The 52,380-nt window shown below is 52.3% G+C and carries 44 protein-coding genes and 9 tRNA genes (1 of these 53 only partly in view); 26 read left to right on the top strand and 27 right to left on the bottom strand.

Annotated elements, in window-relative coordinates:
* The first annotated feature begins 1,574 nt into the window (after window positions 1–1,574).
* The 3 genes from L1D43_RS12495 to rimI all read left to right on the top strand — a co-directional run bounded on the left by L1D43_RS12495 (window position 1,575) and on the right by rimI (window position 2,590).
* Window positions 1,575–1,651 (top strand) — tRNA-Trp (locus tag L1D43_RS12495).
* Window positions 1,652–1,812: 161 nt separating this feature from the next.
* Window positions 1,813–2,163, top strand: a complete 351-nt coding sequence (locus tag L1D43_RS12490; protein WP_239851964.1) for a hypothetical protein — start codon at window positions 1,813–1,815, stop codon at window positions 2,161–2,163.
* A complete protein-coding gene (gene rimI / locus L1D43_RS12485; RefSeq protein WP_041509019.1) occupies window positions 2,141–2,590 on the top strand; it encodes a ribosomal protein S18-alanine N-acetyltransferase in 450 nt (149 codons plus the stop codon). Before L1D43_RS12490 ends, rimI begins: the two co-directional genes overlap by 23 nt.
* Before the next feature lie 81 nt (window positions 2,591–2,671).
* Here the strand turns inward: rimI and lipA are convergent, their stop codons facing one another.
* The 14 genes from lipA to leuS form a co-directional block, all read right to left on the bottom strand.
* Window positions 2,672–3,637 carry a lipoyl synthase gene (gene lipA, locus L1D43_RS12480; protein WP_239851962.1) on the bottom strand — a complete coding sequence of 322 codons (966 nt, stop codon included), beginning with the start codon at window positions 3,635–3,637 and terminating at the stop codon, window positions 2,672–2,674.
* A 1-nt stretch (window position 3,638) separates the two neighbouring features.
* A complete protein-coding gene (gene lipB / locus L1D43_RS12475) occupies window positions 3,639–4,289 on the bottom strand; it encodes a lipoyl(octanoyl) transferase LipB (protein WP_041509021.1) in 651 nt (216 codons plus the stop codon).
* A gap of 95 nt (window positions 4,290–4,384) precedes the next feature.
* Window positions 4,385–4,651: a DUF493 family protein YbeD gene (gene ybeD, locus L1D43_RS12470; protein WP_011866737.1), complete on the bottom strand. Its 267-nt coding sequence runs from the start codon at window positions 4,649–4,651 to the stop codon at window positions 4,385–4,387.
* Window positions 4,652–4,785: 134 nt separating this feature from the next.
* Entirely contained in the window at window positions 4,786–5,958 is a 1,173-nt protein-coding gene (locus L1D43_RS12465) for a serine hydrolase (protein ID WP_239851960.1), read from the bottom strand.
* Window positions 5,959–6,093: 135 nt separating this feature from the next.
* On the bottom strand, window positions 6,094–6,891 hold the full coding sequence (locus tag L1D43_RS12460) for a septal ring lytic transglycosylase RlpA family protein (RefSeq protein WP_239851958.1): 798 nt from the start codon (window positions 6,889–6,891) through the stop codon (window positions 6,094–6,096).
* The gene (gene mltB, locus L1D43_RS12455) at window positions 6,872–7,828 is read right to left on the bottom strand and encodes a lytic murein transglycosylase B (RefSeq protein WP_239852007.1); all 957 of its coding nucleotides are present in this window, start codon (window positions 7,826–7,828) and stop codon (window positions 6,872–6,874) included. Before mltB ends, L1D43_RS12460 begins: the two co-directional genes overlap by 20 nt.
* A 62-nt stretch (window positions 7,829–7,890) precedes the next feature.
* Complete coding sequence (gene rodA, locus L1D43_RS12450; protein WP_239851956.1) at window positions 7,891–8,997, bottom strand: rod shape-determining protein RodA; 1,107 nt, start codon at window positions 8,995–8,997, stop codon at window positions 7,891–7,893.
* Window positions 8,984–10,867 carry a penicillin-binding protein 2 gene (gene mrdA / locus L1D43_RS12445; protein ID WP_239851954.1) on the bottom strand — a complete coding sequence of 628 codons (1,884 nt, stop codon included), beginning with the start codon at window positions 10,865–10,867 and terminating at the stop codon, window positions 8,984–8,986. The genes rodA and mrdA overlap by 14 nt, the downstream gene beginning before the upstream one ends.
* Before the next feature lie 77 nt (window positions 10,868–10,944).
* Window positions 10,945–11,415 (bottom strand): 23S rRNA (pseudouridine(1915)-N(3))-methyltransferase RlmH, encoded by a 471-nt coding sequence (gene rlmH / locus L1D43_RS12440; protein ID WP_041509028.1) that lies wholly within the window; start codon window positions 11,413–11,415, stop codon window positions 10,945–10,947.
* The gene (rsfS, locus tag L1D43_RS12435) at window positions 11,415–11,744 is read right to left on the bottom strand and encodes a ribosome silencing factor (RefSeq protein ID WP_041509155.1); all 330 of its coding nucleotides are present in this window, start codon (window positions 11,742–11,744) and stop codon (window positions 11,415–11,417) included. The genes rlmH and rsfS overlap by 1 nt, the downstream gene beginning before the upstream one ends.
* A gap of 145 nt (window positions 11,745–11,889) precedes the next feature.
* Window positions 11,890–12,531 carry a nicotinate-nucleotide adenylyltransferase gene (nadD, locus tag L1D43_RS12430; RefSeq protein ID WP_239851953.1) on the bottom strand — a complete coding sequence of 214 codons (642 nt, stop codon included), beginning with the start codon at window positions 12,529–12,531 and terminating at the stop codon, window positions 11,890–11,892.
* Between the two features lie 10 nt (window positions 12,532–12,541).
* Window positions 12,542–13,573: a DNA polymerase III subunit delta gene (holA, locus tag L1D43_RS12425; RefSeq protein ID WP_239851948.1), complete on the bottom strand. Its 1,032-nt coding sequence runs from the start codon at window positions 13,571–13,573 to the stop codon at window positions 12,542–12,544.
* Entirely contained in the window at window positions 13,573–14,067 is a 495-nt protein-coding gene (gene lptE / locus L1D43_RS12420) for an LPS assembly lipoprotein LptE (protein ID WP_239851947.1), read from the bottom strand. The genes holA and lptE overlap by 1 nt, the downstream gene beginning before the upstream one ends.
* Before the next feature lie 68 nt (window positions 14,068–14,135).
* Window positions 14,136–16,727 carry a leucine--tRNA ligase gene (gene leuS / locus L1D43_RS12415; protein WP_239851940.1) on the bottom strand — a complete coding sequence of 864 codons (2,592 nt, stop codon included), beginning with the start codon at window positions 16,725–16,727 and terminating at the stop codon, window positions 14,136–14,138.
* Window positions 16,728–16,848: 121 nt separating this feature from the next.
* On the opposite strand from leuS, the gene L1D43_RS12410 reads away from it, so the two are divergent.
* Window positions 16,849–17,349, top strand: coding sequence for a zinc ribbon-containing protein (locus L1D43_RS12410; RefSeq protein WP_041509033.1), 501 nt, complete (start codon window positions 16,849–16,851; stop codon window positions 17,347–17,349).
* 174 nt (window positions 17,350–17,523) lie between these two features.
* On the opposite strand, the gene lnt is transcribed toward L1D43_RS12410, so the two are convergent.
* The 6 genes from lnt to L1D43_RS12380 all read right to left on the bottom strand — a co-directional run bounded on the left by lnt (window position 17,524) and on the right by L1D43_RS12380 (window position 23,572).
* Window positions 17,524–19,092 (bottom strand): apolipoprotein N-acyltransferase, encoded by a 1,569-nt coding sequence (gene lnt / locus L1D43_RS12405; RefSeq protein WP_239851938.1) that lies wholly within the window; start codon window positions 19,090–19,092, stop codon window positions 17,524–17,526.
* Between the two features lie 26 nt (window positions 19,093–19,118).
* A complete protein-coding gene (corC, locus tag L1D43_RS12400; protein ID WP_239851936.1) occupies window positions 19,119–19,994 on the bottom strand; it encodes a CNNM family magnesium/cobalt transport protein CorC in 876 nt (291 codons plus the stop codon).
* Window positions 19,995–20,021: 27 nt separating this feature from the next.
* A complete protein-coding gene (gene ybeY / locus L1D43_RS12395) occupies window positions 20,022–20,495 on the bottom strand; it encodes an rRNA maturation RNase YbeY (RefSeq protein WP_239851933.1) in 474 nt (157 codons plus the stop codon).
* The gene (locus L1D43_RS12390; RefSeq protein WP_041509037.1) at window positions 20,485–21,528 is read right to left on the bottom strand and encodes a PhoH family protein; all 1,044 of its coding nucleotides are present in this window, start codon (window positions 21,526–21,528) and stop codon (window positions 20,485–20,487) included. The genes ybeY and L1D43_RS12390 overlap by 11 nt, the downstream gene beginning before the upstream one ends.
* A 218-nt stretch (window positions 21,529–21,746) precedes the next feature.
* Window positions 21,747–23,171, bottom strand: a complete 1,425-nt coding sequence (miaB, locus tag L1D43_RS12385) for a tRNA (N6-isopentenyl adenosine(37)-C2)-methylthiotransferase MiaB (protein ID WP_239851931.1) — start codon at window positions 23,169–23,171, stop codon at window positions 21,747–21,749.
* 98 nt (window positions 23,172–23,269) lie between these two features.
* A complete protein-coding gene (locus L1D43_RS12380) occupies window positions 23,270–23,572 on the bottom strand; it encodes a hypothetical protein (RefSeq protein ID WP_239851929.1) in 303 nt (100 codons plus the stop codon).
* A 199-nt stretch (window positions 23,573–23,771) separates the two neighbouring features.
* On the opposite strand from L1D43_RS12380, the gene L1D43_RS12375 reads away from it, so the two are divergent.
* The 13 genes from L1D43_RS12375 (at window position 23,772) to L1D43_RS12315 (ending at window position 32,895) form a co-directional block, all read left to right on the top strand.
* Window positions 23,772–24,965, top strand: coding sequence for an FAD-dependent oxidoreductase (locus tag L1D43_RS12375; RefSeq protein ID WP_345773705.1), 1,194 nt, complete (start codon window positions 23,772–23,774; stop codon window positions 24,963–24,965).
* A 104-nt stretch (window positions 24,966–25,069) separates the two neighbouring features.
* A complete protein-coding gene (pth, locus tag L1D43_RS12370; protein WP_239851926.1) occupies window positions 25,070–25,657 on the top strand; it encodes an aminoacyl-tRNA hydrolase in 588 nt (195 codons plus the stop codon).
* 70 nt (window positions 25,658–25,727) lie between these two features.
* Window positions 25,728–26,819 carry a redox-regulated ATPase YchF gene (gene ychF, locus L1D43_RS12365; protein WP_239851925.1) on the top strand — a complete coding sequence of 364 codons (1,092 nt, stop codon included), beginning with the start codon at window positions 25,728–25,730 and terminating at the stop codon, window positions 26,817–26,819.
* Window positions 26,820–27,087: 268 nt separating this feature from the next.
* Window positions 27,088–27,164: transfer RNA gene (locus tag L1D43_RS12360), tRNA-Met, on the top strand.
* A 91-nt stretch (window positions 27,165–27,255) separates the two neighbouring features.
* A tRNA-Leu gene (locus L1D43_RS12355) sits at window positions 27,256–27,340 on the top strand.
* 48 nt (window positions 27,341–27,388) lie between these two features.
* Window positions 27,389–27,463: transfer RNA gene (locus L1D43_RS12350), tRNA-Gln, on the top strand.
* Window positions 27,464–27,487: 24 nt separating this feature from the next.
* Window positions 27,488–27,562, top strand: a tRNA-Gln gene (locus L1D43_RS12345).
* Window positions 27,563–27,582: 20 nt separating this feature from the next.
* Window positions 27,583–27,659: transfer RNA gene (locus L1D43_RS12340), tRNA-Met, on the top strand.
* A 153-nt stretch (window positions 27,660–27,812) separates the two neighbouring features.
* Window positions 27,813–27,897: transfer RNA gene (locus tag L1D43_RS12335), tRNA-Leu, on the top strand.
* Between the two features lie 43 nt (window positions 27,898–27,940).
* Window positions 27,941–28,015 (top strand) — tRNA-Gln (locus tag L1D43_RS12330).
* A 54-nt stretch (window positions 28,016–28,069) separates the two neighbouring features.
* Window positions 28,070–28,154: transfer RNA gene (locus L1D43_RS12325), tRNA-Leu, on the top strand.
* Window positions 28,155–28,983: 829 nt separating this feature from the next.
* On the top strand, window positions 28,984–31,359 hold the full coding sequence (locus L1D43_RS12320; protein ID WP_160798079.1) for a cytochrome c3 family protein: 2,376 nt from the start codon (window positions 28,984–28,986) through the stop codon (window positions 31,357–31,359).
* A 180-nt stretch (window positions 31,360–31,539) separates the two neighbouring features.
* The gene (locus L1D43_RS12315; RefSeq protein ID WP_239851923.1) at window positions 31,540–32,895 is read left to right on the top strand and encodes a winged helix-turn-helix domain-containing protein; all 1,356 of its coding nucleotides are present in this window, start codon (window positions 31,540–31,542) and stop codon (window positions 32,893–32,895) included.
* 80 nt (window positions 32,896–32,975) lie between these two features.
* Here the strand turns inward: L1D43_RS12315 and L1D43_RS12310 are convergent, their stop codons facing one another.
* The 3 genes from L1D43_RS12310 to lolB form a co-directional block, all read right to left on the bottom strand.
* Complete coding sequence (locus L1D43_RS12310) at window positions 32,976–33,923, bottom strand: ribose-phosphate pyrophosphokinase (RefSeq protein ID WP_041509157.1); 948 nt, start codon at window positions 33,921–33,923, stop codon at window positions 32,976–32,978.
* A gap of 66 nt (window positions 33,924–33,989) precedes the next feature.
* On the bottom strand, window positions 33,990–34,844 hold the full coding sequence (gene ispE / locus L1D43_RS12305) for a 4-(cytidine 5'-diphospho)-2-C-methyl-D-erythritol kinase (protein WP_239851921.1): 855 nt from the start codon (window positions 34,842–34,844) through the stop codon (window positions 33,990–33,992).
* 4 nt (window positions 34,845–34,848) lie between these two features.
* Window positions 34,849–35,487 (bottom strand): lipoprotein insertase outer membrane protein LolB, encoded by a 639-nt coding sequence (gene lolB / locus L1D43_RS12300; protein ID WP_239851919.1) that lies wholly within the window; start codon window positions 35,485–35,487, stop codon window positions 34,849–34,851.
* Between the two features lie 320 nt (window positions 35,488–35,807).
* Between lolB and hemA the strand changes: the two genes are divergently transcribed.
* The 4 genes from hemA to L1D43_RS12280 all read left to right on the top strand — a co-directional run bounded on the left by hemA (window position 35,808) and on the right by L1D43_RS12280 (window position 42,562).
* On the top strand, window positions 35,808–37,058 hold the full coding sequence (hemA, locus tag L1D43_RS12295; RefSeq protein ID WP_239851918.1) for a glutamyl-tRNA reductase: 1,251 nt from the start codon (window positions 35,808–35,810) through the stop codon (window positions 37,056–37,058).
* A 13-nt stretch (window positions 37,059–37,071) separates the two neighbouring features.
* Entirely contained in the window at window positions 37,072–38,157 is a 1,086-nt protein-coding gene (gene prfA / locus L1D43_RS12290) for a peptide chain release factor 1 (RefSeq protein WP_239851917.1), read from the top strand.
* A 38-nt stretch (window positions 38,158–38,195) separates the two neighbouring features.
* On the top strand, window positions 38,196–39,038 hold the full coding sequence (gene prmC, locus L1D43_RS12285; protein ID WP_239851916.1) for a peptide chain release factor N(5)-glutamine methyltransferase: 843 nt from the start codon (window positions 38,196–38,198) through the stop codon (window positions 39,036–39,038).
* 692 nt (window positions 39,039–39,730) lie between these two features.
* Window positions 39,731–42,562, top strand: a complete 2,832-nt coding sequence (locus tag L1D43_RS12280; RefSeq protein WP_041509158.1) for a TonB-dependent receptor — start codon at window positions 39,731–39,733, stop codon at window positions 42,560–42,562.
* Between the two features lie 133 nt (window positions 42,563–42,695).
* On the opposite strand, the gene L1D43_RS12275 is transcribed toward L1D43_RS12280, so the two are convergent.
* The gene (locus L1D43_RS12275) at window positions 42,696–43,127 is read right to left on the bottom strand and encodes a GNAT family N-acetyltransferase (protein ID WP_239851915.1); all 432 of its coding nucleotides are present in this window, start codon (window positions 43,125–43,127) and stop codon (window positions 42,696–42,698) included.
* Between the two features lie 122 nt (window positions 43,128–43,249).
* Between L1D43_RS12275 and L1D43_RS12270 the strand changes: the two genes are divergently transcribed.
* From L1D43_RS12270 to L1D43_RS12250, 5 genes are all read left to right on the top strand, one after another.
* Entirely contained in the window at window positions 43,250–43,636 is a 387-nt protein-coding gene (locus L1D43_RS12270; protein WP_239851914.1) for a SirB2 family protein, read from the top strand.
* Complete coding sequence (locus L1D43_RS12265) at window positions 43,636–44,424, top strand: tetratricopeptide repeat protein (RefSeq protein ID WP_239851913.1); 789 nt, start codon at window positions 43,636–43,638, stop codon at window positions 44,422–44,424. Before L1D43_RS12270 ends, L1D43_RS12265 begins: the two co-directional genes overlap by 1 nt.
* 126 nt (window positions 44,425–44,550) lie before the next feature.
* Entirely contained in the window at window positions 44,551–45,828 is a 1,278-nt protein-coding gene (locus tag L1D43_RS12260) for a DUF819 family protein (protein ID WP_239851912.1), read from the top strand.
* Between the two features lie 71 nt (window positions 45,829–45,899).
* Window positions 45,900–46,748: a 3-deoxy-8-phosphooctulonate synthase gene (gene kdsA / locus L1D43_RS12255; protein ID WP_011866701.1), complete on the top strand. Its 849-nt coding sequence runs from the start codon at window positions 45,900–45,902 to the stop codon at window positions 46,746–46,748.
* Between the two features lie 220 nt (window positions 46,749–46,968).
* Entirely contained in the window at window positions 46,969–47,853 is an 885-nt protein-coding gene (locus tag L1D43_RS12250) for a DMT family transporter (protein ID WP_239851911.1), read from the top strand.
* Window positions 47,854–47,859: 6 nt separating this feature from the next.
* Here L1D43_RS12250 and L1D43_RS12245 read toward each other — a convergent pair whose 3' ends face one another.
* The 3 genes from L1D43_RS12245 to L1D43_RS12235 form a co-directional block, all read right to left on the bottom strand.
* A complete protein-coding gene (locus L1D43_RS12245) occupies window positions 47,860–49,299 on the bottom strand; it encodes a methyl-accepting chemotaxis protein (protein WP_239851909.1) in 1,440 nt (479 codons plus the stop codon).
* Between the two features lie 132 nt (window positions 49,300–49,431).
* Window positions 49,432–50,094 carry a phosphatase PAP2 family protein gene (locus L1D43_RS12240; protein ID WP_239851907.1) on the bottom strand — a complete coding sequence of 221 codons (663 nt, stop codon included), beginning with the start codon at window positions 50,092–50,094 and terminating at the stop codon, window positions 49,432–49,434.
* A gap of 323 nt (window positions 50,095–50,417) precedes the next feature.
* Window positions 50,418–52,380 carry the 3' portion of a flavohemoglobin expression-modulating QEGLA motif protein gene (locus L1D43_RS12235; protein WP_239851906.1) on the bottom strand. Its footprint extends 29 nt past the window's final position, so only the last 1,963 of its 1,992 coding nucleotides appear in the window; its start codon lies beyond the right edge, outside the window; the stop codon is at window positions 50,418–50,420.

Raw genomic sequence — 52,380 nt, 5'->3', positions numbered from 1 at the left:
CTAATTAAGTGAAGAAGCCACCTGAATAAGGTGGCTTTTTTGCGTTTGGGGTTTATGAAATTATCGGGTACCCTCTCGAAACCACCTTAATTAAAGTCAGGTGGCTTATTCACTTATGTAGGCATGAATGCCTACTCCCGACGTCGCCCCACCGCTGAGCGGGTTCTCCGGCTACGAAGCATAGCTTCTCCGCGTTCAAGTGAGGCTAAATACTGCGTATTTAAAGCGCCTCACTTTCACCCCCATGTGTTCGCTGCGCGAACCGAGTAGGCCATTTCCAGGCGTCTAATAAACGAAGAATCCCCAGCCACTGTGCTGGGGATTTTTTCGTTTATACGCTCGCCTAAATTGCTCCTGGCAATTTATGGCACTTCCTACATCCATGTAGGTCGCGCGAAAGTGCTACTTCACACGCAGCCCACAGCCACTTCGTGGGTGGCAGTTAAGTGCTCCATTCATTAACTGCATTTCCGCCATCCATGGCGGTCAGGCCCCTCAGCTCGCAGCCTAGCTGCTTCGCGCTCCAGTCATCCATCTAGCTGCGCTTGATAAGCGGATGCCTTACGCCCCCATGTGAGATTGATGGAGTTAGTCTCTGGCTCGAAGCTCATGACAGCCGCCTTTTCTCTTTATTCATTAGACCCTCGGTTCGCAGCCTAGCTGCTTCGTGCTCAGTCACCCATCAAGCTGCGCTTGGTAAAAGGATGCCTTACGTCTCCATGTGAGATTTGGGGAGTTAATATCTGGTATCTGCCTAGGAGCTGGCAATGCAAATGCCTTTTTTTATGTGTAGCGACTCCTCAGTCCGTGCTTCGCGCTACAAAGGCCTTGGATGTTGCGCATCCATAGCAGGACTTCTCCGCCCCCATGTGAGAAACCTTCTGTGTATACCTATTCTTTCGAGCCACTATGAATAGTCTTTACTTTCTAGCCAGTAGTCTTGGGTTACAGCTGTTAGGGTGTGAATTATCCGGCATCTCTTTACTCCTGTTTTTAAGCCTGTTTCCTACATCGATACCTATATGGCTAAAGACTAATATCATCAGCGAGAGTAGTTTTACTCACAGAACTATCTATGTGTACCGTGCTATTTGGTCAGCTTTGCGAAACTGTTCATCGCTTATATTGGTGGGGGCTGAGTCGCCAAAAGCTGCTGTATTGATCTATTGGAATCGCTAGTAAGGTTTTCGTTTGTGGTGTCTAGGATAGAAAGAGGAAGGTGCGGGGAGCAGGTCTCTATGTATTTGTCCCCAGGTGCAAGTCTCGAAGAGGCTAAATGCAAAAATATGTAGGCTTCATTTTGGATGCTATAGGCTGGGCTGGTATTAGCCACTGATGACTATAATCAATAGGACTTGCTTTGGGGATTTTAGGCTCCTTATCCCATTAATCAGTGACGTTTAACATTATTGGAAGCGGGTTGAATGATGGTGTGGATGGCCGTTTTTTGAGTGAGAATGTGAGGATATGACTTAATATTCGCTATCTTGCATGAAAAAGCCGCAATTGAGCGAGTTAGCCATAAAAAGTCCTTTACCTTTGGGAGGGGTTTTAGCATAATGCCCCACGTCAACAGGGGTGTAGTTCCAATTGGTAGAACAGCGGTCTCCAAAACCGATGGTTGCGGGTTCGAGTCCTGCCACCCCTGCCACATTCTAGAGAAGCCGTTCAGAAATGAACGGCTTTTTGCTTTTCTGAATTTCATTATTTCTCTCACCTTTATATCTCTGAGCATGGTGTAGTCTCTGGCCATCGTGACACTCGCGCGGGCAGAGGTTATCCTTAATGGGTTAGCATTTGTCTGGAGGCGATTTGGAACCGAGTGCATATTTAGATGCTATGGGCATTACCCGCTGGGTCGAGAAGGGAGCCGAGCTTCCTTTGTATCATATTCTGGTGGATAAGGGGGCGAGCGTATCGGCCGAACATCCGCTTATTCGTCAAGTGTTGGCGCTGTTTCCACAGCAGGACAAGCAGGTCGTCGTCAGCGATTCGTTAAGCAGCAGTACACAAGTGTTCTGGGATATGCGCCGCGTCAGACTGCCTAAGATGAATTGTATCATTAGCTCTGCTCCTATCGCGGTGCTTGAGCAGGAATCTACGGCCAAGCGCGAGCTGTGGCAGCATATTTGGGAGAGCGATGCTTATGACATTGGCGCTTAAGAAGCTCACTAAAGAGGATGCGCCTGGCTTGCATGAGCTTGAATCAGCCTGTCATCGTTTCCCCATGTCATTGAGTAATCTCGAGACCTGTTTCGGACGTTTTTACCATGTTATCGGGCTCTTTGATGATGAGGAGCTGTTAGGTTTTGGTATTTTGCATCAACTCTTCGAAGATGCCACCCTGATGGATATTTGTGTCAGGCCCGCTATGCAAGGCCAGGGGCTGGGTAAGCGTCTTACCGAGGCGTTAATCGAGCTGGCAGCGACGCAGGGCGCCGAACGTATGATGTTAGAGGTGAGGGCCTCTAATGAAAGGGCTATCGCCTTATATCGCCAAATGGGCTTTGAACAGACGGGGATGCGGGCCAATTACTATCAGCTAGAGCAGGGGAAAGAGGACGCTATCCTGATGGAGCGTTTGTTTTAGCGGATGGAGAAACAAAAATAGCGCCTAAGGGGCGCTATTTTTGTTTCTGAGCGTTTAAAGTTAACGCTTAATGTCCTAAGCCTATTTGACCTCTTTACCTTGTGCCTGCAGGTCAGCATGGTAGCTAGAACGCACCATAGGACCACATGCGGCATGGGTAAAGCCTATCTCTTCGGCATAGTCTTTCAGCTCGTCAAACTCAGCTGGCGGCACGTAACGTTCTACCGGCAGGTGGAACTTAGAGGGCTGTAGATATTGCCCAAGTGTCAGCATCTCTACGTTGTGCGCGCGCAGGTCGCGAAGCACCTCGGCGATCTCTTCGTTGGTTTCACCTAGGCCCATCATCAAACCCGACTTAGTCGGAATGTTTGGGTGTTGCTCTTTGAATTTCTTCAACAGATCCAGTGACCACTGGTAGTTTGCCCCAGGGCGAGCCTTACGGTAGTGCTTAGGTGCCGTCTCCAGGTTGTGGTTGAAGACATCGGGTGGCTCGGTGGCCAGGATCTCCAAGGCGGCGTCGATACGGCCTCTGAAATCGGGCACTAAGATCTCAATCTTGATCTCTGGGTTGAGCTTACGGATCTCGTGGATACAGTCGGCAAAGTGCTGAGCACCACCATCACGCAGATCGTCACGATCCACAGAGGTGATCACCACATATTTAAGCTTCATGTCTCTGATCGTCTGGGCCAGTTTTACCGGCTCTTCGGCATCTGGTTTGAGTGGACGACCATGGGCCACATCGCAGAAGGGGCAGCGACGGGTACAGATGGCGCCCAAGATCATGAAGGTGGCGGTACCATGGTTAAAACACTCGGCAAGGTTAGGGCAGGAGGCCTCTTCACATACAGAGTGCAGACCGTTCTTACGCAGCGCCTGCTTGATGTCGACGATACGCTGGTTCGATGCCGGGAGCTTGACTCTCAACCAATCGGGTTTGCGTAGCATGGTTTCGCGCTCGGAAGGCACGACCTTGACCGGAATACGGGAGACCTTGTCGGCATCGCGTAACTTGACTCCGGGTTGTAATCTTTCAGGCCTACTCATATTAGTCTGTTAACCCTTGATGATGTTCTAGATGTTGATAGCCCAATTCTTGGCTAAAAGTTTGTATCAGTTTCTCGCCGGCTTCTTCGACGCTTTGCGGTCCCTTGAGTGGCTTACATTGCGCCATCTCTAATCCGGCATAACCGCAGGGGTTGATGCGTTGAAAGGGGGACATATCCATATCGACGTTTAGGGCCAGGCCGTGGAAGGAGCAGCCCTTGCGGATCCGCAGACCCAGAGAGGCTATCTTTCGTTCGTCGACATAGACTCCTGGGGCATCGGCCTTGGGGTAAGCCTCGATATCGTAGAGGGCGAGCATCTTGACGATACTCTGCTCGATATCGGTGACCAGTTGGCGAACGCCTATTTTGAGGCGTTTGATGTCCAGCAGCGGATAGGCGACTAGCTGGCCTGGGCCGTGATAGGTGACTTGGCCACCGCGGTCGACTTGAATGACGGGGATATCGCCGGGGTTGAGAATATGTTCACTCTTGCCCGCCTGGCCCTGAGTGAAAACTGGAGGGTGCTCGACGATCCATAGCTCATCTTGGCTATTTTCATCGCGATTATCGGTATATTCCTGCATGGCGTGCCATACCGACTCGTAATCCTGGCGTCCAAGATGGCGAACATGTAAAACCGTATCTTTCAAGGGCAACCTCTCCCCTCTGCGTTTAAGTGCGCCTATTATACGCGCGAAATCAGGAAATGTAAGGTAGATCACATTTCCTACCAGGAGGGCGCATCTTAGAGGACGCGCTTAACCCCTTCGATGGCTGCTAACTCTATGTAAAGCAACTCAATTTGTTCTTTACTGTGAACCGTTACCTTGACAGTGATCGAGTGGTAGCTGCCTTTGCTTGAGGCTCTGGAGGTTGGCATATAGTCGCCTGGCACGTGACGCTGTACAACGGCAACGACATCATCGGCGAGTGTGTCTCTGGCATCACCCACGACTTTAAAAGGGAAGGCCGCGGGGAAGTCTAGGAGTTCATGAAACTTGGTGTCTAACATAGCTGTCTATCTCTTGCCTAACTTAATGGCTTTAAAATGGGGGTTATTATACCTAATTCAAGCCTGAGAGGCTAAAAACAAAAAAGTCACCCTTAGGTGACTTTTTACTATGCGATGCATAAAGGCCGGTCGAATTAGCTAAACCAGCTGGCAAACATCTGCTTAAAGTAGTCCATTAGCTTGCTGAACCAGCTGCCTTCGTTCACTTCTTGCAGGGTGACCAATGGGAACTGGGCAATGTCTTTACCGTTTAGCTGGAAGTAGATGCGTCCCACGGTTTCGCCTTTTGCGATAGGGGCGGTCAGTTCCTTGTTCAGCTCGTAGTTGGCTTCAAGGTTCTTGGCCTGGCCACGGCTGATAGTGATTGGGGTATCTGTCATTACGCCCAGATCGACAGATTCTCTGTCACCGTACCAGATCTTCTGGGTAACGAAGCTATCGCCTGCCTTATAGGGCGTGATGGATTCGAAGAAGCGGAAACCATAGTTGAGTAGTTTCTTACTCTCGGCCTTACGAGCCGATTCGCTGGCGGTGCCCATGACAACGGATACCAGGCGCATGCCATCTTTCGTCGCAGAAGTCACCAGGTTGTAACCGGCGCCCGAGGTGTGGCCTGTCTTGATGCCGTCGACGTTTAGGCTCTTGTCCCACAAGAGGCCGTTGCGGTTGTATTGCTTGATGCCGTTATAGGTGAAAGATTTTTCTGAGTAGACGCGGTACTCCTCCGGCACATCGCGGATCAGCGCGGCGCCCAGCAGTGCCATGTCGTAGGCAGTGGTCTTGTGGTTTTCAGAATCCAGGCCGTGAGAGTTTTCGAAGTAGCTGTCGCGCATGCCCAGCTGTTTAGCCCAGGAGTTCATCAGATCCACGAAGCCATCTTCGGTGCCAGCAATGTGCTCGGCCATGGCGACACAGGCATCGTTACCCGACTGAATGATGATGCCGCGGTTAAGATCTTCGACCGACACCTGCTTACCCACTTCGATAAACATCTTCGAAGAGTCGGGGAAATTCTTCGACCAGGCATTCTTACTGATGGTGACCTTGTCTTGTGGCGCGATGTTGCCCACCTTGATCTCATGGCCTATCACATAGCTGGTCATCATCTTGGTAAGACTGGCTGGGTTCAGGCTCTCATAGGCGTTCTCTTCGGCGATGATCTGACCCGAGTTGTAATCCATCAGAATAAAGGCTTTGGCTGCAACCTTAGGTGCATCAGGCGTAACAACGGGTGCCGCGTTGGCTGCCGTGAAGGAGAGAGAGGAAGCAAGGAGAAGTGTTTTAAAGCTGTGATTCAGTAATTTCATATTATCAAGGCACGTCTTTTGGTTGAATGCAAAAATTTGGGCGCTATGTCGGGCGAGTATAACATTAGTCGACCATCGAAATCAGTGAAGGTTCCTTAATCTTAAGGAAAAGCACACCGATTTCTGGCGCTTAAGTTATTCGGTCACCAGATAGCTCTGTGGGTAGCCGTTTTGCTGCAGGGTCTGATTGAGTTGGGCGGCGATCTGCTGGCGACCTATGGGACCGAGCTGCAGACGATAGAGGTTGCCGCTCTGCTGGATACGGGTCTTCACCTGATACTGGCTGGCCAGGGTCTGGGCCAGATGATCGATGCGTCCCTTATCGGAGGAGGCGACCACCTGCACATAATGAAGCTTGGTTTCCTGTAGCGCTGCCAGGGCCGCCGACTCTGGGTTCTCTATGTAGATAACCTCGAGTTTCACCTTGGCCGTGCCGGTCTTGAGCATATCCAAGCGGTGCGCCGCGGCGTAAGAGAGATCTATGATGCGGTTATCGTGAAAGGGGCCGCGATCATTGACTCTCACCACGACCGTCTTGTTGTTGGTCAGGTTAGTGACCTTCACATAGCTGGGCAGTGGCAGTGTCTTGTGAGCCGCCGACATGGAATACATGTCATAGGTTTCCCCATTGGAGGTGAGGTGACCATGAAACTTGGCGCCATACCAAGAGGCTATGCCCGTCTTCTGATAGCCCTTGCCTGTGTCGAGCACCCGATAGTTCTTGCCCAGCACGGTATATTCCTTGCTATTACCGCCGCGGCTGTAGGGTTCAAACTTGGGATGAGCGTCTTCTACCTTAGAGACATCGGGCGCGTCTGTGGGCGCCAGATCGTCGGCAATCTTATAGCGACCGCTCTGAGACGAGCAGCCCGCTATAGCCAATAGCAGGATGAAAGTGAGCAGTGACAGGGCGTTACTGTTTCGCATAAGCATCTTTAAGTTGTTGGCTAAATTGATAAACCGCCATGGCGTACAGCGGACTACGGTTATAGCGGGTGATCACGTAAAAGTTATTCAGTCCCAGCCAGTAATCTTTACTGTCTGGCTGCTCAAGCTCGACCAATAGCGCCGGTTGCTGCACATCCAGGTCGACATTTCGCGCCAGGGAGATGGTTGGCGAGAGGATGTCGGCGACCTTGTAGGAGAGCTTCTCACCGGACCAGGTCTTGAGATGCGCGGGCAGATGATGTGTGGTCAAAGGTAGTGTGACCAGGGCGCCTTTCTGCCAGCCGTGCTGATGGAAATAGTTAGCGACGCTGCCGATGGCATCGACAGGATTGCCTACCAGATCCCGGCGGCCGTCGCCGCTAAAATCTACCGCGAAATGACGATAGCTTGAGGGGATGAATTGACCATAACCCATGGCGCCGGCATAGGAGCCCTTGAGTGAACCTAGATCCAATCCTTCCTCTTTGGCCAGGGTATGTAACTGTGCCAGTTCCTTGCGAAAGAAGTCGGCCCGCGGCGTGTAGTGAAAGCCTAAGGTGTAGAGGGCATCGATCACCGGATAGGTGCCCATGTAGCCACCGTAGAAGGTCTCGATACCGATAATGGCGACGATGATCTCTGGGTCGACCTGGTAGGTTTTTGCCGCCTTGGCGATGGTCTCATCGTGCTTCTTCCAGAAAGCCAGCCCCTTTTCCAGACGCTTATCGGTGAGGAAGATGGGATGATACTGATACCAGGGCTTGGCCTCCCAAGGCGTGGTGATGGCGTCGATCACCTTCTGGTTGTAATGGGCGCTACTGAGAAAGCTGTCTATCTCTGCCTGGGTGAAGCCGGCGCCGAGTTGTTGCTCGGTGAAGGCTGTCTTCAACTCACTGATGTCACCCTCTTGGGGGATCACCTTGTCATCGGCCTGGGCCAGCATGCTGGCGCCGCCCAGCATCAGGGCGAAAAATAGCTGTGAAACTGGTTTCAAATCGTCTTCCTTTAACGGTCAATGAATCGTCTATGGGTATGAATGCTCATCAGGATCCCGAAGCCTGTCATCAGGGTCAGCATAGAGGTGCCGCCGTAACTGATGAGAGGCAGAGGTACACCAACCACGGGGAGTAGTCCCGATACCATGCCAATATTCACAAAGACATATACAAAGAAGGTTAAAGTAATACTGCCAGCGAGTAAACGGGCAAAGCTGGTTTGCGCCCGCGAGGCGATCACCAGGCCGCGGCCGATCACATAGAGGTAGAGGCAGAGCAAGATAAGGCTGCCGATCAGGCCAAATTCCTCGCCGATAACGGCGAAGATGAAGTCGGTGTGACGCTCGGGCAGGAATTCCAGCTGAGACTGGGTACCATCGAGCCAGCCCTTGCCCCAGATGCCGCCGGAGCCGATGGCTATCTTGGATTGAATAATATGGTAACCGGCGCCCAGGGGATCCTTTTCAGGGTCCAGCAGGGTCAATACCCGGGTGCGTTGATAATCGTGCATCAGGAAGAACCAGAGCACGGGCAGCATGGCCAGCACACCACCGATGAAACTGCCGACGATGGCCCAGCTCATGCCGGAGAGAAACAGCACGAAGATCCCCGAGGCGGCCACCAGGATAGAGGTGCCTAGATCCGGCTGTTTGGCGATGAGCAGTGTGGGGACCAGCAGAATTACCCCGGCGCCCGCCAGGTAACGCTTCTTCGGCGGCAGGGGAAACTTACTGATATACCAGGCCATGGTGATAGGGAAGGCCAGCTTAATCAGCTCTGAAGGCTGAAACTCCATGAAGCCCAGGTTAAGCCAGCGTTGAGCGCCCTTGTTGATCTCACCAAAGAAATGCACCCCGAGTAGCAATATCACCCCGGCGATATAGATGGGGAAGGCCCAGCGTCTGAGCACCTCGGGATTGATCTGGGCGACAAACAGCATGATCCCCAGCGATAACCCCATACGGACCAGCTGGCGCTCCATCAGCGCCATATCTTCGCCGCCGGCAGAATAGATGACGAACAGGCCATAGCACATGAGTGCCAGCAGCCCAAGAAGCAGTGGCAGATCGATATGCATACGCTGCCAGATGTTGGGTCTATGGCTATGGGCGTTCATTGTGAGGGCTCCCGGCGGTTTCTAAGGGCAGGTTGTCGCGTAGCATATACTCATCGAGCAGGGCGCGGGCCACAGGGCCTGCGTTGGCGCCACCCCAGCCGGCGTTTTCCAGAACCACGGCCAGCACGATGCGCGGCGCCTCATAGGGGGCGTAGGCGACGATTAAGGCGTTATCCCTCAGGTGTTCGTCGATATTCTCGGCGTCATACTTCTCATCCTCGGCCACACTGAAGACCTGGGCCGTACCCGTCTTCATCGCCGCGGTATAGCCGGCGTCGACAAAGCGCGACTTGTGGGCGGTATCTCGCATCGCCTCGTTGATGATCTGCCAGTTGTGGGGATTCTTCAGCACTACTGGCGCCATCTTGTCCACCGGCGTGTCTACCTTGACAGTGTCATTCTTGATCGATTTCAGCAAATGAGGCACGAAACGCTCGCCCTTGTTGGCCATGATGGCGGTGGCATTGGCAAGCTGCAGCGGTGTGGTGGTCCAGTAACCCTGGCCGATCCCGACCGAGATGGTATCGCCCACATACCAGGGCTGATTGTATTTGAGGCGCTTCCAGTCCTTGGATGGCATGTTACCGGCTGATTCCTCGAAGATATCGACGCCGGTACGCTCGCCAAAACCGAACTGTTGCATGAAGTTGCTGATCTTATCTATGCCTGTCTTGTAGGCCATGTCGTAGAAGTAGGTGTCGCAGGAATGCACCAGGGCGCCGTTGACATCGACCCAGCCGTGGCCCCAACGTTTCCAGTCGCGGTATTTACGCTCGACGCCGGGGATCTGCCAAAAACCAGGGTCCCATACCCGGGTCTTTGGCGTGACGGTTTTCTCTTCCAGACCCAGCAGCGCCATATGGGGCTTAACCGTCGATGCTGGGGCGTACTGGCCTTGGGTCGCGCGGTTAATCAAGGGGCGAGAGCGGGCGTTGAGCAGCTCGCTGTAGGCTTTAGAGCTGATGCCGTGAACGAACTGGTTGGGGTCGTAGCTGGGGCTGGAGACCATGGCCAGAATGCCGCCGTCGCGAGGGTCGATGGCGACGATGGAGCCGCGGCGTCCGGCGAGGAGTTCCATCGCCTTCTTCTGCAGCTGAAGATCCAGTGTCAGGTAGATATCCTGGCCCGGCTCTGGCGCGACAGATTTAAGGGTGCGAATGGTGCGGCCGCGGTTGTTGACCTCTTCCTCAAGGTGTCCCGGCATGCCATGTAACAAGGATTCATAAAATTTTTCGATCCCCTGCTTACCTATGTCCTTGGTGGCGGCGTAGTTCTGCCACTGATCGTTACGTTGCAGCGCCGCCTGATCGCGGTTGTTGATACGGCCCACATAGCCCAGCACATGGGTCAGCAGCCCATCGTAGGGGTAGTGGCGTTTCAGGCCCGCGTCGATGGAGAAGCCGGGAAACCTGTGCTGGTTGACGCTAAAGATGGCCACTTCCTCTTCCGACAGGCGGTTTTTGACCGTTATCGGCTTGAAGCGGCGATGGTATTTTAGAGAGGCGACCAGGCTTTCTCTGTCATCTTTGCTGAGCTCGACGACTTTGGCGAGTTCATCCAGGGTCGCGGGAATGTCTTTCACCTTTTCTGGGATCAACTCCAGCGAGTAGAAGGGCTGGTTTTCTGCCAACAGCTGGCCGTGTCGGTCGTAGATCAGGCCGCGGCTCGGCGCTACTGGCACCACGCGAATGCGGTTATCGTTGGAGCGGGTCTCGTAGTCTTTGTAAGACAAGACTTGCAGATGATAGAGGTTGCCCAGCAGTATGCTCAGCAAGACCACCACGCAAGCGAAAGTAAAGATGGCGCGGCGTTTGAACAGCGAGGCTTCGGCGGCATGATCATGCATGGCCATCCGTTTACGTGGCGCCAATTATACTCTCTCCGGCAGTATGTTGGTTGTCACTATCATCGTCTATCCCTCGATTGACTCGAGTGTCGCACGGCGCACTACTCTCTATGATACGGGTGGTTGTTGTTGATGCTCCAGGCACGGTATAGGCTCTCGGCCACCAAGACGCGTACCAAGGGGTGGGGCAGGGTCAAGGCCGATAGGCACCAGCTCTGATTCGCCGCCTGTTTACAGGCGGGGGCCAGCCCCTCAGGGCCGCCGATAAGCAGGCTAACATCGCGGCCGTCGAGTTGCCAGCGGTTGAGCTGAGTGGCAAGCTCGGGCGTGGTCCAGTTCTTGCCGGGCAGATCCAGGCTGACGATATGGTTTCCCTTGGGGATAGCCGCCAGCATCTGTTCGCCCTCTTTGTGCAAGATGCGGGCGATGTCGGCATTCTTACCGCGCTTTCCGGCAGGGATCTCGATCAATTCGAAGGCCATGTCCCGGGGGAAACGGCGCTGATATTCTTCGAAACCTGTGGTGACCCAGGCGGGCATACGAGTGCCCACGGCAACGAGTTGTAACTTCATTAAGCTGGCTTTTCAGACCACAGCTTTTCAAGCTGATAGAAGTCGCGTGTCTTGTCTTGCATCACGTGAACAATCACGTCGCCCAGGTCGACCAGCACCCATTCGCTGCTGTCACGGCCTTCGACGCCATGGATATGTAGGTTGGCACGTTTGGCCTCGAGTACCACGTTCTCGGCGATAGCTTTGACGTGGGTCTTAGAAGTACCCGAACAGACCACCATATAGTCGGTGACATTTGACTTGTCGGTGACTTCGAGTACGACAACATCTTTTGCTTTTAAATCTTCGACCTTGTCGATGACAAACTGTTTAAGCTCGGCGCTTTGCACGCTAAATTCCTCATTCATTTTTAACAGCGAGGCAGTATAACAGGTTATGCCCCTAAAGTAATTGCTAATAGCGGTGAGCAGCATGCCTGTCTGCGCCCGAAATGGCGCGAGTTTGGCTAAAGGTTGAAGCCTTGTTATCTCGCTGTTAGCGGTAGAGGTGATGGGCGGCGATATAGTCGGCGATAGCTTGCGGCATGGCATCGGGCGCCAGCTGATTTTGGGCGAGCTGCCGACGAACTTCGGTAGAGGAGTAGTGCTGCGGCGTGATGGTGACCGGGAAGATGAGGCCTGCGGTACGGCCCATGTCGATGGCCTTATCCAGCTCAGCCTTGCCTGCGCGGCGCGCATCCAGTAGCGCCGCCATCTCGCTGTCGCCACAAAGCGTCCAGCCCGGGCGTTGGCAGACGGCGATATGGCACAGGTCAAACAGCTCTTGCCAGCGATACCAGGTCGGCAGACCGACGAAGGAGTCCATCCCCATGATAAATACCAGCTGATCCTGGCCATGGGTCTGACGCAGTTGCTTGAGGGTCTCTACCGAATAGGAGGGCTGATCGCGCTTGGCCTCGATATCACACAGCTTGAGCTGCGGGTATTGCTGACACACAAGCTCGGCCATCGCCAGGCGGTGCTGGGTCGAGGTGTTGGTGCCGTCCTTGTGGGGCGGAATATGGTTGGGCATCAGCCAGACTTCATCGAGTCCCAGGGCGGCCTGCACCTCGAGCAGTGGCTTGATATGACCATAATGAATGGGATCGAAGGTGCCGCCCAGTATGCCAATTTTCATCTAAACCTGCCTAGCCCAGTTCGATATGGCTAAGGTGAGCGTGGGCCTTGGGATCGTACAGCAGGCAGAGGTGGCTCATGGCGGTCCAATCTTCGGCCCCTTGCTGTTTGAGTTTAAGCTCGATCTTGGAGGCGCTGGCGAGGGCCGTCTCTATCTGACTTAGGCTCAGGCGAGACAGTGCCCCCTGATAGAGCTCCTTGCGCTTGTCCCAGATCCTGAACTGACTCCACAGACTCTGCAGTGGCGTTCCCGCCTCCTGAGCCTGCTTGAGCTGTAACAGTGTGGTCAGCTCCTTAAACTGGCCCCACAGCAGTATCGGCAGGGCCGTGCCCTCGGCCTGGAGCTGGGCCAGGATATGCTGGGCCTTCTCCTGTTGATTGGCCAGCAGGCAATCGGCCAGCTGAAAAACGCTGAAACGGGACTGATCTTCGAAGTAGTTTTGCAGTTGCTCGCTGGTGATCTGGCTGCTGGGGCTAAGTAGCTGCAGCAGTTGTATCGCCTGATCCGCTGCCAGCAGGTTGCCTTCATACAGACTCAGCAACAGCTGCTGGGCGTCCTGGGTGAGGTTTAAGCCGGCCTCGCGAATACGGGTCTGTAACCAGCGCTGAAACTGTGGCCCTTCTGGCGTGGCGCAGGGGATATAAATCCCTTTGTCATCCAGCTGCTTAAACCATTTCGATTTGGTCTGTTCGCTGGCAAGCTTTGGCCCTGTGATCACCAACAGAATATCTGGATTCACCTGCTGCATCAGACTCTGTAGCTGGCTACTGCCCTCGCTGCCGGGTTTGGCCTGGGGCAGGTGCAGCTCTATGATGCGGCGACTGGCGAACAGGCTCATGCTGTTCCACTCATCCTGCAATTCGCGCCAGTTAAAGCCAGTCTCCTGAGTGAGCACTATGCGCTCCTCGAAACCTTCTCGCTTGGCCTGTTCCAAGATCGCCCGCTTGCTGGTTTCACACAGCCAGGGGTCATCACCAAAGATGAGGTAACAGGGCTTTAGCGGCGAGAGCTGCTTGGCGAGCTGGTCCGGGTAGACGCGCATCAGTTGGTCTCGATAGAGGCCAGGATCTGGATGATCTGGTCGGCGGCCTGGATGCGCATCTCTTTTACGAGCAGTTCCATCTCACGGCTCTTTGCCAGTGCGGTGCGGGGATCGTCGAGGTAGTCGCGGTGAATGTCGACATCGAAGGCCTTGGCCTCGCGCTCGGGATACTGCACCGCGAAACGCACATGATAGTTGAGCTCATACTCCGCTACATTCCCTGTGGGGTAGAGGGAGAGGGTGCTTCTGTCGAGAGAATCGTTGAGGATCCTAACGACAGGCACACTGGCGTCATCTTCCACCACTGTGATGCTGTTGAGACGCAGGCGTTCGCGTACCAGGCGGGTCAGCTCGCTGTATTCGTCCTGGCTGCTCAGGGTGAGCGTCTTAAGAGAATCTGGGATCGAGTAGCTGCGCTGAAGTTTAAAACCACATCCGGCGCTAAGCAGCACCGAGAGGGTTAAGATTGCAAAACATAAGCGTTTAATAAGCATAGGCTAAGCCATCTATTTCCATGTTTGATAAGACTCGGCCACCAGAGGTGGCCGAGTAGAGCGGGCAATTAGTTAGCTACGATATTGAGTAGCTTACCTGGTACATAAATGACCTTACGTACCGTCTTGCCTTCGGTGTGCTTGATAACACCTTCCTCTGCCATACCGGCGGCTTCCACCGTCTCTTTGTCGGCGTCGGCGGCCACTGTCACCTTGGCGCGTAGCTTGCCGTTCACCTGTACAATGATCAGCTTGCTGTCTTCGACCAGCGCTGACTCATCGACGACCGGCCAAAGCACGTTTTCAATCGTCTCTTCGTGACCCAGTGCCTGCCACAGCTCGAAGCTGGTGTGCGGGATGATAGGGTAGAGCAGACGTACCACTGCGCACAGGGCTTCCTGCATCAGGGCTCTGTCTTGCTCGCTTTCCATCGGTGCCTTTTGCAGACGGTTCATCAGCTCCATCACAGAGGCGATGGCGGTGTTGAACATCTGACGACGCTCGATATCGTCACCTACCTTGGCGATGGTCTTGTGCAGCTCGCGGCGAAGCTCTTTTTGAGCGCTATCGAGTGAGGCGACATCCAGGGCAACGGTTGGGCCTTGTGACACATGGTCGTGAGCCAGTTTCCACAGACGCTTGATGAAGCGGTGAGCCCCTTCTACGCTCGACTCTTGCCACTCAAGAGTAAGCTCTGGTGGCGAGGCAAACATCATGAACAGACGCACGGTATCGGCGCCGTACTTGTCTACCATCTCTTGTGGGTCGATACCATTGTTCTTCGACTTAGACATCTTGCTCATGCCGGTGTAAACCAGTTCATGACCTTGGCTGTCGACGGCCTTGACGATACGGCCCTTGTCGTCGGTTTCGGTGACCTTGGCATCGTTTGGCGATACCCAGACGCGAGCACCTTTCTCATCTGTGTAGTAGAAGGCATCGGCCAGTACCATGCCCTGAGTCAGCAGGCGCTTGGCCGGCTCGTCGCTGTTGACCAGGCCGATGTCGCGCAGCAGCTTGTGGAAGAAGCGGAAGTAGAGCAGGTGCATACAGGCGTGCTCGATGCCGCCGATATATTGGTCCACCGGCAGCCAGTAGTTGGCCTTGGCAGGATCCAGCATCTGGTCTGCCTTAGGGCTACAGTAGCGGGCATAGTACCAAGAAGACTCCATGAAGGTGTCGAAGGTATCAGTTTCTCTAAAGGCTTCCTGACCGTTAACCTGGGTCTTGGCCCATTCTTTGTCGGCCTTGATTGGGCTCTGGATACCATCCATGACCACATCTTCCGGCAGGATCACCGGTAGTTGATCTTCTGGGGTTGGCATCACAGTGCCGTCGGCCAGGGTCACCATAGGGATAGGTGCGCCCCAGTAGCGCTGACGGGAGACACCCCAGTCACGCAGACGATAGTTGACCTGACGCTTACCCTTGCCTTCGGCAGAGAGTCTTGCGTCGATGGCATCGAACGCTGCCTGGAAGTCTAGACCATCCAGCTCTGGGAATGAGTCGCCAGAGTTAAACAGGATACCCTTCTCAGTGTAGGCTTCTTCGCTGATATCCAGCTCGCCATCTGCAGGTTTGATCACGCCTTCGATCGGCAGGCCATACTTAGTGGCAAATTCGTAGTCGCGCTGGTCGTGGCCAGGTACGGACATCACGGCGCCCGTACCATAGTTCATCAGCACGAAGTTAGCGGCCCAGATAGGCACCAGCTTGCCTGTCAGCGGGTGGATGGCCTTAAGGCCTGTATCGACACCCTTCTTCTCCATGGCGGCCATGGCGGCTTCCGAGGTATCGGCGTTCTTGCACTCTTCGATAAAGTCGGCCAGCACAGGGTTGTTCTCTGCCGCTTGCTGCGCCAACGGATGACCGGCGGCGATTGCCACATAGGTCACGCCCATTACTGTGTCTGGGCGAGTGGTGTAGATGTCGAAGCTCTGATCGCTACCCTCGACCTGGAAGGTCATCTCGATGCCTTCGCTGCGGCCGATCCAGTTGCGCTGCATCGTCTTGACCTGCTCCGGCCATTCGTCCAGCTGGTCGATGTCGTTTAGCAGCTCTTCGGCGTAGTCGGTGATCTTGATGAACCACTGCGGGATCTCTTTTTGCACCACTGGGGTGTCACAGCGCCAGCAGCAGCCGTCTTGTACCTGCTCGTTGGCCAGTACGGTCTCATCGTTTGGACACCAGTTTACCGAGGCGGTCTTCTTGTAGACCAGCCCTTTGTCATACAGCTTGGTGAAGAACCACTGTTCCCAACGGTAGTATTCTGGGGTGCAGGTGGCGATCTCACGGCTCCAGTCGTAGCCGAAACCCAGCATCTTCAGCTGGTTCTTCATGTAGTCGATGTTTTCATAGGTCCAAGGGGCAGGCGCCGTCTTGTTGTTGATGGCGGCATTTTCAGCAGGCAGACCGAAAGAGTCCCAACCTATGGGTTGTAATACGTTTTTTCCTTGCAGACGCTGGTAACGCGCAACGACATCGCCTATGGTGTAGTTGCGGACATGGCCCATATGCAGTCGGCCTGAAGGGTATGGAAACATAGAGAGGCAGTAAAACTTCTCTTTGCTTTCGTCCTCGGTTACTTCAAATGTTTTAGTGTCTTGCCAGTGCTGCTGCACCTTAGCTTCAATCTCTGAAGGTAGATATTGCTCTTGCATTGATGATTCCCGGCCATGCCGCCTATTTATTTGATCTTGCGCATCTTGCGCGCGAGTTAGATCTGCATAGAATAAACTAGAAGTGAGTCATTAAAAAGGTTCGCATGAAGGAGTATTGAACATGAGTGAAAGAAGTACCGAGTTGCTATCGCTTTACCAGGCCCTATTCGAGCAGGTGAAATCGGATTTCTCTGAAGATAACTCAATGACTGCAAAGGAATTATATAAGACTGTCACGGCGAGTAAGGAGTTCTTGCTGCTTAAGGAGCAAGCCAAGGAGGAGGAGCTTGCCCTGGTGGAAGATTTTTTAAAGCGTGATATCGGCAGCTACCTGGCTGAGAAGAATGCCACGGATCTCAGCCATAGCCCCACAGTCATCGCCGCCGAGAATACCCTGTGGCACTGGCTGAGTGAGATAACCGACAGAAGCCAGATTGAGTGGCATGAGGTGACCCAGGACTTCAAGCATCACGGCTATTATCAGAGTGGTGAGATAGTGGGTCAGGGAGTCATGGTCTGTACCGGCTGCGGTCATGAGATGCGTATCGAATTCCCCGGCGTGATCCCAGATTGCCCAGAGTGCGACGGCGATCAGTTTACCCGCGAGGCGCTGGCGCCTTAACAACCTGTAGAGCACTTCTTGTTTGAGAGCCTGATGTATTGAGGACTTGTCGTTTGAGCGCCAGACGCTTAAGCATCTCACCAGAGTCGTGAGTCTGACCTGCTCATAAAAAATCCCCGCGATAGCGGGGATCTTTGTATCTGCTCGAAATTTGTTGGTGGGCCAGTTCTGGAGCTAGAGCCTTAGTCTGCGGATCACCGCGCCTATCAAGACTATGGTGCACAGCAGTAGGAGCGGCGTCTGGCCCCAGCGAGCAAAAACCGTACTGCCAGTAACCAGAGGAACCTCGGCCTTGAGCACGCCAGTTTCAAACTGAGGCAGGCTATGGGTTATCTTGCCACTTGGGTTAACCACGGCGGTCACCCCATTGTTGGTGGCTCTTAGTAGCGGGCGACCCAACTCGATGGCGCGCATCTGGGCTATTTCCATGTGTTGTAAAGGCCCGTTTGAGCTGCCGAACCAGGCGTCGTTGGAGACGGTGAGCAGCAGCTCGGTACCGGCATTCACGTTAGCCCTGAGCTGCTCGGGGAAGGCAATTTCATAACAGATGGCCGGTGCCACCTGATGACCCACGACATCTAAATTGGGCTGTTTAAAATCGCCCCTGGCGAAGGAGGACATGGGCAGGTTAAAGAAGGGCGCCAGCGGCCTGAGCAGATCTTCCAGGGGCACAAACTCACCTATGGGCAGCAGATGATGCTTACGAAACTCGTTGCTGCCATCTCCGCGATAATCAGGGCTCTCTTGCTGTAACTGCTGGTGGTTACCCAGGACAATCAGCGAGTTATAGAAGCGATTCTGTTGCTTGCTGATGATGCCTGTGATAATGGCGCTGTTATTCAGGTTGGCGACCTTGTTGGCGTTGTCGAGAAACTCTTCCACCATATACCCGGGGGCGGGGATCGCCGCCTCAGGCCAGATAAACAGGTCGGTGTCGGCCAGCGACGGCCTTGAGAGATCCATATACTTGAGCATGGTGGGCCAGAGCGCCTCGGGCTGCCACTTCATGCTCTGGGCGATATTGCCCTGCACCAGTGCCACCCTGACGGACTTACCCGTTGGCGAAATGGGCGACAGCTGTGTGCTGGCGAATGCCCCCAGGCCCGCAAGGCTAGTGATAAGCAGTAATGGTATGGCTCTTAATCCTATTCCCCTCACTCCCTTGCCGCTAGGTGTGACGGCAAAGGCCAAGGCGCCGGCGATTATAGTCAGGACAAGGCTGAGCCCCAGGGCGCCAATGTTGCTGGCTAAAGGTGCCAGAGGCCCATTGGTCTGGCTGTAGCCGGCCCAGAGCCAGGGAAAACCCGTCAATACCCAGCCTCTGGCCCACTCGGTGAGCACCCAGGCGGCGGGGAAGACGGCGAGATAGCGCAGCACTAGCGACTTTGGCACGAGTCTGATACTGAGGTAGGCCGCCAGGGCCGGGTAGAGAGCGAGATAGAGGGCCAGGATGGCCATGAGTCCCAGAGAGGCGATAAGCGGCAGGCCACCGAAGGTGTCCATGCTGACGTGTACCCAGCTGATCCCCACCGAGAAACAGCCAAAGCCGAAGCTTAGCCAGTAGAGAAAGGTTTGTCTCGGGGTCAGCGTGCGGCTGTGACCCAAGGCGAATGCCATGGCAAGCGGGTAGATGGGCCAGAGGCCATAGGGGGCGAAAGCCTGTGCGGTACTGGCACCCGCCAGATAGGCGAGTACCAGCCGTATTACAGCATGATGGGCAATTGCCCTAAGTCGTAGCAGCATTATAGCCTCATCAGGGGACCGAAGGTTTACGCGCTTTCTTCTTCGGTCTGGGGATCGGGAAGTTTAACCCTAAGCTGAACCAGCCTGCGGGTATCGGCGCTAATCACCTTAAATTCAATCTCATCTATGGTGATCTTCTCGTTGCGCTCGGGCAGGTGGCCGAAGGCGTGGGAGACCAGGCCGCCGACGGTATCGAACTCTTCGTCACTAAATTGGGTGCCGAAGGTCTCGTTGAAGTCTTCGATGGGGGTCAGTGCCTTGACCATGTAGATCTGTTTACCCACCTTGCGGATCTCTGTCTCTTCGGCGGAGTCGTGATCGAACTCATCTTCGATCTCGCCGACGATCTCTTCGAGGATGTCCTCGATGGTCACCAGGCCAGATACCCCGCCATATTCATCGACGACGATCGCCATGTGGTAGCGCTGAGAACGGAATTCCTTTAGCAGCACGTCGACACGTTTGCTCTCTGGTACCACCACGGCCGGGCGGATCACCTGCTCGAGAGAAAAGGGCTCTTCATTGTTCTTAAAGCCGTACTGCAGAAGATCTTTGGCCAGCAGTATGCCTTCGATATGATCTTTATCTTCGTTGACCACGGGGAAGCGGGAATGGGCCGAGCCGATGACGGTCGACAGTAGCTCCTCTACCGTGTTGTCGATTTTTAGCGCCACAATTTGTGCCCGTGGGATCATGATGTCACGCACGCGCAGATCGGAGACTTCTAAAACACCTTTAATCATTTCGCGCGTGTCTTCGCTGATCACTTCTCTCTGTTCAGCGTCGTGGATCACCTCCACTAACTCGTCGCGACTCTGTGGTTCGCCCTGGAATAACTGACTTACTTTTTCAAACCAGCCCTTCTTATGGGCGTTGCTACTCGGTGGGTTATCGTCACTCATAGTAATTTCCTGACCAGAATTGGCCGGCTATTGCTCCTTGTAAGGATTGGGAAATCCCAAACTTTCAATAAGTTGAGTCTCTAAAGACTCCATCTCTTCTGCTTCGCTATCGATAATATGATCATACCCTAGCAGATGCAGACAACCATGTACAACCATGTGGGCCCAGTGGGCTTCGAGGCTTTTTCCTTGGATTTCAGCCTCCTTTTCGACCACAGGCACACAGATCACTAAGTCGCCCAGCAGCGGCAGTTCTACCTCCGGGGGCGACTCGAACGGGAATGATAGCACATTTGTTGGCTTGTCTTTGCCTCTATAGGTATGATTTAACTGCTGGCTTTCCGCTTCATCGACCAGGCGTATGGTCATCTCCGCCTCGGGCATGACGTTGCCCAGGGCCAGACGCACCCAAGACTCAAACTGTGCCTGGCTCGGTACCTGCTTGGCCTGGGTCGCGAGTTGCAGATCCAGTTGTAGTGCGATTGGGTTATCAGGCGTCATGATGCTTAGGCTCCTCTGCCTTAAACTGGCTCTCGCGCTTGGCCTTCTCGCTTGCCACTTTCTGATCGTGTGCCTCATAGGCCTCGACGATACGGGCAACCACGGGGTGGCGCACCACATCCTTGGCCTGGAAGAAGTTAAAGCTTACCTCGTCGACTTCGCTTAGCACTTCGATGGCATGGCGAAGGCCAGACTTCTGATGCTTGGGCAGGTCGATCTGGGTGATATCGCCGGTGATCACCGCGCGGGAGTTGAAGCCGATACGGGTGAGGAACATCTTCATCTGCTCCACCGTGGTATTTTGGCTCTCATCCAGGATGATAAAGGCATCATTTAAGGTGCGACCACGCATATAGGCCAGCGGCGCGACTTCGATGACGCTGCGCTCAATCAGGCGCTCGACCTTCTCGAAACCCATCATCTCAAACAGGGCGTCATACAGGGGGCGCAAATAGGGGTCGACCTTCTGGCTGAGATCGCCCGGGAGGAAGCCGAGCTTCTCACCGGCTTCGACCGCTGGACGGGTCAACAGGATGCGTCTGACTTCCTGGCGTTCCAGGGCGTCGACCGCCGCTGCGACTGCCAGGTAGGTTTTCCCCGTACCTGCAGGGCCGATACCAAAGCTGATGTCGTGACGCACGATATTGGCCACATAATCGCTCTGGTTGGGATTGCGGGGCTTGACCACGCCGCGTTTGGTCTTGATATAGAGCTCTTTGTCGTCGCGAGGGGCCTCGGCTTCCAGGGCGATCGCCTCTTGAATCGCCATGTGCACCTTATCGGGCTCCAGGTCTGGCGTGCTGCCACGTACCGGCTGGGTCTCGACATAGAGTTCTTTGAGCAGATTATTGACCGTCAGGCAGTTGCGGGCCTGACCGACAATTTGGAAATGGTTGTTGCGATAGTTTATCTCGACGCCGATACGACGCTCGAGTTGTTTGATATTGTCATCAAAGGGCCCGCAGAGCGATGCTAGTCGACGGGTATCAGACGGCTCGAGATACAGATTGAGCGTTGTGAGTTTGTTTGACAAAAATAGCTCCAGTTGCGTTTGTCGTTAAAGCGTGTCCTGTAGGGGATAATTCCCAACAGACTATAGTGACAGTTTACGAGGCATTAAGTTTAATTGCTAATGCTATTTGATTGCACCATTTGATTGAAAATTCGCCGCCGCTAATAGGGTTTACCGATTCGACGTCCAATAAAAAAGCGACCCCTAGGGTCGCTCTTCAATTAGGCCTTAAGTGAGGCCTAAGGGATAAACTGAGTCACCCCAAGATCGTCATCTTTCTTATGCTTGGCCAGGATGTCAGACGGGCGCAGGTCGCGGCGCAGATCCATCTCATCTTCGCCACGGATAAACTTACCGCGCAGCGAGTTGGTGAACACGTCGACGATCTCGACGTCGACGAAGCTACCTATATGCTTAGGATCGGCTTCGAAGTTCACTACACGGTTGTTTTCGGTGCGACCGCGCAGCTCCATCGGGTTCTTGACCGAAGGACCTTCAACCAGAATACGCTGCACTGTGCCGAGCATCTGACGGCTGTAGCGCATCGCTTGCTGGGTGATTCTGTCTTGCAGAATCGCCAGGCGTTCCTTCTTCTCATCGAGAGACACATCGTCAGGCAGGTCCGAGGCGGGCGTGCCAGGACGCGCGCTGTAGATAAAGCTGAAGCTGTGGTCGAACTGCACATCTTCAATCAGCTTCATGGTGTCGGCGAAATCCTGCTTAGACTCGCCAGGGAAGCCGACGATGAAGTCAGAGCTGATCTGGATATCGGGTCTTGCCTTACGCAGGCGGCGGATGATCGACTTATACTCGATGGCCATGTGGCCACGCTTCATCTGGGTGAGGATCAGATCAGAACCAGACTGCACCGGCAGATGCAGGAAGCTCACCAACTCTGGAGTGTCTTCATACACATCTATGATGTCCTGAGTAAACTCGATCGGGTGGCTGGTGGTGAAACGAATACGATCGATACCGTCTATGGCGGCCACATAACGCAGCAGCTCGGCGAAGGTACAGATATCGTCATCGTGGGTCGCACCGCGATAGGCGTTCACGTTCTGGCCTAGCAGGTTAACCTCGCGTACGCCTTGCTCGGCGAGCTGAGCGATTTCTAGGATCACATCGTCCAGCGGACGGCTTACTTCTTCACCACGGGTGTATGGCACCACGCAGAAAGAGCAATACTTGCTGCAGCCTTCCATGATGGAGACGAAGGCGCTTGGGCCCTCGGCGCGCGGCTCTGGCAGGCGGTCGAACTTTTCAATCTCGGGGAAGCTGACGTCGATAACAGCCTTGCCGCCTTGCTGGATCTGTTCGATCATCTCAGGCAGACGATGTAGCGTCTGTGGGCCGAAGATCAGGTCGACACATTGAGCTCTGTCTTTGATTGCCTTACCTTCTTGAGACGCCACGCAGCCACCTACACCTATGATAAGGTTAGGGTTCTTGTCTTTTAGCGTCTTCCAGCGACCCAGCTGGTGGAATACTTTTTCCTGTGCTTTTTCGCGAATCGAGCAGGTATTGAGTAGCAGTACATCTGCTTCCTCGGCCTCTTCGGTCAAGGTGTAGCCTTGATATTCGTCGAGCAGGTCGGCCATCTTTGATGAGTCATACTCATTCATCTGACAGCCCCAGGTTTTAATGTGGAGTTTCTTACTCATCAGTTTTGCGCCGTTGTTGCAACTACTGGGAAAAATAGCGCGACATTTTACCCTCTGAGTGCTCCGCTGGCTAGCTTTTGCACGTCATAAGCGCGAATTTACTCGGTTCGGGCGGTTGCTTTGGCCGGGAAATCCACCAGGGCGACCTGCCGTTGAGTAGTCTGGTTAAAGAAGGCATCGGCCATCGCCTGACTATTGTTTTTGGCCTGGCGCTGTATGCTAGTTCGAATCTCCGCCCTATAATGGCTCATTAATTCAATCGTATATTGATATAGGGCATAATCTAGCGGGTTGCGATAGGTTACAGTCATCCTTTCCATCAGAGGGGCACTCGTCGCAGGGGCCGAGGCCGACATTAGACTGGCGGCGGTGAATAGGCTGGCTATCAGTAACTTTTTCATAGGACACTCCATGACACTCAGCATTGTTGGTTTAGCTGTTTTGCAAGTTAGCTGTGAATTGAGAGTGTAAAGGCCTCATCTGAGTTACGCGCCGTGCCTTTGTAACTGAGTGTGAGCAGTTGCCAGCCTGGTAACATTTATATACGCAATCCGCCGATGTGACATATTTGGTAATAAGAAGTAGGGAGTCGAACTCAAGGTGAGTCAGAACCAGCGCAAGACCTTAGTAAAAGATGTTGTCGTGTTAGGCGGCGGTATGGTGGGGGCGGCGACCGCCCTCGGGTTAGCGCAGCTTGGCCTGTCGGTGGCGGTGGTTGAGGCCTATGCGCCTAAGGCCTATGACGGTGAGCAGGCATTGGATCTTAGGGTGTCGGCCATCAGCGTGGCCTCAGAGCAGTTGCTCGAGCGCCTAGGCGCCTTGTCGGCCCTCGGTGAGATGCGCCAGGTGGCCTACAAGGGGCTGGAAACCTGGGAAATCGATGGCTGCATTACCCAGTTTCACAGCGACCAGATAGGTGCCACTCACCTTGGGCATATCGTCGAGAACCGCCTGGTGCAGCTGGCGCTGTGGCAGCAATTTGAGCACCATGACAACCTTAGCCTGCTCTGCCCGGCCAAGGTGAGTCAGTTTACCCGTGTCGACGATGGCATTCGTCTAGCTCTGGACGATGGCAGTGAGATAGAGACACGTCTGTTGGTGGGCGCCGATGGCGCTAACTCTCAGGTGCGTCAGTGGGCTGGGATCGGCATGACGGGGTGGGATTACGCCCAGTCGGCCATGCTGATCAATATCGCCACCGAGCAGGAAGAGCAGGATGTCACCTGGCAGCAGTTTACCCCTAAGGGGCCGCGCTCCCTGTTGCCGCTGCCGGGTAAGCATGCCTCCTTGGTGTGGTACGATGATGCCAGTCGTATCGCTCAGCTACAAAGCCTGAGTAATCAGGCGCTGTATGAGCAGATAGATGCCCACTTCCCTAAACGCCTGGCCCGTGAGTTCAAGGTGCTCTCTAAGGGAAGCTTCAAGCTGACCCGTCGCCATGCCCAGCGCTACTTTGACGAACACCTGGTGATCCTGGGCGACGCTGCCCATACCATCAACCCGCTGGCCGGCCAGGGCGTCAACCTGGGCTTTAAGGATGTCAGCGCCCTGATAGACACCTTCGCCGATGCCATCGCTAACCATAAATGCTGGTGGGATAACGAGGTGCTCAAGAGCTATCAGGCTAAGCGTTATACAGACAATCAGTTGATGATGACCACCATGGATCTCTTCTACGCCGGCTTTAGTAACGAGCTCTTGCCGTTGAAACTGCTTAGAAACGGCGCCCTCAAGCTGGCTAATATCGATGGGCCCATCAAACAGAAGGTACTCAAATACGCCATGGGGCTCTAAGCATCATGGCGTAGACCTCCCGCCCCGGATAAATTTGTTGCCGACTCGATTGAGTGCTAAAATGCCGCGTTTTTTATTGGCACTTGCGAACGGACAAGGGTGAAATGAGCAATATAAAGCTTATCGTAGGCTTGGCTAATCCAGGCGACAAATATGAGCGAACTCGGCACAACGCAGGTGCGTGGTATGTCAACGAGCTGGCACGGGTTTGTGGTGTCAGCCTGGTGGCCGATAGCAAATACTTTGGCCTGACCGCCAGGGCGACCCTGTATGGTAAAGATGTACGCCTGTTGATCCCAACGACCTTTATGAACCTCAGTGGTAAGTCGGTGGGAGCATTGGCAAACTTCTTTCGTATCGCCCCCGATGAGATCTTAGTGGCTCACGACGAGCTGGATATGCCACCAGGCGTGGCTAAGTTTAAGTTGGGCGGGGGGCATGGTGGCCATAATGGCCTGAAAGATATCATCGCCAAGCTCGGTAACGACAAAGGTTTCTATCGCCTGCGTATCGGCATAGGGCATCCTGGCGACAAGAGCATGGTCAGCAACTATGTGCTGGGCAAGGCGCCGCAGACAGAGCAAGGCCTCATCGAAGAGGTGATTGACGAGGCGGTGCGTGCCACCGAGGTGCTCTTTAAGGATGATATGAGTAAGGCGATGCACAGGTTGCACTCTTACAAGGCCGGCTAAGCCGATAACTCGGCAGTGAACAGCTTCATTATCGCTTAGGCGATAAGATTAATTGAATAAAGGTAATAATATGGGTTTTAAATGTGGCATCGTCGGCCTACCAAACGTAGGTAAATCGACTCTGTTCAACGCCTTGACCAAGGCGGGTATCGAAGCGTCAAACTTCCCGTTTTGTACGATCGAGCCTAACACGGGTGTGGTACCTGTGCCGGATCCACGTTTGGAGGCCCTGGCGGAAATCGTTAAGCCTGAACGTGTACTGCCAACCACCATGGAGTTCGTCGACATCGCCGGCCTAGTGGCGGGCGCTTCGAAAGGTGAAGGCCTGGGCAACAAGTTCCTGGCGAACATCCGTGAAACCGACGCTATCGGTCATGTGGTGCGCTGCTTCGAAGATGAGAATATTGTACACGTGGCCAACAAGGTATCGCCTGCAAGCGACATCGAGGTGATCAACACTGAACTTGCGCTGGCCGACCTGGACTCTTGTGAGCGCGCCATCGTGCGTCAGCAAAAGCGTGCTAAGGGCGGCGATAAGGACGCTAAGTTCGAGGTGAGCGTACTTGAGAAGATGCGCCCCGTGCTGGACGAAGGTCACATGCTGCGTTCTATGGATCTCAGCAAAGAGGAGCTGGCGGCGGTTAACTACCTTAACTTCCTGACCCTTAAGCCGACCATGTATATCGCTAACGTTGCTGAAGATGGTTTCGAGAATAACCCGCATCTGGACGCGGTACGTGAAATCGCCACCAGAGAAAATGCGGTTGTGGTTGCTGTTTGTGCGGCGATCGAATCTGAACTGGCCGAGATGGATGCCGAAGATCGTGACGAGTTCATGGCCGACCTGGGTCTGGAAGAGCCTGGTCTAGACCGTGTGATCCGCGCCGGTTACCAGCTGCTGGATCTGCACACTTACTTTACCGCCGGTGTGAAAGAGGTTCGTGCCTGGACAGTACCTGTGGGAGCCTGTGCGCCGCAAGCGGCTGGCGTGATCCACACCGACTTCGAACGTGGCTTCATTCGTGCCCAGGTGATGTCTTATGATGACTTCATCGCCTATAAGGGTGAGGCGGGTGCCAAAGAAGCGGGTAAACTGCGCGTCGAAGGTAAGACCTATGTGGTTAAAGATGGCGATGTGATGCATTTCCTCTTCAACGTTTAGTGGTTGACGCCGTTCTTGGCGGCGAAAACCAATAAACGCTTAAGCGGCTCGATACTCATTATCGGGCCTTTTTGCTTTCTGCAGCGGCTGAAAAAAGGCGTTAATTGCGGGTTTTTAGGGGCGAATTGCATAAGGCCTGTTCACTTTGGTGAGTTTATAGGCGAACGGCTAAGATAGTTTAAATTAGCGAAAAAAAGCTGTTGACCTGCCTACGCTGAATAAGCATAATACGCCCCGTTCCTCAGCAAGAGGGGCGCTAAATTACGATGGCTATGTAGCTCAGCTGGTTAGAGCACAGCACTCATAATGCTGGGGTCGCAGGTTCAAGTCCCGCCATAGCTACCATCCTTTCAAGATGCAAAACTGAACGAGTAGCAGGGCAGTGTCCCGATTTCAAAGGCTACCATCTCTTCAAGATGTAAAAATAGAAGCAAGTGCGGGAGTGGTGGAATTGGTAGACACGCCAGATTTAGGTTCTGGTGCCGCAAGGTGTGAGAGTTCAAGTCTCTCCTCCCGTACCATTTATTTTTGATTAGAGGTTGTCTACCTTTAGTCTTAAGCAAGAAAATTGGGGTATCGCCAAGCGGTAAGGCACCGGGTTTTGATCTCGGCATTCCTAGGTTCGAATCCTAGTACCCCAGCCATTTTCTCTTGCTTACTTTGATTCTTGGGGTATCGCCAAGCGGTAAGGCACCGGGTTTTGATCTCGGCATTCCTAGGTTCGAATCCTAGTACCCCAGCCATTTATCAGTAAGATAAATGTGGCTATGTAGCTCAGCTGGTTAGAGCACAGCACTCATAATGCTGGGGTCGCAGGTTCAAGTCCCGCCATAGCTACCATCTTATTCAAGGTAAATCCGCCGTTATCGGCGCCATCTGCTCGAGATGTTAAATTAGAGATTTGCTAGTTAGTTGAATGCTGAGTTGTTAAAGCTTAACCTTCAGACATATGACTAGAACTATCCTTGTCAGGATATAAAACATAGATGCAGTGCGGGAGTGGTGGAATTGGTAGACACGCCAGATTTAGGTTCTGGTGCCGCAAGGTGTGAGAGTTCAAGTCTCTCCTCCCGTACCATTATTTAGGCTTGCAGGTATCGCCTGTAACCCAAAAAGTTTGTTGGGGTATCGCCAAGCGGTAAGGCACCGGGTTTTGATCTCGGCATTCCTAGGTTCGAATCCTAGTACCCCAGCCATTTTTATCTAGCTTAAGATTTAAAACTAAGCCATCTGATCAGATGTAAAGCGATGCGGGAGTGGTGGAATTGGTAGACACGCCAGATTTAGGTTCTGGTGCCGCAAGGTGTGAGAGTTCAAGTCTCTCCTCCCGTACCATTATAAAATACGAAGAGCCTGTCCAAGTGACAGGCTTTTTTGTATCTGAAGCCTGCTAGTTGTTGGCCGCTTCTTAGAGATTCGATACCAATTTATTTAAAAGAGTAGTTAATCAATGATTACTCAGCGCTTTATTGGAGCGTTCATTAAATTGAGATCGACGTCGGTATTTTCAGTAGCTAATCGATTTGTTGTCCGAGTTTAGCGCTTCTTTAGTTATATTCGCCAATAGTGCTCTCTGCGCTTCCTATTTTATTCATCCCTTCATAAAGTGTCTTGTCAATAAAGAAGATAGGGGCGATCTACGCATGTTAATCGTACGAAGTGCCTAGATGATACTGATGAGGAGTAAGTGAATGAGATCTGGGAGCACAAACAATATCAGACGTGTTTAAAATGCTTGTTATGTGTTTTGCTGTGCGCCCTTCGCAAGAAGTCTTTTTATCTTTGAGTCATGACATGGGGGCAGTGTCGGATATTGGGTACTTCTTCGAGATCAATTGTAATGGTTTGCTGGTGGGATAAGTGCTGAGCGGTAATAAATCCTAATGTTTGGTAACAAATCATCCTTTTGTTAACTTTTGTTAGCCGTTTTAGTGCTAACAATCACGCTTTTTCTGTTGCGGTCAACATTTTTATAACCAATATGTTTGGGGTTGTTAACCTGTATTGGTTGGGTTGTTAACAATTTCACCTTTGTTTGTGCAGTATTTCTCGTTGAGTAATTTGTTCTAAAATGCAATCGAGACGGTCACACTTTAATTGCACTCGGTTAGTTACATTTCGCTTGCCCCAATAAAGAGGGCTAAATAAAAAGTGAGTGGAACAGATGATGAAACGAGTCAATATAAAAGTTACTGCTTTAGCAGCATTCATCGGACTGGCCTTAACGGGCTGTGGTGGCGATGATGGCGCGCCAGGCGCAGACGGTGCTAATGGCACTGACGGTAAAGATGGTAAGCCTGGTTTAACTGTGGCGACCTCTGCAACCGACCTAGCAGTGAATGTCGATAAGGTATTGGTCGCCAGTGACAGTGAAGTGACCTTTACGGTTACTAATGAGAAAGACTTACCCGTTGTTGGCCTAGAGCACTTTGGCTTTATTTTATCTGGCCTAGAACAAGGTCAAAATGGTGATGCCAATAGCTGGAAGCTACTTAGCTCTGAGTCTTGCCCTGGCAGCAAGTATGCTAAATGTGGCACATTAACCGACAACCAAGATGGCACTTATACTTATAAGTTCCTAAAGGATGTGACTACAGAAACAGCCTTTAGTGTGACAGATGACAAGACACTACGTCTCATTGTCACAACGGGTGGCGATACACTGGGTGGAAAAACCTTAGCCTATGCCAACAAAAGCCATGATTTTCGTAATAATGGCGAAGCACCGCTTTACACTAAGAGTGTGATCAACAATCAAAACTGTACTGGTTGTCACGATGACTTCACCATTCATGGTGGTCACTACAAAGAAGTGGAAACTTGTATCTCTTGCCACACAGACAATAAAGTTAGCAGTGCCTCTAAAGTCTTTCCTATGCTTGCCCATGATAAGCATATTGGTGTGATTTCTGCGCCTGTAGGTGGTTGTGATAACTGTCACTCCGAAAATGAGCAGGCTGTCGATTACACTAACTGGAAGACAGTACCGACCCAAGAAACCTGTATTACCTGTCATACCGATGTGAACTTCAAAGAGGGCGTTAACCACTGGCCATATGAAGATAATGCTCAGTGTGCAAACTGCCATACGCCAGAAGTTGTTGAGACAGTGCATTTAGCGACCTATAAGGGACAGACCTCTCGTCGTGAAAATGTGCATCTGACTGTGACCGATGCCAAAATGGTGGCAGTACCTCAAGCTCAGAAAAACATTGATTCTGGTTTAGATACGGCTAAAACCGGTTATGTACAGCTTACCGTTGATATTCTCGACAAAGATGGTAAGTCGATGAATAAGCAACTAGATAAAGTCGACTTCTTCTATTACTCAGAGTTCTACATCAACTGGGGTGGTCAAGATATGGGAATGGAGCGTGGTAAAATCCTACGCGTATTCACCAATAAGGAGAACTTCCCTGGCTATGTAGAAGATCCTATCGTACTGAGCTATGAGAACGGTAAGACGACCTATGAGATAGGTCCTTTTGAGCTAGAAGATGAGTTCGAAGGTAGCCTAACTGATAGCTATGGTATGGTCACGCCGCGTATCTGGTTCTGTATGGATAAGAAGGGGGAAAACCTCGAGTCTTGTAAGGAAACATCGAGTGTTTGGGGCCAAGGTGCCGCAGGCTTCAACTGGTTACACTTCTTTGATGATAAAGGCCTTATCCCTGAAAGACCTCGCCGTCAAATCGTTACCAACGAGAAGTGTGGTTCATGCCATGGTATGACGACTCGCGATAGCGATGGCATGGCTCAAATGACACTGAACTGTCGTAGCTGTCATGCTGTCACTAAGAATGATCCAGCATACTTCGGTACTACCTGTGCATCGGGCTCAGTGGATAACGATGGTGACGGTATTCTAGATGAGATGATTAAGCTGAAAAGCTTGTCTCCTCGTGGTGAGCGTGACTGGACAACTGCATCAAATGCCGGTGAAGAGTGCTTAGCTTGTCACAATGCGAATAACCCACCGACTCAGGTAGTACGTGACTCTCATACTAAGCAAGGTGATGCTGACTATGTTGAGCAGTTAACTATGAGCCACCCTGATCAGAAAGTATGGATTCACGCTATGCATGCAAACAACCGTGCAAACCAAGGTGGTGAAGGCTGGAAGCGTAATGTTGAGTATTCAGCTGATCTTGCTAACTGTGTGAAGTGTCACGAAGGTGATAGCTTTGATGCCAAGTACTTAGTGGGTCGTAAGCCATTGGCGCTGGATCTTGATTATATGGATACCTATGACGGTCTAGACCCTGCAAATGGTAAAGATACCAGCGGCAACAAGCGTTACGCGGTGGATGCTAAAGCTGATGCCTATGTATCACCAACCGCTGCAGTTTGCTTAAGCTGTCATGGTAAACGTGCCGCCGAAGAGGGTGAAGATCGCCGTCAAGTGCGTAAAGATGTTGTGAGTCATATGAAACAAAATGGAGCACAGTTCGGTGTGGAGCTAGGTCAGTACACAGGCGAAGAGTCATGTGCAGTGTGTCATGATTTAAATAACCTAAAGGAATCACATAACCTGAAATAAAGTTTTCATCCTGCAATATTTTTGGCCCTAGCTTTTTGCTAGGGTCTTTTTTTACGGGGATCACAAATATTAACAAAGCGTCAATTGTTTAATTGGAACTCAGCATTATGTCAGATTTAGGATTAATAAAGTGCCGTAGAATACTGCTCGGGGGCTGCTAAAAGTAGTAGGGGTTAGGTTGTGAAGATTACTGAATTTCTAATTATTGATTTAGATGCCAGAGAGTTAGTCGATACTAGGTTATCGACTCGCTGCGCATTATCACTGTCTGAGCTAGAAGTACTAAAAAACTTAGTCGAGCACGTAGGTGAAGTTGTTAGTAAAGAGACTTTAAATGCCGTTGGTTGGCCAGGCAGAGTGGTCGCGCCTTCATCATTGACTCAGTGTATGAGTAGCCTAAGGAAAAAGCTGCATAGCCATACAGATGTCGAGATAAAAAATATCCCTCGCTACGGGTATAGCTTGTGCATTACTGAGACGGTAGAAACTGGATCTCCTGCGGTGGCAGCTAATGTAGGCACGCTAAGCTGTCAGGAAACTCCTGACAGAAGATCAACGACAGCGATTTCAATTCAGAGTGAAAGTGAACTTAAGTCAACCAAGCTGAGATTTTATCGTAATACAGTATTGAGTATTGTTATTGTGTTAATTGCAGGGCTGCATTTTTCAGGTGGATTAAAAGCCACCGTTAATTACCTTTCTTTGCTTACTGAACCTGATGTAGCTTCGATTACTGCAAAGCCTTTCTCATTGGCGCGAAACGAATCGTTGTTATACACAGTGCAATTAGATGACCAAGCAGAAAGTATTACCACCCAAGGTGTGATTGATAATTGGTTTAACTATGACAGTATTTTTAAAAATGCCAGCGAAAAACAGTTGTTTGCTTTTGAAAATGGTCGTTATGAATCTGTGGCGTTATGTAACCAATTTAATGGTCGTTGCACTGACAAACAGCCACTTAATTTAGTCAGATCTGTGGGTGACGTTACTCCACCTCTTGATATTCAATGGTTAGCGGATACTAAGCTCAGAATGGAGCAAGTGACCTATAACAACATCCTCTTAGATAAATTTGCACCAGCAGATAAAAGCGTGGTTGAAGACGTCTATCGAGCCGATGTTTACTACTACTCTGACAGTAAGAATATAGTTCGTGCAGATGTTCGCTTATCAATGATATTTGATTCTGCAAACCGAGGTAAGTTGGTTGCAGCAGCATGTATTACCGATGACATGCTTAAAGAGATCTCTATTCGTTATCAATTTAGTGGTGACTTTAAATTGACGCAAAGTGAAGTAGATGGCAAAGCTGTTCGCACTTTCCTTGTGGATGTAGATGATAGTTCCTTCACCAGTCCACAACAGATCTCGAAAGAGTCTGCGACTATATACCGCGAGATCCGCAAACATGTACTGCAGAATGAGCGAATGGTGTTGAGGCAACTTCATCAAGATGATGATAGCGGTGTATGGATGCTACCCTTGTGGGGGGAGACTATGGTATGGGCTCATAGGGAGCAAGTGTCACTCTAATGAAAAGAGAATTGGATTGGAGATGACACAAAAAAGCCACTCATAAGAGTGGCTTTTTTCGTCAAGCATGAAGCTTGTGATTAGTGCTTAAACATCGCAGAGATAGACTCTTCGTTGCTTACGCGGCGAATAGCTTCTGCCATGACGCTAGACATGGTCAGCTGAGTCACCTTGTCCAGTGCCGCCATCTCTTCGCTTAGCGGGATGGTGTCGGTCACGATAACTTCGTCGATCACAGACTCGGCGATGTTCTTAGGTGCATTGCCAGAGAATACTGGGTGAGTCGCATAGGCGAATACGCGGTTAGCACCGTGCTCTTTGAGGGCTTCGGCAGCCTTACACAGAGTACCGCCAGTGTCGATCATGTCGTCGACTATGATGCAGTCGCGGCCTTGAACGTCACCAATGATGTGCATCACCTGGGCAACGTTTGCCTGTGGGCGACGCTTGTCGATGATAGCCAGATCTGAGTCGTCCAGTAGCTTGGCTACGGCGCGGGCACGTACGACACCGCCGATATCGGGTGAAACCACGACAGGGTTGTCCAGTTCCTTACCCAGCATGTCTTCCAGCAGCACTGGGCTACCGAATACGTTGTCTACAGGTACATCGAAGAAGCCCTGGATCTGCTCGGCGTGCAGGTCACAGGTCAGTACGCGGTCAACACCTACGCTTGACAGGAAGTCGGCGACAACCTTAGCGGTAATAGGCACACGGGCACTGCGTACACGACGGTCTTGGCGAGCGTAACCGAAGTAAGGAATAACCGCAGTAATACGGCCAGCAGATGCGCGACGTAACGCGTCTACCATAACGATAAGTTCCATCAGGTTATCGTTAGTAGGTGCACAAGTAGATTGAATGATAAATACATCCGCCCCACGTACATTTTCGTTAATCTGGACACTGATTTCACCGTCACTGAAAACGCCAACCTCAGCGTCTCCGAGTTTACAAAATAGGCGATCTGCTATCTTCTTGGCGAGACTGGGGGTTGCGTTACCAGCAAATAGTTTAATGTCAGGCACTGTATGGACCTCAGGCGTATGCTTCATTGTAATGGTCGGGATAATAACCGCTTATCCCGCATGAACTTAGCGCTGCGCTAACCGCAACGCCAATGGTGATTTATTTGTCCCCTTGGCGATGAAACCGCACAAATCTGCCGGCAATTGGGCAAAAACTTGTTCTGCCTGCTGGCGCGTGTCGAAGATACCGAATACACATGCTCCGGTTCCCGTCATTCTGGACGGCGCATATTCTATCAGCCACGCCAATGCTTTGGCAACTTGGGGGTATTGCTGGGCGACACGAGCCTGGCAGTCGTTATGCCAGTCACTGCTCATTAAATCATCCATCGACAGCTTAGGAGTGTTCCGTGGCAGCAGAGGATCGTTAAACACCTCAGCGGTGGAAACGTGTACATCTGGTGTCAGGATGAGGTACCAGTTTTCCGGTGCCTCGACCGGGATCAACTTCTCGCCGACTCCTTCGGCAAATGCCGCCAAACCATTAATAAAAACAGGGACATCAGCGCCGAGAGCTAGACCAATTTTAGCCAGTTCATCCTGCGACAGTTGAGTATTCCAAAGATGATTCAATGCGACCAGTGTGGTCGCCGCATCGGATGAGCCGCCGCCTATGCCGCCGCCCATTGGTAGTTTTTTATCCAACCAGATTTCGGCGCCCTGGTGGGTGCCGGTATAGTCCTGCAAGGATTTTGCAGCTTTTAGAATTAAGTTATCGCTATTTGCAACAACAGCTTCCATCTCTGAATGCAGGGTAAGGCTACCGCTGTCATTGATGGCAAAATCCAGGCTGTCACAGTAGTCGATGAACTGGAACAGGGTCTGCAGCTCATGGTAGCCATCGGCGCGGCGGCCGTTGACGTGGAGAAACAGGTTGAGCTTAGCCGGTGCCGGCCAGGCGGTGGATCTATTGCTTGTCATTTCTCTATTCCGGTTGTGATGCTCTGATGGGCGTCGGTGTCAGCGCCTGCCATTGGCTTACCTGCAATTTTAAGCGTATCTCGTCACGTTGCAGCTGTAGCTGTCTCGGTAGCTCGGCGCCGCTTTGGGTTTGCCAACTGCTGAAGCTAACGTGCCAGGGACTCTTGCCTGTGTGATTGAGTACTTCCTTGGGGCGCCCTAGCTGATCCACCGCGACCACTTCATCCTGGGGGGAGATCTGCCCTGTGATCCACAGGGGCAGGGTGTCGACCGGAATTGACCAGCCGGTGAGGCGCCTGAGCAGCTCTTCGGCATCTGTGTCCTGATACACCTTGTCTTCGATCTCCAGGCTTGCCTGGCTGGGGGTCTTGTTGAGGCTCATCACTGTGGTGCCCAGCATAGTGGTTAGGGTCAGCTCGTCATTGGTTTGGGTGTGGAACCAGTAGAGGTTAGTGCTGAATTTGTCGTCTGGGGTGCGCACCGCCAACTTGCCCTGGAGTTCCCAAGCCTTTGCCTGGTTAGCGCTTTTTACCTGCATGGGGGCATAGTCGATCGGTTTATGGGAGGCACAGCCGGCGAGGGTTATTAGGAGTAAGGCTGTAATGCTTGCCGATATTTTTGTGAAGTAGTTCAAATTATTCATCTATGACTAAAAGACTTGCGCATATCATACGAGGGCTGCCTACAAATACCAATGGCTAAGGGGCAAAATTCCTGCCAGCCTAGGCTAGGGTTAGCAATGGCTAATTTTATCTCGGGAGTAAGGGCTTGATTTTAAGCCTTAGGTTTAATAGAAAAAAGTTGTGACAAGCCAGATTATTATTCGGTTTTGTTAAGCGTATTCTGTTTTTAGTCGACTCAATTGCGTAGAATGACTGCCATTAAGTGAGATGATTCGGGCCAGCGTGCCGGTAGTCAATGAACTCGCAAGATTAACAGACCCTAGAGACCAGAAAGAGTCAGATGAGCCTTGTAGCAATCGGTATTAATCATAAAACAGCCACTGTAGACCTACGAGAAAAGGTAGCGTTTGCGCCTGATAAAATTCATGAAGCGATGAAGAGTCTTGCCAGTCGGACTAAGACGGGGGAGGCGGTGATCGTCTCAACCTGTAACCGCACCGAGCTCTATTGCAACACGGGTGACGAGGCGGATGTGATCAGCTGGCTGGAGTCTTATCATCAGTTATCCCACGAAGATGTATTGCCTTGCCTGTACAAGTATCAGGGACAGCAGGTAGTACAGCATCTTATGCGTGTCTCATCGGGACTCGACTCGCTGATTCTGGGCGAGCCGCAGATCTTAGGTCAGGTGAAGCAATCTTTTGTGAAGGCCAAAGAGGCCGGCACGGTTGCGGTGACCATGGACAGGCTGTTCCAAAATACCTTCTCGGTGGCCAAGAAGGTGCGTACCGAGACAGAGATCGGCGCCGCCGCCGTATCGGTTGCCTTTGCCGCCGTGAGCATGGCCAAACATATTTTCTCGGCGCTGAGCGCCACTAAGGTGCTGTTGATCGGCGCAGGTGAGACCATTGAGCTGGTGGCACGCCACCTGAAAGACAATGGTGTCGACTCCATGATAGTCGCTAACCGTACCATTTCTCGCGCCGAAGCCATGTGCGAAGAGTTCGGTGCCACAGCAATTACGCTCGAACAGATACCAGATTTTCTCCCTAAGGCCGATATCGTGATATCCTCTACCGCCAGCCCATTACCTATACTGGGTAAAGGCATGGTAGAAAAAGCGCTTAAGCAGCGTCGTCATCAACCTATGTTATTGGTTGATATAGCAGTTCCTAGAGATATCGAGGCCGAAGTTGCCGATCTGGACGATGCCTTCTTATACACGGTTGACGATCTGCAAAGCATTATTGAACAGAATATGGCCTCCCGACGTGAGGCTGCCGAGCAAGCTGAATTAATTGTTGAAGAGGAATCTCATCAATTCATGGAATGGATTCGATCGTTAGAATCGGTCGACAGCATTCGTGAATACCGAAGCCAGAGTATGGCAATCAAAGATGAGTTGGTGGAGCGAGCCATCAATAAGTTGGCCCAGGGTGGTGATAGCGAGCAGCTAATACTGGAACTGGCGAACAAGTTGACCAATAAGTTGATCCACGCTCCGACCCAGGCGCTCACTCAGGCGAGCCGCCGCGGTGACCTCAACAGCCTAGGACAATTAAGATCAGCGCTCGGACTAGATAAAGACTAAGGTTAGCGTTGAAATGAAGGACAGTGTTATTCGCAAGCTCGAAGGCTTGCTGGAGCGTAATGAAGAGGTTTTGGCGCTGCTGAGTGATGCGGAAATCATCGCCGATCAGGAGCGTTTTCGCGCTCTGTCCAAAGAGTATTCCCAACTCGAAGAGGTGGTAAAGAGCTTCAAGGCCTACCGCCAGGCGGAAGATGATCTTGCCTCGGCGCAGGAGATGCTCGCCGAAGATGACGCCGATCTGAAAGAGATGGCGCAAGAAGAGATTAAAGAAGCCAAGGCTACCCTCGAAGCCCTAGAAGGTGAGCTGCAGATCCTGCTGTTGCCTAAAGATCCAAAAGATGACAATAACGCCTTCATCGAGATCCGTGCCGGTGCCGGTGGCGACGAGGCGGCGATCTTTGCCGGTGACCTGTTCCGCATGTACAGCCGCTACTGCGAGGCTAACCGCTGGCAGATGGAGATCATGAACGCCAACGAAGGCGAACATGGTGGCTTCAAAGAGATCATCGTTAAAGTCTCTGGTGATGGCGTCTATGGCAAGCTCAAGTTCGAGTCGGGCGGTCACCGTGTACAGCGTGTGCCTGAAACCGAGTCCCAAGGGCGGGTGCACACCTCGGCCTGTACCGTGGTGGTGATGCCTGAGATCCCAGAAGCCGAAGCGATTGAGATCAATCCTGCCGACCTTAAGGTCGATACCTTCCGCGCCTCGGGCGCAGGTGGTCAGCACGTTAACAAGACAGATTCTGCTATCCGTATTACCCATATTCCTTCAGGCATAGTGGTGGAGTGTCAGGATCAACGCTCGCAGCATAAAAACCGCGCCCAGGCCATGAGTGTCTTGGCCGCCCGCATTCAGGCGGTGGAAGATGAGAAGCGTCGCAGCGAAGAGGAATCGACACGTCGCAACCTGGTGGCCAGTGGTGATCGCTCGGAGCGTGTGCGTACCTATAACTTCCCGCAGGGACGTGTGAGCGAGCACAGAATCAACCTGACCCTCTATCGTCTCAACGAGGTGATGGAAGGCGACCTAGATGCCATCCTCGGCCCCTTGATGCAAGAAAACCAAGCCGACATGTTAGCAGCCCTTTCCGAAGGTTAATCTTGCTATCATTGCCGCTAGGTGATTAAGGATAAGCTTTGTTTCAGACGTTAGCACAGGCCCTCGATTGGGCAACCACTCAACTTTTTGAGGTTTCCGACAGCGCTAAGCTCGATGCCGAGGTGATGCTGCTGCATATCATTCATAAGCAGCGCAGTTACCTCTACACCTGGCCTGATGAGCGTTTGACCAGTGAGCAGGTGACCGAATACAAACAGATGGTGTCTCGGCGTAAGATAGGCACGCCCATCGCCCATATTGTGGGCGAGCGGGAGTTCTGGTCGCTGCCCTTCATGGTCAACCCCACCACCTTGATTCCACGTCCAGATACCGAGATATTGGTTGAAACCGCGCTCAACCTACCCCTGGCAAATAATGCCAAGGTGTTGGACCTGGGAACGGGCACAGGTGCTATCGCCTTGTCGTTGGCCTTCGAGCGCAATACCTGGCAGATCACCGCGGTCGATAAGGTCTCTGAAGCGGTAGCCCTGGCTAAGGCTAACCGAGACAATCTCAAGCTACCTCAGGTAGAAGTGCTACAGAGCGACTGGTTCGATGCCATCAACCGCTATGACTTTAATCTGATCGTCTCCAATCCGCCTTATATCGATGAAGAAGATGAGCATCTGTCTCAGGGCGATGTGCGCTTCGAGCCCCACAGCGCCCTCACCGCGGGTGAACATGGCTATGCGGATCTCTTCCATATTGCCGAGGCCGCCCGTGATTATCTGGCGCCCGGTGGCTACCTGCTGCTGGAGCATGGTTTCGGCCAGGCCCTGACGGTGCGCGATAAGATGATCGAGCTGGGTTATGAGGCCGTGGCGACGGTACGTGACTTTGGTAGTAACGACAGATGTACCTTAGGCCGCTGGCCAAGATAGCCGCCTTAGTCTCTATCTGATTAAAACAAAAAACGCCATGGCCTGAGCCTGTGGCGTTTTTTTATCAACTGCCGAATGAGCACTAGTCAACAAGTTAATCCTTAATCACCAAGCTCATAGGAGAGGTGTTGGAGCACTACGTGAAAATGACGGCAATCTGACCGACATTTACAGGTGCTTAGTCATGAAGTATTTGCAGCCCGTCGCAGGATACTCCTCCTGGGTCCACTCCAGTCGATAGCCTCTGCCCTTACATAAGGGAAAGGAGAAGGCTGAATATACTTTCAGTCAAATGGCCGTGTTAATCACTATAGGTATTACTAATGTCTAGGCCATCTGATGGCCGCTTGCGATATCGGCGCTTGATCCTATCTATACGAAAATCACATTGTGCCCAAATAATCGACAGCTGTAGGGGGCGCTGAACGTGGTTTATACCCCTATTTTGATTGTTTTGAATCTAGACTGATTAACCGTCCATTATTGGCTTTATGATTTGGGCACAATTTAAGAAGTAAAGTGAGGAGGCTGTGTTTTTGGAAGAACAATGTTTTTTGTTTGTGTTTATTGTTGACTATTTGTTTTAACTGGGTAGGTTTGTTGTTGTCAGGTTAACTCCTTGATGTATTTAAGTTTGAGAACTCGATGTGATTAAGGAAATCGAGTGATAATAATTTAATGGAATGAAGAATATGACAGCAATAAGTAATATATCAAACGCGGTAAGAGTGGCTTTATTTGCTACTACTGGCGTGGCTTTGTTGGCAAGTTCCAGTGTTTATGCTGAAGAAGAACAACAAATAGAACGTATCGAAGTTACTGGTTCGAAAATTAAGCGTATTGGTGAGCTATCTCCAACGCCAATTACAGTGATTACGGGTGCACAAATGATGGAGATGGGTATCACAAACGTTGCTGATATCTTAAATAAGCTTCCGTCTTCAACTGTTGGCATTTCGCCAGAAACTTCTAATAATACTATTTTTGCCAGCGGGTTAAATAAGACTAACCTGCGTGGTCTAGGTAGTGACCGTACACTTGTTTTGGTAAATGGCCGTCGCTTTGTGGCAGGCTCAAGTGGTGACTCAGCGGTGGATTTGAATACCATTCCTACCGCGATGGTTGCTCGTATGGAGGTCATTACTGGAGGTGCTTCTGCGGTTTACGGTTCTGATGCAATCGCAGGTGTGATTAATATTATTACTCGTGACGATGTTCAAGGTGTGGAGCTTGATGCTTCTTATACGCAACCAGAACAGAGTGGTGGGGAAGAGAGCCAATTTTCTGTAACCGCTGGCGGCGAATTTCTTGATGACAAACTTTCAACAGTTTTCAACTTTACCTATGCAAAGCAGAAAGAGTTACGTCCTACCGACAGAGACTTTTTAAACAACCCTGTTAATAGTATTTATAATCCTGATATGTCGGAAGGTGCTCCTGCACGAATTCCATACTATGGACGTAAACCGCTTTCTTGGATTAATGAAGCTGGTACATTCTTTGCCAATGATGGTGAGCAGTATACTTTTGATAAAGACGGAAACATGAAAATCTTCGATTATGGAGAAGGTTTGATTGAGGGGCCGGGTAACAATGGTAACTACTGTGGACCAAGCTGTGAAGGCTATGATCCTGTCGATTATGGACAAATCCGTACGCCGCTGGAGCGTAAGGTGTTCACATTAAATACCGATTATGAGATTAATGATAATCATAAGTTATTTTCTGAAATTACTTATGTAGATTATCAGTCCAATGGTGAGAGTACACCTGTTTTCCATACAAGCAATAGATTATACGCGGATAACGCTTTCCTTACTGATGAAGCTCGTCAGTTGATGACAGATACAGGTATGTCAAGCCTAAACCTTTATCGTATAGATAGAGAGTTTGGCAATCGTACTTATAATCAAGATCGTGAAACACTGCGTGTCCTTGTGGGTATCGAAGGAGTTATCAGTGAAAATTGGGATTACTCTTTCCACGCTCAACGAGGTCAGCTAGATGAGACGACTGTTTGGGAAGGTGAAATTTGGGCTGATCGTTACAATCAAGCTAAAGATGCTGTTTTTGCTGCAGACGGCAGCATAGTTTGTCGTGATGCTGATGCTCAAGCTGCTGGATGTGTTCCGCTAAATCTATTTGGTGAGAACCAGGCAAGCCAAGAAGCAATTGATTGGGTTAGCACGAGCGCTGGTCGTACAGCGAAGACAACACAAACTACAGCAGGTTTAGTGATTAATGGTACGATGTTTGAGCTGCCTGCAGGATATGTCAGTGCTGCATTTAGTGCCGATTATCGTAAAGAAGAGTCGGAAACTACACCAGATCAGGCTCTTATCGATGGTACTATTTTTGGCAACACAGCTAACCCAATGAAAGGTGAGTATGATGTCACTGAGCTTGCCGTTGAATTTAGTATTCCATTATTGTCAGATACCTTCCTTGCGTATGATTTAGGTCTAGATCTAGCTTATCGCTGGATGGATTACAGCACTGCTGGTCAAGATGATGCGTGGAAAGTCGGCTTAAACTGGGCACCTATCGAAGATCTTCGTATTCGTGCTACTAAGTCAAAATCGGTTCGAGCTCCTAACATTAGTGAACTGTTTGACCCAGCAGGGCAAACATTCTCTAGCTTCACAGACGTGTGTGACAAAATTAACGTCGAGTTAGGACCCAATGAGAATCGTAAGAAAAACTGTCAAGCCGCTGGTTTACCTGCAGGCTGGAACCCAAGTGATGAGTGGTATTTAAGTAATCACCCGGGTAGCAATGCTGGTAACCCAGATCTAAAAGCTGAAACTTCTAACGATTACACAATTGGTGCTATCTATACCCCAAGCTATGTTGAAGGTTTGTCTTTAACCGTCGATTACTGGGCTTTTGAGATCACTGATGCGATTGAGTATATTGACGTAGCTACTGCAGTTCGTTATTGCTACGACTCTGAATCATTGGATAATGTTTACTGTAGCCGCTTTACCCGTGACGCCTCCACTGGTGACATCATCGACTTTGTACAATCGCCAGTTAACTCAGCGTCATTTGACGTTAAGGGTGTAGATATTGAAGCCGTATACGATATTCCAACGGATAATTTTGGTGACTTCAAGGTTCATGTTATCGCAACATATCTAGAGAAGTGGGAAACGAATCCAACAGGATTTGATGCAGATCTTCAGGTCGATGTTGGTGAGTATACTGATCCACGTTGGAAGGCGATGTTTAGTCTTGGATGGGAATATGATGCGCTAAGCCTAGAGGCTAGAAGCAACTACCGTCATTCAGCAGTCGCCTCTAATGATTGGAAGCCTGAGAACAACAACTATAACGACATTCCGTCGCATACAGTTTGGGACTTCACAGGCGCATATGATTTCACCGAATCGTTTTCTCTTCGTTTCGGTGTGAAGAATGTGTTCGATATCGCGCCGCCACGTAATCCATATGTTTATGATGGAGACGGTTATTATGACACTAACGGGCGTGCATTCTTCCTAGGTGCAAACTATAAGCTATAACCTAATTTTTAGGATGTAAGTTATAGAAACAGAAAAACCAGTTGTTCAAAGCAACTGGTTTTTTTATTGCAAATCAGAAAGCAAATACTATCGATGCGCTTAGTTTTTAGCTGTAGTCAGAAATTAAAAAGCGCTACTTTAATAAACGCTTGGTCATGAAGTATTTACAGCCTGTCGCGGGATACTGCTCTTGGGTCCACTCCAGTCGATAGCCTCTGGCCTCGTAGAAGGGCCTCGCCTGAAAGTTTAAGGTATCCAGGATGGCATAGATGCAGCCTCGCTCCCTGGCAATACGTTCGGCTTCAGCCAGCATCTTGCTGCCGATATGTTGGCCTCTGAGGGACTCGCTCACCCAGAAGTTATCTATCATCAGCCAGTTGCCGAAGGTGCGAGCCGACAGGCCGGCGAGCAGCTCGCCCGCCTCATTCTCAAGCTTTAGGCCCAGAGGTAAGCGCTCGCTTACCTCCCAACGTTGCCAGTTAAATTCGGCGATTTTCTGTTTGACGGTATCGGCAAATTCGCTGGAATCGTCATGGGTAAAGTTGATTTTGCTATCTGTGTTCAAGTGACATTTCCTTTATGAAAATTATCTAGAGGCATTATCGCTAAGAATCAAGAGTATGATATTGGTGCCCCGGCCTTTGATCGGGTACACTAGCGCCTTTGTGAGCCACGAAAGAAGATATAATGGACAGTTTATACCCAGCTATTAAGCATATACACCTCACCCTGATTAGCGTGAGTGTGCTGTTTTTTATCGTACGATTTGTGCTGCATCTTAAACAATCTGCCATCATGGACAAGAAATTTGTTAAGATTGCGCCCCATGTGATCGATACCTTCCTGCTGCTCTCCGGTCTAACCCTGTGCTTCATCATCAAGCAGTATCCGTTGCAGGATGCCTGGCTGACCGAGAAGATAGGCGCAGTGATCGCTTACATCTTCCTGGCGGCAATCTCGCTCAAGGCTAACCGTAACAAACTCTTCAAGACCTTCGCCGCCCTGGGCGCGCTGGCTTGGGTGATGTACGCTGCGAAAATTGCCATGTTTAAACAAGCAATATTAATGAGCTAATGACAAACCTGATCTTAAACGAGGCGCTCTCTCTGCCAGAGAGCGCCTTTGATATTTCCGAGCACCTGGGATTTTCCGATAAGGAAGCGGCTAAGTGGGCCTGGTACGAGCTGGCGGGTGCTGTACTTAGCCACTATTTGGTCGACAGAGAAGCCCGTCTTGAGGCGCTGCTGCAATGGTTCTATCAGGATCTCGGCTTCTGTGCACGAGAGTCCTATTTCAGTATCGAGGCGGCAGATCTGGCCTGCTGTATCACCACGCGTCAGGGCAACAGTACCACGCTGGCGACTGTGCTTATGCTGCTGGGTAAGCAACTGGACCTGGTATTGCAGCTGCTGCTGTTGCCGGGCACCACAGTGCTAAGCTGTCGTATCGACGACAAGGTGCGCTATATCGACCCGCTCACCGGGCAATCGCTGACTCGTCATCAACTGCATGTGTTGGTGCGCGGCGAGTTAGGCAATGGCGCGCCCTTTAAGCCGCGTTATCTTAAGCCCGCGAGCCTCAAGCGCCTGCTGTCACGCATGCTGCACGAACTCAAGGCCGGAGCCATCTTGGCGAGCCAGTTTGAGAGCGCCATGGAGTGTTGTAACTTGCTGCTGCAGTGGCACGAAGATGACCTGAATCTTAACCGGGAGCGGGCCTTTATCGCCCAGCAGCTAGGTTGTATCAGCGTCGCGGCGGCGGACCTACGACACTTTGTCGATAACAGTCCCCACGACCCAGTGACCGAGCTGGTCAAATTACAGTTAAAAGAGCTCAACGACGAGGTTGAGGTCTATCATTAACCCTCAGGGGCCAGGCCGGTAAGGCCTGACCCGGGGCTAAATTTACCATGGGCGCCACAAGCTGCCTGCGGCCATCGCTATAACTACAACAATAAATAACGAATAGAAAAATAAAAGGGAGATGAGATGAGTAGTACCGCATTAGTCAGCAATGACGCCGCAGCCTTAGTCACCAATGACGCCACGGGCCTGGGCCTGCTGGCGGTGATCTTAGGATTCGTGTTTTACACCAACAGCAGCCAACACCCATTCTGGGTGAAGTTTTATCGTTTCATTCCTGCGCTGCTGCTGTGCTACTTCCTGCCTTCACTGCTTAACTCATTCCATATTCTGGATGGCGATACGTCAAACCTCTACTTTGTCGCCTCCCGCTATCTATTGCCTGCCTGTCTGGTGCTGCTGATCTTAAGTGTCGACCTCAAGGCGATCCTAAGCCTGGGCCCCAAGGCGATTGTGATGTTTTTAACCGGCACAGTCGGCATAGTGATAGGTGGCCCCATCGCCTTGCTTATCGTGTCGACCCTCAACCCAGAGATCCTCGGGGTGAGCGGCCCCGACGCGGTATGGCGCGGCATGACCACCCTGGCCGGTAGCTGGATCGGCGGCGGCGCCAACCAGGCGGCGATGAAGGAAATCTACGAGGCCGGTGGCAACATCTTCTCTATCATGGTGACGGTCGATGTGATCGTGGCCAACATCTGGATGGCCGTGCTGCTGTTTATGGCCTCTAAGGCCAAGGAGATCGATGCTAAGACTGGCGCCGATACCCGCGCCATCGAGACGCTTAAGTTGAAGGTGGAAAAGTATCACGCCGAAAATGCCCGTATCGCCAGCCTGAGAGATCTGATGATGATCGTCGCCGTGGGCTTCGGTATCACGGGTCTTGCCCATGTGATCGCCGATTTCCTGGGGCCCTTCTTCGAGGCGAACTATCCCTGGACCCGCGACTACAGCCTGACGTCTAAGTTCTTCTGGCTGATCGTGACAGTGACCACCATAGGTCTGGCCATGTCGTTCACCCCAGTGCGCCATCTCGAGGCGGCTGGCGCCTCTAAGGTCGCCTCGGCTTTCCTCTATATTCTGGTGGCGACTATCGGCCTGCATATGGATGTGTTGAAACTGTTCGACCCGGCCAACCTCTGGTATTTCGCCATCGGCATCATCTGGATGGTCGTCCATGCCGGTTTCATGTTGCTGGTGGCCAAGCTGATTCGTGCACCGCTGTTTTATATGGCGGTGGGCAGTCAGGCTAACGTGGGCGGTGCCGCTTCGGCGCCCGTGGTGGCCGCAGCTTTCCATCCGGCTCTGGCACCTGTCGGTGTACTCCTGGCCGTATTAGGCTATGCTGTAGGCACCTATATGGCCTGGGTGTGTGGTCAGATTTTGCAGGTCGTAGCCCAGTAATAGGGCTCGAAATGCACTAACGTATTTGATTCCTGCCGGGGTTGCCCCGGCTTCTTAAGAGAGAAGTAGCGATGAGTAATAAAACCATAAAGTTAGGTAGCATTGAAATTGCAAACGACAAGCCTTTTGTCCTGTTTGGTGGCATGAATGTGCTCGAGTCGCGAGACCTGGCCATGCAGATCGCCGAGACCTATGCGGAAGTTACTCAGAAGCTGGGGATCCCTTATGTGTTTAAGGCATCGTTCGACAAGGCGAACCGCTCATCGGTTAACTCCTATCGCGGCCCTGGCATGGAAGAGGGACTGAAGATCTTCCAGGAGATCAAAGACACCTTTAATCTGCCACTGATCACCGACGTGCACGAGCCGTACCAGTGTCAGCCTGTAGCCGAGGTGGTGGATATCATTCAGCTACCGGCCTTCCTGGCGCGTCAGACAGATCTTGTGGTGGCCATGGCCAAGACAGGTGCCATCATCAACGTGAAGAAGCCACAGTTCCTGGCGCCCCATGAGATGCGCCACATCATCACCAAGTTTAACGAGGCGGGTAACGACGAGATTATCCTGTGTGAGCGCGGCTCTTGCTTCGGTTACAACAACCTGGTGGTTGACATGCTGGGCATGGATGAGATGAAGCAGTCGGGTTACCCAGTGATCTTCGATGCGACCCACGCCCTGCAGCGTCCAGGCGGACGTGCCGATAGCGCAGGCGGTCGTCGTGCCCAGGCCACAGAGCTGGCTCGTAGCGGCATGGCGCTGGGCCTGGCGGGTCTGTTTATCGAGGCGCACCCGGATCCAGACAATGCTAAGTGTGACGGCCCATGTGCCTTGCCACTGCATCAGCTGGAAAACTATTTGACCCAGATGAAGGCGATCGACGATCTGGTGAAATCGTTCGCACCAATCGATACCAGCAAGTAAGCTAGCTTTACTCAGACTGCTGGAAATCGAGGTCGACATAATGCTGAAGCCCCGCCTGTGCGGGGCTTTTTGTTGTTCGTTAAATTGTCTCAGGCACCTGCGCTTTAGCCTGCCATCGTCCTAAAGCTTAATCACATGACTCACTGTCCATGAGCCATTTTCACTCGCACCAAGGCAGCTTAAGCGCTAGTCTAATACCCCCTTTATTTGAGTAGCGCCTATGTGGATCGTATTTACCTTTCTCGCCGCCTTCATGCAGTCCTGGCGTAACGCCTTGCAGAGCCAGCTTAGCCGTGACGTCAAGGTCGCCGGGGTGACGCTGGCGCGCTTTATTTGGGCGGGTCCTATCGCCGCCTGTTATCTCATGGCCCTCTATCTCTGGCTGCCGCCTGAACAGGCCATTGGCGCCTTGCCGTTTCCCGCCCCTTTCTGGAGTTTCGTGCTCGGCGCCGCCTTGATGCAGATTGTGGCCACGGGTTTGATGGTGAAGCTGTTTCAGCTAAGAGACTTCGCCATAGGGGCGGGTCTGGCCAAGAGTGAGGCAATTGTCGCCGCGGTGTTTGGCGCGCTGTTTTTTGGTACTCAGTTAAGTTTACTTGGCTGGCTCGGCGTGGTGATTGGCGCAGTGGCCGTACTTTTGATGAGCAAGGGGGCGGGCGTTGCCAGACTTTCACCTCAAGTGTTACTGCTGGGGCTTGCCTGTGGCAGCGCCTTTGCGCTCACCTCACTCTGGGTCAGAGAGGCGAGCCTGGTGCTGGCCTTGCCCTTTCCTCACAGAGCCGCCTGGGTGCTGTTTTGGGTAATAAGCCTGCAGACAGTCATCTTGTTGCTATTTTTCTGGTGGCGGGACCGTCAGACCCTGGCCGCCCTTTGGCGCAGGCCTAAGTTGACTCTGGCCATCAGCATCACCAGCTGCTTGGGTTCTATCGGTTGGTTCAGTGCCATGGCCTTAGAGGCGGTGCCTTATGTGAAGACCTTAGGCCAGGTAGAGGTGTTCTTTACCCTAATCGTGGCGGGGGGCTATCTTAAACAGAAGGTCAAGCCGAAGGAGATGACCGCCTTACTGCTTATCGCAGTGGCGGCCATCTTGGTGATCTGGGGATGATTTAGCTTAGGCGGTCTGGTAGCGGGCCAGGATGGTGCCCAGACTCTCAGAGGCGTGTGATAGCTGACTGACACCGATTGAAGACTGGTTAGCCAGCTCCTTGATCACGTTAGCCTGCTGTCTAATCTCACTCAGCTCCGAGGCGATATCGTTGGCCACAGCGCTCTGCTCCTCCGAGGAAGCCGCTATCTGGAAGCTCATGTCGATCACCGATTGCGATGACTCGTTGATGGCGCTGACGTCTGTGCCTATCTCGGTGATCAGCGACTGGCTGGATTGGGCCTGCTTAACCGTGCGCTGGGTGATGTTGTCGATATTGTTGGTTTCCTGCTGCAGGTTCTCGATCATCGCCTGGATCTCTACCGTAGCTGACTGCGTACGGCTGGCCAGGGTTCTTACCTCATCGGCAACCACGGCGAAGCCGCGGCCCATCTCACCGGCGCGGGCTGCCTCGATGGCGGCGTTGAGCGCCAGCAGGTTGGTCTGCTCCGAGATGGCGTTGATGGTGGTGATCACCTCGTTGATCTTGGTGGCGTTGACCTTGAGGGTGCTAACCGAGTCTGAGGTCTGCTCGATGAAGCCCGAGAGCTGTTCGATATCCTTGATCGCCTTCTGCACCCGCTCGTAACTCTGGCGCACAGATTGCGAGTTTTGCTCTACCTTTTCCACCGAGCTATTGGAGATGTTGGATACCTCTCCGGCGGAAGCCGTCATCTCTTCCATGGCGGTGGCTACAGAGTCGAGAGAAAGATACTGCTGCTCTATCTGGCGCTCACTTTCTTGGTTTTCTGAGGCAAATGAACTGGCGGTGTTATGCAAGGTCTCGGCGCTATCCTTGACCGTCACTACGAGTTCGGTGAGTGTGTCCATGGCGTTATCTAGGGCACAGCCTATGGTACCAAACTCGTCGCGGCCCGGGTGGAAGCCCAGGCGCGAGGTTAGGTCGCCCTTGGCGATATTCTTGGTGGTGGTCCACAGCACCCAGAGGGCGCCGCCGATAAAGGTGGCGTTCCAGTAGAGCAGGACGGAGAAGGGCAGCAACCAGAGATAGGTCAGCAGCAGGCTGTAGAGGGCCGATTGTCTGGCGTCTCGCTCACGGCTGGCGACATTCTGCGTCAGGGATAGACTCTGCCCCGAAGCGCTGCGCACCACGGCGGTAATACTGTCTTGGGTGCGGCTGGAGCTGACCTGACCGCTCTGCTGGATATTCAGGCTGGCAAACTTATCGGTTTGGCCGCTGGCCTCTAGGGCGCGAACCATGCCCGATAGTTCGCCCTCTAGCGCCATCATGGAGCCTTGCTCTATGGTGTCTATGCTCTCCTGGTAGCGGCTGACGCCGAGACAGGTGATGGCGATGAAAAATAGCGCCCCGATGACCCAGAATTTATCGTTAATAGACATCTTGATGAAGAGTTTGTCTATGGTGCGAAAATTAACTTCTCTCATAGTTTTTTCCGTCTCAATTTAAGGCTGAGGCCTTAGACAATAGTAGAATAAAATGCGGCGACACCCTTAAAATTACGCCTTTTTTACTAATAAATACAGGATGGTTTAACGTTTTTTTTACATAGATCTAGCCTAGGTCGAGATTCCCATGCGTCCCTTGAACCAAGGGGGCAGCGTCAGCGCCAATTGGCTGGCGAGCAGGCCAAAGCTGGCCCCGGCGAGCAGATCCCCTAGATAGTGATAGTTCAGGCTCAATTGCCCGGCGATGACGGCCAGCATGCAGCCTATCCAGAGGAGCATCAGTTTGGGAATATGGCGCCAGAAGGTGAAGGCGAGGGCGAAGGTCAGCAGGGCATGACCCGAGGGGAAGGAGTCGTAGGCAAGTCCCTGGGCAAAGGGATGAAAGGCCTCAATGCGATCGGCGACCCAAGAGGGATTATGGCCATCGCCCAGGGTTATCCAGCTCTCAGGCCAGGTGCGACCGAAACTCCATTTGGCGACCCAGCGAATGGAGAAGGCAAATATTAGGGTGAGCACCAGTTCCAGTGCCAGGGCCTGAAACCTGGCGCGAAATCGCTCGCTAATGCAGGCGAAAATAGTCAGCCCCGCGAGAAACTCCAGAAGCAGCGGCATCTTACTCAATAGTTTTAACCCTGGGTGAGAGAGCTCTTGTGCATGCATCAGATCGGCCAGCTGGCGGTCGATAAAATGAACCGAGATCAGCACCAGGGCAAGTAGCAGGCCATAGAGCAGCAGGGCGCCTTTGGGGCTACTGGGAAAGAGGTGTTTTAGCATGGATTTGTGTATCTATGGGAGAAGGAAGCTCTAGCCTAAGGGAAATCTGAGGGCTTGCAAAGCTTGTTGCCTCACAGTCTGCGCAACTCTTGGCACAACTCTCGGCTTAACCCTCAGCCCAACCCTAAGCCCAACCCTCAGCCCAACCCTCAGCTTTAGTCTCTGCTGAGCTGAGCTGAGTTGGACAAGGCAATAGCTAAGCGAATGGTGATGTTCACGGCAATGGCTTGGTAAACCTGCCTGTAGGCTAGCGAGGTGAGCAGAGGATGTGAGAAGGTGAGCGTCATGGTGGCTAGGCGATGCCTAGCCACCATGACGGAGGATCAAGTGCGCAGGCTCTCGATCAGGTAGTTGAGGCTAGGGCTATCTTCTAAGTTACTGGTCGGGAAGACGTTGTACTTAGGTGGAATCAGCCAGTCGCGCTGCACCAGCTCATCGAGCAGATCCAGGTATTGCACGCTGGTCTTACCCACGAGCAGGTTGTCCAGGCTGCGGGTCTTAGACAGGTGCAACATGTCGAGGAAGCCACTCAGGTAGAGATGATCTTTGGTGAAGCCTCCACCGCGATAGACACGGGCCGTGGTCGCAAAGGCATCGTCCTTGTCCATCTCAAGTTCATCGATCAGATAGCTATAGGTGAGGTAGAAGTCCTGCTCCTTGAGCATGGAATCAACCGCCAGCACACGCGCGGCCAGAGTATTGAGACGAGAATGTGCCATGAAACCTGCCTTCAACTCGGCCAGGATCGCCAGGCCTTCCTGGGTATAGGTCGAGCCGGGCAGTCCCAGACGCAACACCTTGAGCGATTGCTGCTTGGCGTTGAGCGTGGTGGCCATATGCACCCCCAGCTCATGCTGGATCAGCCGCTGTACCTCGCTCTCGTGAAACTGGGCATGGCTGCTGATCGCCAGCTGCGCCGGGTTAGAGCTGACCATGGCGCGGGCGACGATGGCGCCGCTTAGGCCTATCTTACAGCGCATCTGCCACTGCTCGGCGCTCTGCTTCATCAGCTCACATACCTGTTGGGCGTTAAGGCTTTCCCCTCTATCTTCGGGGATCTCCTTGGCGTACAGCAGGAACTTGGCGTTGGCAATCGCGCTCTTATCCGGGCGGCCATGATAACGCAGCGAGTTGTAGACGAAGCCTTCCTGGCCGACACTGGTCAAGAGGTCTATCTGTTCGCCCAGCTTGTTGACGATATCCTTGTAGAGCTGCTTGAGCGCGGGATCGGCAATATTGTCTATGGGCAGACGATAGAGGCGATATTTAAACTCGTTGGCATCTATGGGGAGCTGACGATAGGCGAAGTTTGGCTTGAAGCGACTCGGCGCCTTCATGAAGCGTCGACGTTCGGCCGCCAGGTTGGTCGGGTTGACATATTTTAGGGTGTCGACCTTCTGCGCCAGGCGGAACAGCGCGGCATCTATCTCCAGTACCTCGGGCTCGATGGCGCTGCTGAGCATGTCGGCGCGGCGGGTCTTGCTTTGACGATTGAGCTTACGCTGGAAGTAGGCGCTGGTGGCACTAAAGGCGTTTTTCAGCCCCAGCTTAAGATCGTCCAGCACTATGGGGTAGACCTCACCGGTCAGCTCGTCCATAAACACCTTCTTGATCTCCGTCGGCAACACTAAGGTGCGGTCGAAGCGGGCGTTGGTGTGGGCGATCAGGTAGCCGCGACCCTCGAAGGCCACGTCCAGTTCGGCATCCAGCTCTATGTTGGGCAGCGTGATGGTCTTCAGCTCTCGCTTGAACTTGTGGACCACGCTGCCCCAGCGCTCCATATCGATCTGCGAGGTGCCTATGTTAAATACGGGCGTGGGCTTCTCGATGCGCTTGTAGTTGTAGGAATGCAGGTCGAACACGATCACCATGCCGAACATGCTCTCAAGCTTGGCGATCAAGGCCTCGTACAGGCGATAGAAATCCTGGTGCTTGGCATGGCTGATGGCGCGCTGCTTGGCGCTTAGCGGCTTGCGCCAAACCTGTTTCATCCAGGCGGACTTGTAATAGGTACTCAGGCTCTTGGGGCGGTTGAGATCGTATTCGAAGCGCGAATCGCTGCCCGCCAGGGTGATCGGCTGCGAGGCGATCACCTCGTCGGTGAAGGGATCTTCTTCGAAGTAACGCTCCTCGGCGCTGAGCTGGCACTGCTTGACCAACTCAGGGCGCAGGTTGTGCCCCGCATGAATCGCGGTGCACACGACGGGCAGATACTCTTGGATGGTGATCACACAGCCGGAGGAGGCCAGCTGGCCTGAGAATGTCTCCCCGCGTTTAATCAGGGAG

The organism is Shewanella sp. Isolate8, from assembly GCF_022398495.1.
In the GTDB taxonomy this organism is placed as follows: domain Bacteria; phylum Pseudomonadota; class Gammaproteobacteria; order Enterobacterales; family Shewanellaceae; genus Shewanella; species Shewanella aquimarina.
This window is presented reverse-complemented; position numbering and strand designations above follow the sequence as displayed.

Coding starts and splice junctions, on each gene's coding strand:
- pth (WP_239851926.1), top strand. CDS start 25,070: ATGAGCAATATAAAGCTTATCGTAGGCTTGGCTAATCCAGGCGACAAA.
- lipA (WP_239851962.1), bottom strand. CDS start 3,637: ATGAGTAGGCCTGAAAGATTACAACCCGGAGTCAAGTTACGCGATGCC.
- lolB (WP_239851919.1), bottom strand. CDS start 35,487: ATGAATAATTTGAACTACTTCACAAAAATATCGGCAAGCATTACAGCC.
- L1D43_RS12380 (WP_239851929.1), bottom strand. CDS start 23,572: ATGAAAAAGTTACTGATAGCCAGCCTATTCACCGCCGCCAGTCTAATG.
- L1D43_RS12410 (WP_041509033.1), top strand. CDS start 16,849: ATGAGTGAAAGAAGTACCGAGTTGCTATCGCTTTACCAGGCCCTATTC.
- lptE (WP_239851947.1), bottom strand. CDS start 14,067: ATGCTTATTAAACGCTTATGTTTTGCAATCTTAACCCTCTCGGTGCTG.
- L1D43_RS12460 (WP_239851958.1), bottom strand. CDS start 6,891: ATGCTTATGCGAAACAGTAACGCCCTGTCACTGCTCACTTTCATCCTG.
- corC (WP_239851936.1), bottom strand. CDS start 19,994: ATGAGTGACGATAACCCACCGAGTAGCAACGCCCATAAGAAGGGCTGG.
- L1D43_RS12270 (WP_239851914.1), top strand. CDS start 43,250: ATGGACAGTTTATACCCAGCTATTAAGCATATACACCTCACCCTGATT.
- L1D43_RS12265 (WP_239851913.1), top strand. CDS start 43,636: ATGACAAACCTGATCTTAAACGAGGCGCTCTCTCTGCCAGAGAGCGCC.
- holA (WP_239851948.1), bottom strand. CDS start 13,573: ATGCGCGTCTACCCGGACCAGCTCGCCAAGCAGCTCTCGCCGCTAAAG.
- kdsA (WP_011866701.1), top strand. CDS start 45,900: ATGAGTAATAAAACCATAAAGTTAGGTAGCATTGAAATTGCAAACGAC.
- miaB (WP_239851931.1), bottom strand. CDS start 23,171: ATGAGTAAGAAACTCCACATTAAAACCTGGGGCTGTCAGATGAATGAG.
- L1D43_RS12465 (WP_239851960.1), bottom strand. CDS start 5,958: ATGAAATTACTGAATCACAGCTTTAAAACACTTCTCCTTGCTTCCTCT.
- L1D43_RS12245 (WP_239851909.1), bottom strand. CDS start 49,299: ATGAGAGAAGTTAATTTTCGCACCATAGACAAACTCTTCATCAAGATG.
- nadD (WP_239851953.1), bottom strand. CDS start 12,531: ATGAAAATTGGCATACTGGGCGGCACCTTCGATCCCATTCATTATGGT.
- hemA (WP_239851918.1), top strand. CDS start 35,808: ATGAGCCTTGTAGCAATCGGTATTAATCATAAAACAGCCACTGTAGAC.
- mltB (WP_239852007.1), bottom strand. CDS start 7,828: ATGCTGGCCCAGGCCGATGACAAGGTGATCCCCCAAGAGGGTGACATC.
- L1D43_RS12250 (WP_239851911.1), top strand. CDS start 46,969: ATGTGGATCGTATTTACCTTTCTCGCCGCCTTCATGCAGTCCTGGCGT.
- lnt (WP_239851938.1), bottom strand. CDS start 19,092: ATGCTGCTACGACTTAGGGCAATTGCCCATCATGCTGTAATACGGCTG.
- ispE (WP_239851921.1), bottom strand. CDS start 34,844: ATGACAAGCAATAGATCCACCGCCTGGCCGGCACCGGCTAAGCTCAAC.
- leuS (WP_239851940.1), bottom strand. CDS start 16,727: ATGCAAGAGCAATATCTACCTTCAGAGATTGAAGCTAAGGTGCAGCAG.
- L1D43_RS12240 (WP_239851907.1), bottom strand. CDS start 50,094: ATGCTAAAACACCTCTTTCCCAGTAGCCCCAAAGGCGCCCTGCTGCTC.
- L1D43_RS12320 (WP_160798079.1), top strand. CDS start 28,984: ATGATGAAACGAGTCAATATAAAAGTTACTGCTTTAGCAGCATTCATC.
- prfA (WP_239851917.1), top strand. CDS start 37,072: ATGAAGGACAGTGTTATTCGCAAGCTCGAAGGCTTGCTGGAGCGTAAT.
- rimI (WP_041509019.1), top strand. CDS start 2,141: ATGCTTATGACATTGGCGCTTAAGAAGCTCACTAAAGAGGATGCGCCT.
- rlmH (WP_041509028.1), bottom strand. CDS start 11,415: ATGAAGTTACAACTCGTTGCCGTGGGCACTCGTATGCCCGCCTGGGTC.
- ybeD (WP_011866737.1), bottom strand. CDS start 4,651: ATGTTAGACACCAAGTTTCATGAACTCCTAGACTTCCCCGCGGCCTTC.
- L1D43_RS12280 (WP_041509158.1), top strand. CDS start 39,731: ATGACAGCAATAAGTAATATATCAAACGCGGTAAGAGTGGCTTTATTT.
- ybeY (WP_239851933.1), bottom strand. CDS start 20,495: ATGACGCCTGATAACCCAATCGCACTACAACTGGATCTGCAACTCGCG.
- ychF (WP_239851925.1), top strand. CDS start 25,728: ATGGGTTTTAAATGTGGCATCGTCGGCCTACCAAACGTAGGTAAATCG.
- L1D43_RS12260 (WP_239851912.1), top strand. CDS start 44,551: ATGAGTAGTACCGCATTAGTCAGCAATGACGCCGCAGCCTTAGTCACC.
- rodA (WP_239851956.1), bottom strand. CDS start 8,997: ATGAACGCCCATAGCCATAGACCCAACATCTGGCAGCGTATGCATATC.